This window comes from Chitinimonas prasina (assembly GCF_030160395.1).
Taxonomy (GTDB): Bacteria; Pseudomonadota; Gammaproteobacteria; order Burkholderiales; family Chitinimonadaceae; genus Chitinimonas; species Chitinimonas prasina.
In genome coordinates this window covers 57,202-111,768 of sequence record NZ_BSOG01000005.1, presented here as the reverse complement: position 1 = coordinate 111,768, position 54,567 = coordinate 57,202, and the positions used below count along the sequence as shown (strand labels likewise).

General features: G+C 61.7%; 61 protein-coding genes (2 of these 61 cut by a window edge). 37 read left to right on the top strand and 24 right to left on the bottom strand.

What is annotated here, in order from left to right; translation table 11 throughout:
* Positions 1-1,766, bottom strand: the 5' portion of a protein-coding gene (locus QQK16_RS17430) for a RelA/SpoT family protein (protein ID WP_284197758.1). 439 nt of this gene lie to the left of the window's left edge; only the first 1,766 of its 2,205 coding nucleotides appear in the window; its start codon is at positions 1,764-1,766; its stop codon lies beyond the left edge, outside the window.
* A 496-nt stretch (positions 1,767-2,262) separates the two neighbouring features.
* Here QQK16_RS17430 and QQK16_RS17425 point away from each other — a divergent pair, with 496 nt between their 5' ends.
* The 11 genes from QQK16_RS17425 (at position 2,263) to QQK16_RS17375 (ending at position 12,039) form a co-directional block, all read left to right on the top strand.
* On the top strand, positions 2,263-4,551 hold the full coding sequence (locus QQK16_RS17425; protein ID WP_284197757.1) for a catecholate siderophore receptor Fiu: 2,289 nt from the start codon (positions 2,263-2,265) through the stop codon (positions 4,549-4,551).
* Between the two features lie 136 nt (positions 4,552-4,687).
* Positions 4,688-5,368: a Fe2+-dependent dioxygenase gene (locus QQK16_RS17420; protein WP_284197756.1), complete on the top strand. Its 681-nt coding sequence runs from the start codon at positions 4,688-4,690 to the stop codon at positions 5,366-5,368.
* Positions 5,365-7,239 carry a diflavin oxidoreductase gene (locus QQK16_RS17415; protein ID WP_284197755.1) on the top strand — a complete coding sequence of 625 codons (1,875 nt, stop codon included), beginning with the start codon at positions 5,365-5,367 and terminating at the stop codon, positions 7,237-7,239. The genes QQK16_RS17420 and QQK16_RS17415 overlap by 4 nt, the downstream gene beginning before the upstream one ends.
* A 169-nt stretch (positions 7,240-7,408) precedes the next feature.
* Positions 7,409-7,744, top strand: a complete 336-nt coding sequence (locus QQK16_RS17410) for a hypothetical protein (protein WP_284197754.1) — start codon at positions 7,409-7,411, stop codon at positions 7,742-7,744.
* 105 nt (positions 7,745-7,849) lie between these two features.
* The gene (locus QQK16_RS17405; RefSeq protein WP_284197753.1) at positions 7,850-8,434 is read left to right on the top strand and encodes a hypothetical protein; all 585 of its coding nucleotides are present in this window, start codon (positions 7,850-7,852) and stop codon (positions 8,432-8,434) included.
* Between the two features lie 55 nt (positions 8,435-8,489).
* Positions 8,490-8,717, top strand: coding sequence for a hypothetical protein (locus QQK16_RS17400; RefSeq protein WP_284197752.1), 228 nt, complete (start codon positions 8,490-8,492; stop codon positions 8,715-8,717).
* An 82-nt stretch (positions 8,718-8,799) separates the two neighbouring features.
* Entirely contained in the window at positions 8,800-9,342 is a 543-nt protein-coding gene (locus QQK16_RS17395) for a hypothetical protein (RefSeq protein ID WP_284197751.1), read from the top strand.
* Positions 9,342-9,488: a hypothetical protein gene (locus QQK16_RS17390; RefSeq protein WP_284197750.1), complete on the top strand. Its 147-nt coding sequence runs from the start codon at positions 9,342-9,344 to the stop codon at positions 9,486-9,488. The genes QQK16_RS17395 and QQK16_RS17390 overlap by 1 nt, the downstream gene beginning before the upstream one ends.
* 103 nt (positions 9,489-9,591) lie before the next feature.
* Positions 9,592-10,071: a low molecular weight protein-tyrosine-phosphatase gene (locus QQK16_RS17385; RefSeq protein WP_284197749.1), complete on the top strand. Its 480-nt coding sequence runs from the start codon at positions 9,592-9,594 to the stop codon at positions 10,069-10,071.
* Positions 10,072-10,195: 124 nt separating this feature from the next.
* Positions 10,196-11,485, top strand: a complete 1,290-nt coding sequence (locus QQK16_RS17380; protein ID WP_284197748.1) for an NCS2 family permease — start codon at positions 10,196-10,198, stop codon at positions 11,483-11,485.
* 11 nt (positions 11,486-11,496) lie between these two features.
* Positions 11,497-12,039, top strand: a complete 543-nt coding sequence (locus QQK16_RS17375) for an adenine phosphoribosyltransferase (protein ID WP_284197747.1) — start codon at positions 11,497-11,499, stop codon at positions 12,037-12,039.
* A gap of 40 nt (positions 12,040-12,079) precedes the next feature.
* Here QQK16_RS17375 and QQK16_RS17370 read toward each other — a convergent pair whose 3' ends face one another.
* Positions 12,080-12,592, bottom strand: a complete 513-nt coding sequence (locus QQK16_RS17370; RefSeq protein WP_284197746.1) for an isochorismatase family protein — start codon at positions 12,590-12,592, stop codon at positions 12,080-12,082.
* Positions 12,593-12,864: 272 nt separating this feature from the next.
* Between QQK16_RS17370 and QQK16_RS17365 the strand changes: the two genes are divergently transcribed.
* On the top strand, positions 12,865-13,437 hold the full coding sequence (locus QQK16_RS17365) for a TetR/AcrR family transcriptional regulator (protein ID WP_284197745.1): 573 nt from the start codon (positions 12,865-12,867) through the stop codon (positions 13,435-13,437).
* Between the two features lie 36 nt (positions 13,438-13,473).
* Here the strand turns inward: QQK16_RS17365 and QQK16_RS17360 are convergent, their stop codons facing one another.
* The 7 genes from QQK16_RS17360 to QQK16_RS17330 all read right to left on the bottom strand — a co-directional run bounded on the left by QQK16_RS17360 (position 13,474) and on the right by QQK16_RS17330 (position 18,985).
* Positions 13,474-13,962, bottom strand: coding sequence for a type II secretion system protein GspG (locus tag QQK16_RS17360; protein ID WP_284197744.1), 489 nt, complete (start codon positions 13,960-13,962; stop codon positions 13,474-13,476).
* An 11-nt stretch (positions 13,963-13,973) separates the two neighbouring features.
* Positions 13,974-14,339, bottom strand: coding sequence for a hypothetical protein (locus QQK16_RS17355; RefSeq protein WP_284197743.1), 366 nt, complete (start codon positions 14,337-14,339; stop codon positions 13,974-13,976).
* 144 nt (positions 14,340-14,483) lie between these two features.
* Entirely contained in the window at positions 14,484-15,191 is a 708-nt protein-coding gene (locus tag QQK16_RS17350; RefSeq protein WP_284197742.1) for a hypothetical protein, read from the bottom strand.
* A gap of 189 nt (positions 15,192-15,380) precedes the next feature.
* The gene (locus QQK16_RS17345; protein WP_284197741.1) at positions 15,381-16,061 is read right to left on the bottom strand and encodes a helix-turn-helix transcriptional regulator; all 681 of its coding nucleotides are present in this window, start codon (positions 16,059-16,061) and stop codon (positions 15,381-15,383) included.
* A gap of 174 nt (positions 16,062-16,235) precedes the next feature.
* Positions 16,236-16,604, bottom strand: coding sequence for a VOC family protein (locus tag QQK16_RS17340; RefSeq protein ID WP_284197740.1), 369 nt, complete (start codon positions 16,602-16,604; stop codon positions 16,236-16,238).
* A 152-nt stretch (positions 16,605-16,756) separates the two neighbouring features.
* Complete coding sequence (locus QQK16_RS17335; RefSeq protein WP_284197739.1) at positions 16,757-17,893, bottom strand: PilT/PilU family type 4a pilus ATPase; 1,137 nt, start codon at positions 17,891-17,893, stop codon at positions 16,757-16,759.
* 51 nt (positions 17,894-17,944) lie between these two features.
* Entirely contained in the window at positions 17,945-18,985 is a 1,041-nt protein-coding gene (locus QQK16_RS17330) for a type IV pilus twitching motility protein PilT (protein WP_284197738.1), read from the bottom strand.
* A 65-nt stretch (positions 18,986-19,050) separates the two neighbouring features.
* On the opposite strand from QQK16_RS17330, the gene QQK16_RS17325 reads away from it, so the two are divergent.
* From QQK16_RS17325 to QQK16_RS17295, 7 genes are all read left to right on the top strand, one after another.
* Positions 19,051-19,761 carry a YggS family pyridoxal phosphate-dependent enzyme gene (locus tag QQK16_RS17325; protein WP_284197737.1) on the top strand — a complete coding sequence of 237 codons (711 nt, stop codon included), beginning with the start codon at positions 19,051-19,053 and terminating at the stop codon, positions 19,759-19,761.
* A gap of 1 nt (position 19,762) precedes the next feature.
* A complete protein-coding gene (locus QQK16_RS17320) occupies positions 19,763-20,335 on the top strand; it encodes a hypothetical protein (protein ID WP_284197736.1) in 573 nt (190 codons plus the stop codon).
* Complete coding sequence (gene proC, locus QQK16_RS17315) at positions 20,332-21,141, top strand: pyrroline-5-carboxylate reductase (protein ID WP_284197735.1); 810 nt, start codon at positions 20,332-20,334, stop codon at positions 21,139-21,141. The genes QQK16_RS17320 and proC overlap by 4 nt, the downstream gene beginning before the upstream one ends.
* Positions 21,141-21,698: an AAA family ATPase gene (locus QQK16_RS17310; RefSeq protein ID WP_284197734.1), complete on the top strand. Its 558-nt coding sequence runs from the start codon at positions 21,141-21,143 to the stop codon at positions 21,696-21,698. Before proC ends, QQK16_RS17310 begins: the two co-directional genes overlap by 1 nt.
* Before the next feature lie 3 nt (positions 21,699-21,701).
* Positions 21,702-22,289: a YggT family protein gene (locus QQK16_RS17305; RefSeq protein WP_284197733.1), complete on the top strand. Its 588-nt coding sequence runs from the start codon at positions 21,702-21,704 to the stop codon at positions 22,287-22,289.
* Positions 22,286-22,567 carry a DUF167 domain-containing protein gene (locus tag QQK16_RS17300; protein ID WP_284197732.1) on the top strand — a complete coding sequence of 94 codons (282 nt, stop codon included), beginning with the start codon at positions 22,286-22,288 and terminating at the stop codon, positions 22,565-22,567. The genes QQK16_RS17305 and QQK16_RS17300 overlap by 4 nt, the downstream gene beginning before the upstream one ends.
* 218 nt (positions 22,568-22,785) lie before the next feature.
* Positions 22,786-23,454 carry an OmpA family protein gene (locus QQK16_RS17295; RefSeq protein ID WP_284197731.1) on the top strand — a complete coding sequence of 223 codons (669 nt, stop codon included), beginning with the start codon at positions 22,786-22,788 and terminating at the stop codon, positions 23,452-23,454.
* 149 nt (positions 23,455-23,603) lie between these two features.
* On the opposite strand, the gene QQK16_RS17290 is transcribed toward QQK16_RS17295, so the two are convergent.
* Positions 23,604-25,406 (bottom strand): energy transducer TonB, encoded by a 1,803-nt coding sequence (locus QQK16_RS17290; protein ID WP_284197730.1) that lies wholly within the window; start codon positions 25,404-25,406, stop codon positions 23,604-23,606.
* Between the two features lie 223 nt (positions 25,407-25,629).
* On the opposite strand from QQK16_RS17290, the gene QQK16_RS17285 reads away from it, so the two are divergent.
* From QQK16_RS17285 to QQK16_RS17255, 7 genes are all read left to right on the top strand, one after another.
* A complete protein-coding gene (locus QQK16_RS17285) occupies positions 25,630-26,697 on the top strand; it encodes an RNA methyltransferase (RefSeq protein ID WP_284197729.1) in 1,068 nt (355 codons plus the stop codon).
* Positions 26,694-27,176 carry an RDD family protein gene (locus QQK16_RS17280; protein WP_284197728.1) on the top strand — a complete coding sequence of 161 codons (483 nt, stop codon included), beginning with the start codon at positions 26,694-26,696 and terminating at the stop codon, positions 27,174-27,176. The genes QQK16_RS17285 and QQK16_RS17280 overlap by 4 nt, the downstream gene beginning before the upstream one ends.
* Before the next feature lie 224 nt (positions 27,177-27,400).
* On the top strand, positions 27,401-28,048 hold the full coding sequence (locus QQK16_RS17275; RefSeq protein WP_284197727.1) for a thermostable hemolysin: 648 nt from the start codon (positions 27,401-27,403) through the stop codon (positions 28,046-28,048).
* Positions 28,033-29,460 (top strand): AMP-binding protein, encoded by a 1,428-nt coding sequence (locus QQK16_RS17270; protein WP_284197726.1) that lies wholly within the window; start codon positions 28,033-28,035, stop codon positions 29,458-29,460. Before QQK16_RS17275 ends, QQK16_RS17270 begins: the two co-directional genes overlap by 16 nt.
* A complete protein-coding gene (locus QQK16_RS17265; protein ID WP_284197725.1) occupies positions 29,457-30,146 on the top strand; it encodes a TenA family transcriptional regulator in 690 nt (229 codons plus the stop codon). Before QQK16_RS17270 ends, QQK16_RS17265 begins: the two co-directional genes overlap by 4 nt.
* On the top strand, positions 30,143-30,925 hold the full coding sequence (locus QQK16_RS17260) for an SDR family oxidoreductase (protein ID WP_284197724.1): 783 nt from the start codon (positions 30,143-30,145) through the stop codon (positions 30,923-30,925). Before QQK16_RS17265 ends, QQK16_RS17260 begins: the two co-directional genes overlap by 4 nt.
* The gene (locus QQK16_RS17255; protein ID WP_284197723.1) at positions 30,922-31,530 is read left to right on the top strand and encodes a tetratricopeptide repeat protein; all 609 of its coding nucleotides are present in this window, start codon (positions 30,922-30,924) and stop codon (positions 31,528-31,530) included. Before QQK16_RS17260 ends, QQK16_RS17255 begins: the two co-directional genes overlap by 4 nt.
* Positions 31,531-31,638: 108 nt before the next feature.
* Here the strand turns inward: QQK16_RS17255 and QQK16_RS17250 are convergent, their stop codons facing one another.
* From QQK16_RS17250 to QQK16_RS17235, 4 genes are all read right to left on the bottom strand, one after another.
* The gene (locus tag QQK16_RS17250) at positions 31,639-32,127 is read right to left on the bottom strand and encodes a GNAT family N-acetyltransferase (protein ID WP_284197722.1); all 489 of its coding nucleotides are present in this window, start codon (positions 32,125-32,127) and stop codon (positions 31,639-31,641) included.
* Between the two features lie 61 nt (positions 32,128-32,188).
* Positions 32,189-32,926, bottom strand: a complete 738-nt coding sequence (locus QQK16_RS17245) for a DUF6585 family protein (protein ID WP_284197721.1) — start codon at positions 32,924-32,926, stop codon at positions 32,189-32,191.
* 302 nt (positions 32,927-33,228) lie between these two features.
* A complete protein-coding gene (locus QQK16_RS17240) occupies positions 33,229-33,882 on the bottom strand; it encodes an SOS response-associated peptidase (RefSeq protein WP_284197720.1) in 654 nt (217 codons plus the stop codon).
* Between the two features lie 12 nt (positions 33,883-33,894).
* Positions 33,895-34,254 carry an HU family DNA-binding protein gene (locus tag QQK16_RS17235; protein WP_284197916.1) on the bottom strand — a complete coding sequence of 120 codons (360 nt, stop codon included), beginning with the start codon at positions 34,252-34,254 and terminating at the stop codon, positions 33,895-33,897.
* 317 nt (positions 34,255-34,571) lie between these two features.
* On the opposite strand from QQK16_RS17235, the gene QQK16_RS17230 reads away from it, so the two are divergent.
* From QQK16_RS17230 to QQK16_RS17210, 5 genes are all read left to right on the top strand, one after another.
* Positions 34,572-34,751 (top strand): hypothetical protein, encoded by a 180-nt coding sequence (locus QQK16_RS17230; RefSeq protein ID WP_284197719.1) that lies wholly within the window; start codon positions 34,572-34,574, stop codon positions 34,749-34,751.
* A 215-nt stretch (positions 34,752-34,966) separates the two neighbouring features.
* Positions 34,967-36,175, top strand: coding sequence for a Yip1 family protein (locus QQK16_RS17225; RefSeq protein ID WP_284197718.1), 1,209 nt, complete (start codon positions 34,967-34,969; stop codon positions 36,173-36,175).
* Positions 36,176-36,359: 184 nt separating this feature from the next.
* Complete coding sequence (locus QQK16_RS17220) at positions 36,360-37,508, top strand: hypothetical protein (RefSeq protein WP_284197717.1); 1,149 nt, start codon at positions 36,360-36,362, stop codon at positions 37,506-37,508.
* Between the two features lie 19 nt (positions 37,509-37,527).
* Complete coding sequence (locus QQK16_RS17215) at positions 37,528-38,253, top strand: 3'-5' exonuclease (protein ID WP_284197716.1); 726 nt, start codon at positions 37,528-37,530, stop codon at positions 38,251-38,253.
* 55 nt (positions 38,254-38,308) lie between these two features.
* Positions 38,309-38,530 carry a hypothetical protein gene (locus QQK16_RS17210; RefSeq protein WP_284197715.1) on the top strand — a complete coding sequence of 74 codons (222 nt, stop codon included), beginning with the start codon at positions 38,309-38,311 and terminating at the stop codon, positions 38,528-38,530.
* A gap of 13 nt (positions 38,531-38,543) precedes the next feature.
* On the opposite strand, the gene QQK16_RS17205 is transcribed toward QQK16_RS17210, so the two are convergent.
* Positions 38,544-39,413: a ParA family protein gene (locus QQK16_RS17205; RefSeq protein ID WP_284197714.1), complete on the bottom strand. Its 870-nt coding sequence runs from the start codon at positions 39,411-39,413 to the stop codon at positions 38,544-38,546.
* A gap of 289 nt (positions 39,414-39,702) precedes the next feature.
* Here QQK16_RS17205 and QQK16_RS17200 point away from each other — a divergent pair, with 289 nt between their 5' ends.
* From QQK16_RS17200 to QQK16_RS17190, 3 genes are read left to right on the top strand one after another with little or no spacing between them, the layout of a single operon-like run.
* Positions 39,703-41,703, top strand: a complete 2,001-nt coding sequence (locus QQK16_RS17200; protein WP_284197713.1) for a DUF1800 domain-containing protein — start codon at positions 39,703-39,705, stop codon at positions 41,701-41,703.
* A gap of 1 nt (position 41,704) precedes the next feature.
* Positions 41,705-43,066, top strand: a complete 1,362-nt coding sequence (locus QQK16_RS17195) for a DUF1501 domain-containing protein (RefSeq protein ID WP_284197712.1) — start codon at positions 41,705-41,707, stop codon at positions 43,064-43,066.
* Positions 43,067-43,077: 11 nt separating this feature from the next.
* Positions 43,078-43,608, top strand: a complete 531-nt coding sequence (locus QQK16_RS17190) for a c-type cytochrome (protein WP_284197711.1) — start codon at positions 43,078-43,080, stop codon at positions 43,606-43,608.
* 88 nt (positions 43,609-43,696) lie between these two features.
* Here the strand turns inward: QQK16_RS17190 and aspS are convergent, their stop codons facing one another.
* Positions 43,697-45,457 (bottom strand): aspartate--tRNA ligase, encoded by a 1,761-nt coding sequence (gene aspS, locus QQK16_RS17185; RefSeq protein ID WP_284197710.1) that lies wholly within the window; start codon positions 45,455-45,457, stop codon positions 43,697-43,699.
* Positions 45,458-45,688: 231 nt separating this feature from the next.
* Between aspS and QQK16_RS17180 the strand changes: the two genes are divergently transcribed.
* Positions 45,689-46,201 carry a hypothetical protein gene (locus QQK16_RS17180; protein ID WP_284197709.1) on the top strand — a complete coding sequence of 171 codons (513 nt, stop codon included), beginning with the start codon at positions 45,689-45,691 and terminating at the stop codon, positions 46,199-46,201.
* Here the strand turns inward: QQK16_RS17180 and QQK16_RS17175 are convergent.
* The 8 genes from QQK16_RS17175 to QQK16_RS17140 form a co-directional block, all read right to left on the bottom strand.
* Positions 46,174-46,719: a protein-tyrosine phosphatase family protein gene (locus QQK16_RS17175; protein WP_284197708.1), complete on the bottom strand. Its 546-nt coding sequence runs from the start codon at positions 46,717-46,719 to the stop codon at positions 46,174-46,176. The two genes, QQK16_RS17180 and QQK16_RS17175, sit on opposite strands and share 28 nt — an antisense overlap.
* Entirely contained in the window at positions 46,716-47,261 is a 546-nt protein-coding gene (locus QQK16_RS17170) for an RNA 2'-phosphotransferase (protein WP_284197707.1), read from the bottom strand. Before QQK16_RS17170 ends, QQK16_RS17175 begins: the two co-directional genes overlap by 4 nt.
* A gap of 67 nt (positions 47,262-47,328) precedes the next feature.
* Positions 47,329-48,366, bottom strand: a complete 1,038-nt coding sequence (locus tag QQK16_RS17165; protein ID WP_284197706.1) for a bifunctional nicotinamide-nucleotide adenylyltransferase/Nudix hydroxylase — start codon at positions 48,364-48,366, stop codon at positions 47,329-47,331.
* An 8-nt stretch (positions 48,367-48,374) separates the two neighbouring features.
* Positions 48,375-48,887 (bottom strand): O-acetyl-ADP-ribose deacetylase, encoded by a 513-nt coding sequence (locus QQK16_RS17160; protein ID WP_284197705.1) that lies wholly within the window; start codon positions 48,885-48,887, stop codon positions 48,375-48,377.
* A 21-nt stretch (positions 48,888-48,908) separates the two neighbouring features.
* Complete coding sequence (locus QQK16_RS17155) at positions 48,909-50,591, bottom strand: NAD+ synthase (RefSeq protein ID WP_284197704.1); 1,683 nt, start codon at positions 50,589-50,591, stop codon at positions 48,909-48,911.
* A gap of 4 nt (positions 50,592-50,595) precedes the next feature.
* Positions 50,596-51,801 (bottom strand): nicotinate phosphoribosyltransferase, encoded by a 1,206-nt coding sequence (pncB, locus tag QQK16_RS17150; protein WP_284197915.1) that lies wholly within the window; start codon positions 51,799-51,801, stop codon positions 50,596-50,598.
* A 59-nt stretch (positions 51,802-51,860) separates the two neighbouring features.
* Positions 51,861-52,454, bottom strand: coding sequence for a 2OG-Fe(II) oxygenase (locus QQK16_RS17145; protein ID WP_284197703.1), 594 nt, complete (start codon positions 52,452-52,454; stop codon positions 51,861-51,863).
* A 51-nt stretch (positions 52,455-52,505) separates the two neighbouring features.
* Positions 52,506-53,675, bottom strand: coding sequence for a hypothetical protein (locus QQK16_RS17140; protein ID WP_284197702.1), 1,170 nt, complete (start codon positions 53,673-53,675; stop codon positions 52,506-52,508).
* A 205-nt stretch (positions 53,676-53,880) separates the two neighbouring features.
* Here QQK16_RS17140 and QQK16_RS17135 point away from each other — a divergent pair, with 205 nt between their 5' ends.
* Positions 53,881-54,540, top strand: coding sequence for an NUDIX hydrolase (locus tag QQK16_RS17135; protein WP_284197701.1), 660 nt, complete (start codon positions 53,881-53,883; stop codon positions 54,538-54,540).
* A 9-nt stretch (positions 54,541-54,549) separates the two neighbouring features.
* Positions 54,550-54,567, top strand: partial view of an ADP-ribosylglycohydrolase family protein gene (locus tag QQK16_RS17130; RefSeq protein WP_284197700.1) — the 5' portion only. Its footprint extends 939 nt past the window's final position; the window shows 18 of its 957 coding nt (coding positions 1-18); it begins with the start codon at positions 54,550-54,552; its stop codon lies off the right edge, out of view.

Sequence of the window (54,567 nt, the reverse complement as noted above, 5' to 3'; positions counted from 1 at the left end):
ATCAATATGCCTTCGCCATGGGTGTCGGCGCGGGCCCGCTTGATGATGTCGCCGGCCTCTACCGGTACCTCCACCGGGGCGGGCGCCAGGGCAATGGCCAGATCCCGCGAGGTGACTTCGTTCTGGCCGACCGCAGCAAGTAGTTCGTTCAGCTGTTTGTAGCCCAGCTTGTCGGCCAGTTCTTCCAGGTTGGGGTGGCTGCCGGCGCGGGTCAACTCCCGTTCCAGTATGCCGCGCCCGGTTTCTATGGCGATATCGAGGTTCTGCTGGCGCAACCAGTGCCGTACCTTGGTGATGGCGCGGTGGCTCTTGAGATAGCCCTGGTGCAGCCAGTCTATGCTGGGGCCGCCTTCCTTGGCTGCCAGTATCTCCACGCGCTGGCCCGTCTGCAGTGGGGTGTCCAGCGGCACGATATGGCCATCCACCTTGGCGCCCCGGCAGCGGTGGCCCAGGTCGGTATGCAGATGGTAGGCAAAATCCACCGGGGTGCTGCCCCGTGGCATGGCAATCACCCGGCCTGCCGGGGTGAGCGCGTAGACCGAGTCATCGAACTGCTCTGCCTGGAAGGCTTCGGCCACGGTGCTCTGCTGGCTCATGTCGTCGCGCCAGTCGAGCAGTTGCCTCAGCCAGGCGATCTTTTCTTCGTAACGGGCGTCGCCCGAGCCGCCTTCCTTGTAGCGCCAGTGGGCCGCGACGCCATACTCTGCATGCTCGTGCATGTCGAAGGTACGTATCTGTACCTCCAGCGCCTTGTCCTGCGGCCCCACCACCACCGTATGCAGGCTGCGGTAGAAATTGCCCTTGGGGTGGCTGATATAGTCGTCGAACTCGCCGGGTATGGGCTGCCAGATATGGTGCACCACGCCCAGGGCGCTATAACAGTCCGAAATATCGTTGACCAGCACGCGTATGGCGCGGATGTCGTACATCTCGCTGAAATCCAGCCGCTTCTGCTTCATCTTCTTGTAGATGCTGAAGATATGCTTGGGGCGGCCCATCAGGTCGGCCTTGATACCCTGCTTCAGCAGCTCCTCGCGCAGGCTGGCGATGGATTCGGCGATAAAGGTCTCGCGGTCTACCCGTTTTTCGTCCAGCAGGCTGGCGATCCGCTTGTAGACCGTAGGCTCCAGAAAGCGGAAGCCCAGGTCTTCCAGTTCCCATTTGATCTGCCACACGCCGAGCCGGTTGGCCAGCGGCGCGAAAATGTCCAGGGTCTCGCGGGCGATGGGTACCCGTACGCTTTCGTCACACTTGGCCAGGTAGTGCATGGTCTGGGTACGCCAGGCCAGCTTGACCAGCACGACGCGTATGTCTTCCACCATCGCCAGCAGCATTTTGCGCACAGTTTCTATCTGCTGCTGGGCATCGTCCTTGCGGCCTGCTTCAACCCGGCTCAGGGCGGCCATTTTGCGGACCTTGCTGATACCGTCCACCAACTTGGCCACGGTGGGACTGAAGCGCGCTTCTATTTGCTCCTGCGCGTCGGGCAGGTGATCGGGCGCGCAGAACAGCAGGGTGGCAATGACCGTGTCGGCCGAGAGCCGCAGGTCGGCCACGATACTGGCGGCGGCGACCGCGTGGGGAAATACGGGCGCATTGATGGGGGCGTAATACTGGCCAGCATAAAGCGCTTGCGCCCATTCCATGGCGATGCCGATCTGCTGCAGTTCGTCGGCGGCAAAGCGGTCGCCCAGGCGCGCCAGCCAGCCTTGTGGGTCGGCGGCATCGGCAACAGAGACAGCGAGGGGGCGGGTGGGAGCAACCATGGGCAGGATTATGCCATGCGTTCTGGCCTTGCCCGCCCTTTGGCGGGCGCACCTTGCATGGTTGATAGCCATTACAAATGGCTATTTGATAAATGTAAATCGTTCTTAACAATATTTGCAAATGAGAATGGTTATCGGTAATATGCGGCGCATCTGGTGCTGCGGGTCTCGGCGGTTGCGATCGGGAAGCGAGTTGTTGGGGCTGCACATCAGACTAGGCTGCTGCACACATCAAGTGTTGTGCCGCGGCTGGGGAGCCTTGCGGCTCTCGTGTCACCACCCAGTACGGATTAACCGGCGCCCGGGAAGGCGCCGGATTTTTTTGCCTGCCGGGGGTTTATGGATTTCGGGTAGCGCGCTTGCTGAGTGCGCTGGCTACGGCACCGGATTGCCGGCCAGCAAGCACCAGGCAGCGGCGTGTTGTCCTGCCAAGGTCGGCAGTCCGGCTTTGGTCCGGGTTTTCAGATTCAGACCATACAAAGAGGGAGTAGTACCGATGGCTTACATCATCAGCAAGAAGCATGGCGATACCACGCTACTCAAGACCACAGCGCTGGCATCTGCCCTGATGCTGGCTGTGCCGGCTATGGCAGCCGAAGTGGCAGCAGACAAGAAGAGCGACGCCACTTTGCCGACTGTGAATGTGAAAGCCAGCGCCACTACGGATGCGCCCGCTTACAAGGCCGACAAGGCCAGCTCGCCCAAGCTGACCCAGCCGCTGCTGGATACACCCCAGACCATTACCGTGATCAAGAAGGAACTGCTGCTGGAGCAAGCCGCGACGACGCTGTCCGAAGCCCTGCGCAACACCCCCGGTATCACCCTGCTGCTGGGCGAGAACGGCAATACCGCCACCGGCGATTCCATCTTCATGCGCGGCTTTGATACCCAGGGCAGCATCTTTGTCGATAACATCCGCGACCTTGGCACCATCAGCCGCGATACCTTCAATACCGACCAGGTCGAGATTGCCAAGGGTCCAGCCGGTGCCGACAACGGACGTGGCGCCGCCTCGGGCTACGTCAACATGGGCACCAAGCTGCCCACTCTGGATAGCGCCACCTCCGGCACTGTGGGTCTGGGTAGCGGCAGCTACAAGCGCGCCACACTGGACATGAACCGCAAGCTGGACATCGAGGGTGCTGCCTTCCGCCTGAACCTGATGCTGCAGGACAGCGGCGTGACCGGCCGCGACCAGGTGGAGAACAATAGCTGGGGCGTGGCGCCTTCGCTGGCATTTGGCCTGAATACCCCCACCCGCGCCTACTTCTACCTGCTGCATGTAGACCAGGAAAACCGCCCTGATGGCGCGGTGCCAACCATAGGCCTGAAGGGTTACTACAACGCCGCCCTGGTGGGCAAGCCGCAGGCCAAGGTGGACAGCGAGAACTTCTACGGCGCCCTGAGCGACAAGGACGATGTGGTGGCCGATATGTTCACCGCCCGTTTCGAGCATGATTTCGCCCCTGGCGTCACCCTGCGCAATACCTCGCGCTACGGTAAGTCCAGCCAGGACTATGTGCTGACTGGCGTGAGCACCTTGGCTGAGGCCAATGTGGCCGATGCCAATCCCGCCAACTGGACGGTAGGCCGTAGCCGCCAGGGCAAGGATCAGGAAAACGTCATCCTGACCAACCAGACCAACCTGACCGCCGAACTGGCCACCGGTGCCGTGAAGCACAGCATCAGCGCCGGTGCCGAGGTGATCTACGAATCGCAGCGTAACAATACCCAGGGCGCAGTTGCTGGACAGACCACCGATGCTGCCAATCTGTACAAGCCCAACCCGAATGCACGCTTTGCCGCCATGGCGCCGACGGGTGCCCGCACCAAGGGCGAGACCACCACGGCTGCGCTGTATGCCTTCGACACCATCAAGCTTTCCGACGCCTTCCAGATCAATGGCGGCGTGCGCGTAGAGCATTACAAGACCGAGACCAACAGCATCAGCCTGTCGACGGCAACCAGCCACCCGACCTTGCCGGTAGGTACACTGGTGCCTGCCTCGGTCAGTGGTTCGGACAATCTGGTGAGCTGGAAGGTAGGCGCATTGTACAAGCCGGCCGAGAAGGGCAGCGTCTACTTCTCCTACGCTACTTCGCAACTGCCACCTGGTAGCGCCAACTTCTCGTTGGTAACCACCAATGGCGCCAACAACCCCAATGCCGATCCGCAGAAGGGTAGCAACATCGAGTTGGGCACCAAGTGGGACGTGCTGGGCGACAAGCTGGCGCTGACCGCCGCGATCTACCGCAGCGAGAACGACAACGAGTTTGTGACACACACCGATGGCAGCACCCTGCCTGTGGGCAAGCGCCGGGTGCAGGGCGTGGAACTGGGTGCTGCAGGCATCCTGACCCAGAACTGGCAGATCAGCGCCGGCCTGGCTTTTATGGACCCCAAGATCACTCGTGGCAACCGTTCGGGTAACAACCTGACCGATGGTGGCGTGATCCAGTGGTCGCCCAAGCTGACCTTCACTAGTTGGACCACCTATAGGCTGCCTTTCGGCCTGACCATCGGTGGTGGCGCACGCTATATGGATTCGGTGGCACGTTCGAGCAGCACCACCATCAATACGGCCACCAACCCGCTGGTGCAGGTGCCGGATTACTGGGTGTTTGACGCCATGGCAGTGTACGACGTCAGCAAGAACATGAATCTGCAACTGAACGTGTACAACCTGGCCGACAAGGAATATGTGTCCACGGTGAACAACAGCGGTGCCCGCTATCGCCCTGGCACACCGCGCTCGGCTCGCCTGACCGCCAACTTCCTGTTCTGATCGCAGGATAGCAAGCGTACTGGCAGCCCCTCCCGCAAGGGAGGGGCTGTTCTACTTCACGCACTACCGGTTGAGCCATGCCATGCACTGACATGACCCAACCCGTTTCAGGCGATCTTGTTGAGGAGCCACCGCCATGATGCTGCATATCCCCGAAGTGCTGAGCCGCGAACAGGTGGCCGAATTCCGCCGCTTGCTGGATGAGGCGGATTGGGCAGATGGCCGTGCTACCGTGGGTGAGCAGGGCGCCCAGGTAAAGCGCAACCGGCAACTGCCCGTTGATGGCCCGTTGGCAAAGCAATTGGGCGAAGCGGTGCTGCGTGCACTGTATGCCCACCCCCTGTTCGTCTCGGCGGCCTTGCCCTTGCGCACGGTTCCGCCCCTGTTCAACTGCTACGAAGGCGGCGAGCACTATGGCCTGCATGTGGATGGCGCCATCCGGGGGGTACATGGCAGCCATCTCAGCCTGCGTACCGATCTGTCTTCCACCTTGTTCCTGTGCGATCCTGACGAGTACGAAGGTGGCGAGCTGGTGGTGGTGGACACCTATGGCAGCCATGAGGTCAAGCTGCCGGCAGGCGACCTGATTCTTTATCCCTCCACCAGCCTGCACAAGGTAGAGCCGGTGACGCGTGGTGCCCGGATCTGCTCGTTCTTCTGGACGCAGAGCATGGTGCGCGACGATGCCCGCCGCAGCATGCTGTTTGATCTGGACCAGACCCTGCAGCGTTTGCGCAGCCGTGTGGGTGACAACGAAGAAACCCTGGCGCTGACAGGCCATTATCACAACCTGCTGCGCATGTGGGCCGAGCTGTGAAAGCTGGCGTCGCGGCATTACGGCGGGGCGGGGCAGATATCGCGAAGTTGCAGGCGGGATTGCGCCATTGCCTGGCAACTTTGGCGGCAGCGGTCCTGCTGCTGGCCTTGCTCAGCAGCGCGGCCCGCTGGTGGCAGCCGTGCCTGCAGCGTTTGCTGGATCCGGCAGCGACCCAGGTTGATGCAGCAGGGCAGCCCTTGAGTGCGGTGCAACTGCGCGCCCACGCCCACGAGGCGTTTGGGCCGGGCCAGGTCGTGGCGGTGCAGCCACCCAGTACGGCTGGCCATGCTGCCGTGGCGGTGCTGGTTGGTGAGTTAGGGCCGGAACTGCGTTATCTCAACCCCTACAACGGCAAAGCATTGCCACGGCCGCGTGGCCGGCACGCGTTTGCCGCACTGGTGCGTCAGCATCAGGCATGGGGCGGTTATGGGGGGAGCCTGCTGGCTGCGGTACTGGCCGCGCTGTCCTGCTATGCCTTGCAGCGTGCGCCGCGCCGCGATGTGACCACCAGCCAGGCCGTGCTGGTTGCACACGCCAGCCAGACCGGCCACGCCGAGGAGCTGGCCGAAAAAACCGCTGCGGCGCTGCAGGCTGCAGGCTTGCATGTGGTCATCAAACCGCTAGGAACGCTGACTGTGGCCGATCTGGCGGACTACCAGCGCGCCCTGCTGGTGGTCAGCACCTTTGGCGAGGGCGAGGCACCCGATAGTGCCCAGGACTTTTCCCGTCAATTGGGCCGCAGCGCCAAACTGGCTGGCCTTCATTATGGCCTGCTGGCTCTGGGAGATAGCCACTACCCGCACTTCTGCGGCTTTGGCCGCCAGCTGGATGCTTGGCTGGCGGGGCAGGGGGCGACGACCTTGTTTGAGCACATCGAAGTAGACCAGGGCGACCCATCGGCAGTCGCTGCCTGGCAAACCCGGCTGACCGAGCTGACTGGCCAGATGGCGCCAGCATGGCAAGGCCCACGTTTCGACGAATGGCGGCTGGTGGACCGCAGGCGCCTCAATCCAGGCAGCCTGGGCGCAGGCGCTTTTCATATTGCGCTGGCGCCGCCGGCTGATGAATTCCCGGTCTGGCAATCGGGCGATATCGTGGAGATACTGCCACAGCATCCGCCAGCCAGGGTGCAGGCATGGCTGGCCCAGCAAGGCTGGGATGGCGAACAGGCAGTGGCCTACCAAGATAGCACCTGCAGCCTGCAAACCGCCTTGGCCAACAGCGTATGGCCCGAGGCCCCGGCGGCGGATATTCCCTCCTTGCTGGCACAGCTCAAGCCCCTGCGGCCGCGTGAATACTCCATCGCGTCGGTGCCGGACGATGGCCGGCTGGAACTGCTGGTGCGGCAGATCAAGCTGGGAGACGAGCTGAGCCTGGGCTCTGGTTGGCTGACCGAGCATGCCCCGCTGGAGGGGACGGTGCGGCTGCATATACGCAGCAATCCAGGCTTTCATCTGCCTGCCCAGCCCGTACCCATGATACTCATAGGCAACGGCACTGGCCTTGCCAGCCTGCGGGCGCACCTCAAGGCGGCCCCGGGTGGCGGGCACTGGCTGATCTTTGGCGAACGGCAGGCCGCACACGATTACTTCTACCGCGACGAACTGGCTGCCTGGCAGTCAGACGGTACACTGGCCCGGTTGGATACCGCCTTCTCGCGCGACCAGGCGGCACGCATTTATGTGCAAGACCTGCTGCGCGAGGCGGGCGATGAGGTGATCGCCTGGGTGGAGCGCGGTGCAGCCCTCTATATCTGCGGCAGCGCAGCCGGCATGGCACCCACGGTGCATGCGGTACTCACCGAGCTGCTGGGCGAGGCGGCGCTGGCATCGTTGGCGCAGGCTGGCCGATACCGGCGCGATGTGTACTGAGTGACATTGCCAGCAGGCGCAGCCAGCCGGAACCTGCAGCGCCTGCTGGTGCAGTCTGCGCCGACGGTTGGCGCCAGCTCAGTCCGTCAGCAACAAGCAATGACTTGAGTGTATGGCAGGCTGTTGGCGATACTAGACTGGATAGCTTTTAACGCCCGGGAGCACCCGTATGTCGATACGCAAATCAATACTGCTGCTGGGCCTTGTGGCCCTGCTGGCCGCCTGCGGCGAGCCCGTTCCGGCGGCCAAGGCCGCTTATGTGGGAGAGTGGCAGGCCGCCAATATGTACCTGTCCATCAGCCAGGATGGCAGTGTGGCCTATAAGCGGGTGGATGGCAGTACTTCGAAATCCATCAATGGTCCGCTCCAGGGCTTCCAGGGCGATAACTTCGAGGTGGGCATCGGGCCTATGTCGGCCACTTTTGTCGTGTCCGTCCCACCGCGTGAGGTGGAAGGCAGGTGGCAGATGACGGTAGATGGGGTGGTGCTGACGCGGCAGGAGTAAAGGCGCGGGGGTGTTTCCTTTGGTTTGTGGTGGGCGGGTGCTATGCCTAATTGGCTGGGTGCTGGCGGGTTCCAGCCCCACTCATAACGACAAGGAGGAAGCCCCATGTTCCAGAAAGCCATCATTGCCTGCCTGGGCGTATCCCTGGCCGGCTGCGCGTCCACCGCCGTCTACCCGTGGAACGGTGGCGAGACCACTGCGGACTCGCCCTGTGTGGGCGAGAACTGCACCGCTGTGGAGGCGCGCAAGGCCAATGTTGCGGCCAACAAGTTCTGCCGCGAAGTGGCCAATTTCTACGAGAAAACCGGCAATGAGACAGGCTATGCCAGCATCGCCATAGGTTGGGTGGGTGCCATCGCCGGTGCGGTGATTGCCCCTTCGGTCAGCAAATACAAGGACAGTTGGTCCGGCCTTTCCGGCGCGGCCAATACCCTGCGCTCAGACATTAACTCGGCCTTCTCCGCCGCCGTGCAGGTACGCCGGCAGGCACAGGTCGCCAAGGTGGCCAACGCGGCTTCGGCGACCTATCTTGCGATGTCTGCGCAGGAGGGAACAAGCAACAATATGCGCGTCGAGTTTTCCATCGACATGGTCAGACAATGTGCGCTGGCTGGTCTGACTGCGGATAGCGAGAGCTTGGCGGCATTGATGGGTGGCGGGGGTAAGCCGGTGGAGGCGGAGCCGAAGTGATGGTGAACGGTTTTGGTGGGGCTGAGTTTAATTTTGGTAGCGGATGTGTTCAAACATGGAAACTGTCGGATTCAATGGGGTGCCATTGTCAGATGCTCTTCGAGATAAGCTTGAACATATGCTTGGTCGCAGCATCTCCGGTGCTGAGCAAGGAGGAGTGTCAGACTATGCTGCCTTTTCTGGTGTTGAGTTGAGTGAGCTACGATCGCTTGCAGAAAAATGGGGGGGCTATTGCCGTGCATTGCATATGTCAGGTTTCGCCTTGCAGGACAAGCTCGCTTGAGAGAAGCGGTTTCATTTGCTGAATCACTTCTCAATCGTGAATGCTCACCCGAGTTTGGGAGGGGATAGAGAGGGGGAGGCAGTTGTTCAATCATGTGATGGTCATTGGTGGGACGGGCATGCTGGCAGAGGCGACCGCCTATCTGTGCTTGCACGCCAGCGCGGTGACTTCGTTTTCCCGTGCACCCGCGACGTTGCATGGACAAAGCGACCGTCTCATCCCCATACGGGCCGATTACTCATGTGTCTACGAGTTCAATCGTACGGTATCTGAGGTGATTGATCAGTACGGTCCGCCAAGCCTGGTGTTGGCTTGGTTTCACGACGATGAGCCGGCTTTACGGTTTGCAAAGCAGCTTGCAACCTTGGATTCGCCGTTTGCCTTCTTCCATGTGTTGGGGAGTGCCAGCGCCAATCCAGGAATGAGCATAGAGGAGCAGCGGCGGCCGTTTGAGGGCTTGGCGGGTATTACCTACCACCAGGTGGTGCTTGGCTTTCAATATCAGGATGCGAAGTCGCGGTGGCTAACCCATCGTGAAATTGCGACGGGCGTGATTGAAGCCATCCAGGTGCGACAGCCTCTTCGGATCGTAGGTCATGTAACCCCATGGGCAGATCGGCCTTGATGAGCGCCAGACAGCTTACCCAGGACTGGCTTGGTACCCTGGTCGATGGCGTGGGCCACCATGCCGTGTTTGCTGCTCAGAGCGGGTTCTGCCTTCCACCGTCTGGCCCGGAGACTACTTACCGTGCCTGGGGGCATTGCTACTGATGTATTCCCTTATCCTGGCGGGTGATGCAAGTCATTGATCCCCCTAGGCTGTGGTGTTACATTGCGCCCCCAAATATGCGCCCCCAATTGGTCTGCCAAGTCGATGAATGAACAAGCGATTTCATCCGTGCTCATGGTCTGCATGGGCAATATCTGCCGTTCGCCCACGGCCGAAGGCGTTTTCCGTAGCCGCAGCGAGGCGGCCGGTCTCGGCTTGTTGATCGATTCGGCCGGCACCCATGCCTACCATGTGGGTGAGCAACCGGACCGCCGCTCCCAGCAACATGCCTTGCGGCGTGGTTATGACCTGTCCGGCCAGCGTGCGCGGCAGGTAGTGGCGGCAGACTTCGAGCGCTTCGATCTGGTGCTGGCCATGGATGGCGACAATCTGGCCAACCTGCACGCCCTTTGCCCTGCGCCATTGCGGCATAAGGTCCAGTTGTTCCTGTCGTATGGCACGCTGGATCGCGATGGCGAAGTGCCTGATCCCTACTATGGTGGTGATGCAGGTTTCGAGCGGGTGCTGGACCTGATAGAGGATGCCAGCGAGGGCTTGATTGCGGTGATAGCGCGGAAGCACTAGCGAATACCTATGCCGGAACGGAGGGTTGGAAGCCGTGCGGCATGATGCAGATTGATGGTGAGCCTGCCTGGCTGGCGGGGCGCCTGGTTTTACTCCAACTCCCATACTTCCCCAGGGGATTTCAATGCTCGAAACGCTGTTCAAGCTGCGTGAGCACGGCACCAACGTGAAAACCGAGGTTATTGCCGGCTTTACCACTTTCCTGACGATGGCTTACATCATCTTCGTCAACCCGGCCATCCTGTCCGAGACCGGCATGGATTTCAAGGCCGTGTTCGTGGCCACCTGTATTGCGGCGGCGCTGGGGTCGGCCGTGATGGGTCTGGTCGCCAACTACCCGATTGCCCTGGCGCCGGGCATGGGCCTGAATGCCTATTTCACCTTCAGCGTGGTGAAGGGCATGGGGGTCAGCTGGCAGGTGGCGCTGGGGGCGGTGTTCCTGTCTGGCGTCATCTTCATGTTCGTCAGCCTGTTCAAGGTCCGCGAGGCCATCGTCAACGCCATACCGCATTCGCTCAAGCTCTCCATCTCGGCCGGGGTGGGTTTGTTCCTGGCCATTATTGCGCTGAAGAATGCCGGCATCGTGGTGGGACATCCGGCCACGCTGGTCACCCTGGGCAATATGCATGATCCCAAGGCCTTGCTGGCCATACTGGGCTTTTTGCTGATACTGGCGCTGGAGTACCGCAAGGTCACCGGTGGGGTGATCATCGGCATCATGGTGGTGACGCTGTTGGCCATAGGCCTGGGTTACCAGCAGTTCGACGGCGTGTTCTCGGCACCGCCCAGCATTGCCCCCACCTTTATGCAGATGGACCTGGAAGGCGCCTTGACGGCTGGCTTGCTGGGCGTGGTGTTTGTGTTTTTCTTTGTCGACCTGTTTGATACCACCGGCACCCTGGTGGGGGTGTCGCACCGGGCTGGCCTGCTCGATAGCCAGGGCAAGCTGCCCCGCCTGAAACGGGCGCTGATGGCCGACTCCACGGCCATTGTCGCGGGCGCTGCCCTGGGTACTTCCAGTTGTACCGCCTATATCGAATCGGCTGCCGGTACCGCCGTGGGTGGCCGTACCGGTCTGACCGCCGTGGTGGTGGCGCTGCTGTTCCTGGCGGCGCTGTTCCTCTCGCCGCTGGCAAGCGTGGTGCCGGCCTATGCGACCGCGCCGGCCCTGTGCTATGTGGCGGTGTTGATGGCCCGTGGTCTGGCCGAAATCAACTGGGACGATCTGACCGAGTGCGCGCCAGCAGTGATTACGGCGTTGGCCATGCCCTTTACTTTTTCTATTGCCGACGGCATCGCCTTTGGCTTTATCAGCTACACCGGCCTCAAGCTGTTGTCCGGCCGGGTACGTGATCTGTCGCCGGCCGTGGTGATCATTGCCATCCTGTGGGTGGTGAAGTTCGCCCTGTTCTGATTGGAGTTTTCATGTTGATCGACCCTAGCTATATCCGTGACCGTATCCGCACTGTGCCGGATTGGCCCCAGGCAGGTGTGCAGTTCCGCGATATCACACCCTTGCTGCAAGACCCCAAGACTTTCCGTGTCCTGGTGGATTGCTTTGTGCATCGCTATATGGACCACGATATCGACGTGGTGGCCGGTGTGGACGCCCGCGGCTTTATCCTGGGGGCGGTGATTGCCTATGAGTTGAACCGGGGCTTTGTGCCGGTGCGCAAGAAAGGCAAGTTGCCCTTCACCACGGTGGCCGAGGAATATGAGCTGGAGTACGGCTCTGCCACGGTAGAGCTGCATTCCGATGCGATCACACCGGGCCAGCGCGTGCTGCTGATCGACGATCTGGTCGCCACCGGCGGCACCATGATTGCTGCAGCGCGTTTGATACGCCGCCTGGGCGGCGAGGTAATAGAGGCGGCCGCGATCGTCGATCTGCCCGAGCTGGGCGGCTCGCGCCTGGTGCAGGAGCAAGGCATACCGTTGTTCACGGTATGTGATTTTGCCGGGCATTGACCCGCTAGGGGGCCACCATTGCCATCGTTGCGATGGTGGCTTACCAGCCTACGGCCTGTGCCAGGACGGGTTCGTCGCGAACGATATCGATGATCTCTTCGCTGGGCAGCACCTCCAGCACACGTCCAGGGATGACCAGTTCAGCCAAGAGCTGATTGTGATGCTCGGCAATGGCCTGGGCCGACAGGCTACCGCGCGGGTAAGCCTGGTGGGCATCGCTGGCCACAATCACATCAAAACCCCGATATAGCGCACTGCGCACGCTGGCATCAATGGCGCTGTCGCTGCCGCTGCCACAGATCACCAGGCAACTGATACCTGCATCCTGCAGATGGCGCTGCAGCCCACTGCCAGAGAACGCATCGGTACCGCAACGGTACAGGGTGCCTCCCACCGGGCTGAGTGGGGCCAACTGGTCTACGGCCATACTTTCCACCTGGTAAACCCGCTCGCCGGTTTGGCGAAACGCCCTTTCCAGCTGCTGTATGCGGCCCAGTACCGGCTGGCTGATTGCGGCGTGCTGTCCATCGACTACCAAGAGTGCCCAAGTCATTTTCCTGCTCCTTTTCCTGGCGGGTGAGCATGCCTCAGCAGGGGGGCAAGCGGCTCGCCTTGATAACGAGTTGGCTCGCATGCCTGTTGAGGATGAACCGTTTGGTACGATTTGATACTGATTAGTATTGTTGTGAGACTAATCAGTCCATAATGGACTGTCAAGTTACAAATTTGCCGGTATGCAGATAGAATGAGGTGTAGCCATGCCCGGTCGGGCTGGTCATGGGAACAAGGGCGGGCGTGATGGAAGCGGTGAGCTTTAAACAGAAAATGCAACTGGCCCGCGAGGACGTAATACTCGAGGCCGTCAATCATTTGCTGGCCAGCAAGGGCTTCGAGCTGATGACGGTGGACGAAGTGGCTGCCGAGGCGGGTATTGCCAAGGCTAGCCTGTATCGTCACTTTGCCTCCAAGGAGGAGCTGGCTGCGGCGGCCATGGTGCGCATGCTGGATCAGGCGCTGGCGCTGGCCGACAGCCTGCCGGAGCAGGCTGGGCCTTTGGAGAAATTGCAGGCGCTGGCCCGTTGGGCCATGCAGACACAGCTGGCCGGGCAGATGCCGGCCTTGCCTCATGCCAATTCGGCTCTGGTGGGGGCGTTGTCGCGTCACCAAGTCTATCTGGAGCGGGTTTTTCAGCTCAGCGATCGCATGGGCGAGTGGATAGTGCAGGCGCAGGAGCAAGGCTTGCTGGCGGCCGATCTGCCGCCGCAATTGATACTCTACAACCTGTTTGCCCGCGCCTGCGATCCGGTGCTGCACTTCCTCAAGGTATCGGGGGCGCACAGCGACGACGAGATCATCGCCTTGCTGCTACGCACCACCTTTACCGGCCTAGCGCGTTAGCGCTCTCCGATTCAGGCTGCGTTAGCGCCCACCGATTCAAGCTGCGCTACCGTCCAGCGTCAGGGATCCCAGCAGGGACAGACAATCGTCCTGGTCTACCTGGCGAATCACCCTATTGATGTCGGTATGCAGGTAGAAATCGGTACAGCTGCCGGTACCGCCCTTGCTGGCGTCGGCACCCAGGGTATAGAGCTTGAAATGGCCGCTGGGCTGGGGCTCGTAGACATAGTTTCGTCCCCAGGGGTCGATGGGCAGCCTGTTCTGGAACTGCGCGTTCAATTCGGCCAGCTGTACCGGCAGCCGGCCCTGCTGCTGGCGGAACTGCAGCACGGCATCAGACAGTACTTCCAGCTCGGTACGGGCTCGATACAGGCTGCTGTAGGCAGCAGCCTTTTGCTCGCTCAGGGCAAAGAACAGGAACAAGCCGGCGTAGGCGAGCAGCCAGCAGGCCAGCAGGCCGCACAGCCAGCGTAGCAGCTTGCCCAGGGGCAGCGGGTCGCCCCACAGGAAGTAACTTGCGCCCATCTTTCCCACCTCTATAAGTAACCAGCTTCTTGGTAGCGTGTGTAGCCACGGCCTACCAGACCTGCCAATTCCTCAAGCAAGTTTGATTCCAGCTGCTTGAAATTAAAGCAGGATTTGCCTTGCATGCGTTTGCGCAAGTCGGCGGATAGCGTGTCGAGCAGCTCAGGGAATACATAGACCGGCATCAGGTAGAAAGACACATAAGTGCGCTTGACCTGGGTCGCGGCGAAGAACAAGGGCTCACCATTGGGCCGGGTATGGCGGGTATCCAGGTAGTAGTGCCCCTCGTCGTCGTGTCTCACCAGCAACCGATCCGCATAAGGCGCCAAGAGCCCGCGCAGGGCAGTGTAGACAGTAGGGAAGTCGGCTGCGGCCATGGCTGGGGCGCCTGATCTGGATTAATGCCGACAGCATACGCCTGATTGGCGATGATCTGGTATGGCGTGATTAGGCTAGCCGCTGAGCGGTGCTGGCGCGTGGTCTGAATGGGCGCCATACGCCTCTGAAGTATGAGGTGACCTTCATTGACTGCCCTTGCACAGCTTCAGATTGGTACGGGTGGCACGCATGATGGGTAGGTAGCTCTCGGCGTCGGTGGGCGGGTAGTCCTCGCGCAGTTCGGCGTCGGTCTTGGCGGCGTCGTCGGCCAGTGCTTGCAGGGTCTCGCGGCAGGCGAGCAGGTTTCTGGACTTGTATTGGGCCAGTGCCAGATCGTTACGTATCCAGCCTTCTTCCAGCCAGTTCAGGGTCTTGTTGCAGTTGTTGAGCAGTGGCGAGAGATGGGCCTCGGCATCGGCGTAGGCCTTCTTGTCGTAAGCCTGCTTGAATGCCTTGCGCGCCTTGCGCACACCCGCCAGCGTGCAGCCGGGCGCTGGCATGATATAGAGCCCCTCGAAACTGGCGCGCATGCCGCAATAGTAGCGGCAGTAGCCTTCGCTGCGATCAGCGACTTCCAGGTCGTCGCCCTTGGGCTTGAAACCGACCACGCAGGCCTTGCCTTCCTCTTCCGCCTCCAGTGTCGCGCGGCCATTGATGATTTCGCCCTCCAGGTTGCAGCTATGGGCATTGGCACCGATGGCGTCCAGCACAAAGGTCAGCTGCTTGTTCTTGCCTGGCTTGATCTTGAGCGTGCCCCAGCCACCTTCGGTGAGGTATTCACCGGGCTGTATGGTGGGGCTTGCAACCGTGGGCAAGGCGACAAGCAAGAGAATGGTAAGGATGAGACGCATGGCAGGCTCCTGGGCTGCAACCATTATTGGCGGTGCCAGCGGTGAAGCCAAGTGCGGGAGTCGACAGCGCAGTCGCCAGATGCATTGTGGCTTGAGCCCGCCAAGCACCACAAAGCAGTGAACAGCCCTCTGGAGCGGGCTTGTCGCGTTCGATCGCTTGTCGATCAATGGCGGCAACAGGTCTGCGACTCAGTCCAGTGCATCGGCAGGTGCGCCCGCAGCCTTCATCCAGGCTCTGAGGCTACGCTCCGGGGTAGAGACAAAGCGCTGTTCCAGCACCTTGAACGAGAGGATGCGTTCCAGCCTGAAATGCCGATGATCCTGGCGGAGCTCGCACCAGGCGGCCAGGGTCCAGTGCTTGCCCCAGAAAAACAGCGCCAGGGGCAAGACCTTGCGGGATTCTATCGGCCCGTCGGGCTTGCGATATTGCAGCTCGACTTCGAGCTGATTGTCGATGGCGTTGCGCAAAGGGCCGAAGGCGGCATCATGGTTGTTGTAACAGGGCGCATACATGGCAGCCGTCGGGCGTCGCAGGTCGCTGGGCAGGGCGCTGTTGATCTTTGCCAGTGCCGTCTGGGCGGCACGGGCCAGTTGCGGGTCGCTCCAGGCGCCGGCCATCTCGGCGCCCAGGCGCAAGGCGGTCAGCTCCTCCCGGTCAAACATCAGCGGTGGCAGGTCGAGCTTGTGCCGCAGGGTGTATCCCACCCCGGCTTCGCCCTCTATGGGCACGCCGCTGAGCATCAGATCGCGGATATCGCGGTAGACGGTGCGCTCGGAGATTTCCAGTTGCTCGGCCAGCCAGCGTGCCGTGGTCAATCTGCGGCCTCGGAGCAACTGCACGATCTGGAACAGGCGGTCGGCACGGCGCATGGTTTTCCTCCAGGGCGGCCTGGTATCTGGATGGTTGGGGCGGTCTGCCCAGGCTCTTTGTCTCGTATAGCGCAAGGCCAGGGTAGTGTCCATCCCTGCTGGTGGCGATGGCCGGCCTCTCTTGGGTTCGCTGCCTTGCCTTGGCAAGGCAGCGAACATTCCTTGAGTAGGCGCTTACTGCATGGGCATGTGCAGGCCTACCGTATTCCCTTCGCTATCGCGGATGACAGCGATATGGCCGATGTCCTCATGCAGAAAAGTCTTGGGCTTGAGTACTGCGCCGCCCGCAGTCGGCACCCTGGCGAGCACGGCATCCAGCTCGCTGGTGCCCAGATAGGCAATGGTGCCTTGGGCATTGGGCTGCAGATGGGCCGCTTTGACCAGGGCGCCGCCTACACCGGTTTCGCTATGGGGGAAGACCGCCATCTCAATGTCGTCGAAGCAGGTATCGGGGGTGAAGCTCAGGCCCAGCACGCTCTGATAGAAGCCGATGGCGCGTTGGAGGTCGTTGGCGGGAATCTCAAACCAGTTCAGTGCATTCATGTTGGGTCTCCTCAGTAAATACGGGCGGGTGCCCGATTGAGACCAGTGTGCAGGGGGGCTACTGACAGCGTACTGTCAGTAGCCTGGCAGGGGCCGGGAATGGACAACGGCCGCACAGGGCGGCCGTTGTAGGTAGGGCGTGGGCTGCGCGATCAAACGATGTCGAGGTGGTCCAGGCCCGCCAGTGCATCGCGGTTCTTGGATTCCTTGGACTGCAGTTTGATACGCAGGCGCAGGTCGTTGACCGAGTCGGCGTTGCGCAGGGCGTCTTCGTAGCTGATCTTGCCGTCCTCGTACAGGTCGAACAGGGCCTGGTCAAAGGTCTGCATGCCCAGCTCGCGGCTCTTGGCCATGATTTCCTTGATCTCGTGCACATCGCCCTTGAAGATCAGGTCGGAGATCAGTGGCGAATTGAGCATGACTTCGACCGCCGCTGCACGGCCCTTGCCCACGCGCAGCGGTATCAGCCGTTGCGAGATAAAGGCTTTGAGGTTGAGGCTCAAGTCCATCAGCAACTGGGCTCGACGCTCTTCCGGGAAGAAGTTGATGATACGGTCCAGCGCCTGGTTGGCCGAGTTGGCGTGCAGGGTGGCCATGCACAGGTGACCGGTTTCGGCGAAGGCCACGGCATAGTCCATGGTTTCGCGGTCGCGGATTTCACCAATCAGGATGACATCGGGCGCCTGCCGCAGGGTGTTCTTCAGGGCGTTCTGCCAGTTGTCGGTATCGACGCCGATCTCACGCTGGGTCACGATGCAGTTGCGATGTTCGTGCACATATTCCACCGGGTCTTCGATGGTGATGATGTGGCCGTAGCTGTTCTCGTTGCGGAAGCCGATCATGGCGGCCAGCGAGGTGGACTTACCCGAACCGGTACCACCCACGAAGATCACCAAACCGCGCTTGGCCAGCGCCACGTCCTTGAGCACGGGCGGCAAGCCCAGCTCGTCAAACTTGGGAATCTCGGTAGTAATGGTCCGCAGCACCAGGCCGATGCGGCCCTGTTGCTGGAAGGCGTTGCAGCGGAAGCGGCCTATGCCGCCGGGGCTGATGGCAAAGTTACATTCCTTGGTGGCTTCGAACTCTTCGGCCTGCCTGTCGTTCATCACAGCGCGGCACAACTCCTTGGTGTGCTGGCTGGTGAGCGCCTGGCTGGAGACCGGCGTGAGCTTGCCGTCTATCTTCATTGCCGGGGGGAAATCGGCGGTGATGAACAAGTCCGATGCATTTTTCTGCCGCATCAATCGCAGCAGATCATGCATGAACTTGGTGGCTTGTTCCTTTTCCATGTCTTGCTCCAGGGTGGCGGCAGGCAGCAAGGCCCCCGCCACTGACCATATTTATTTGAAGTTGTCGGGGTTCATGGCTTTGCCACGCGCCTCGGCATTGGTAATCAAATTACGCCTTACCAATTCGGTCAGGCATTGATCCAGCGTCTGCATGCCGTGCTGCTGGCCGGTCTGGATGGTGGAGTACATCTGCGCGATCTTGTTCTCGCGTATCAGGTTACGGATCGCGGGTATGCCTATCATGATCTCGTGCGCAGCAACCCGGCCGTTGCCATCCTTGGTCTTGAGCAGGGTTTGTGAAATCACCGCACGCAAGGATTCTGACAGCATGGAACGGACCATTTCCTTTTCGGCTGCTGGGAACACATCGACGATACGGTCGATGGTCTTGGCGGCGGAGGAGGTGTGCAGGGTACCGAATACCAAGTGACCGGTTTCGGCGGCGGAGAGGGCCAGCCGGATGGTCTCGAGGTCACGCATTTCACCCACCAGGATGACGTCCGGGTCTTCCCGCAGTGCGGCGCGCAGCGAGTTGGCGAAACTCATGGTGTGCGGGCCGATTTCACGCTGGTTGATCAGGCACTTCTTGGACTCATGCACGAATTCGATCGGGTCTTCCACCGTCAGGATATGACCGTACTCGTTTTCGTTGATGTAGTTGATCATGGCGGCCAGGGTGGTGGACTTGCCCGAACCGGTTGGCCCGGTGACCAGCACGATGCCGCGAGGTGTTTCGGCGATTTCCTTGAATACCTTGGGGGCGTTCAGGTCTTCCAGCGACAGTACCTTGGACGGAATGGTACGGAACACGGCGCCGGCGCCGCGGTTCTGCACGAAGGCGTTGACACGGAAGCGGGCAAGGCCGGGAATCTCGAAGGAGAAGTCGCACTCCAGCGTTTCTTCGTAGGTCTTGCGTTGGCCGTCGTTCATGATGTCGTACACCATGTCATGGACGTCCTTGTGTTCCATGGGCGGCAGGTTGATGCGGCGCACATCGCCATGAACGCGAATACAAGGCGGCAGGCCTGCCGACAGGTGCAAGTCCGATGCCTTGTTCTTGACCGAGAAGGCCAGGAGTTCAGAGATTTCCATTTATAATTCCTCGTTCAAAGCCGCAAAGCGATTGGGTTTGCGACATTATTCCGAAAGCATTATGGATGGCTGACCTAGATAAATCCAGACAGGCCGTGCTGGCGCGCATTGCTGTGGCCCTTTCTGCCGCGGGGCGGCAGCCCGATGCCTGCCAGTTGCTGGCGGTCAGCAAGACCTTTCCGGCAGATGCCGTGCGGCAATGCTATGCCACCGGCCAGTGTGCCTTTGGCGAGAATTATGTGCAGGAACTGCAGGAGAAGGTGGTCGCATTGGCCGACCTGACCGATATCGAGTGGCATTTCATTGGCCCCTTGCAGAGCAATAAAAGCCGAACCGTGGCTGAGCTGGCGCATTGGGTGCATGGCATAGACAGGCTCAAGATCGCCGAACGCCTGTCGGCCCAGCGACCGGCGCACCTGCCCTTGCTCAATGTCTGTGTGCAGGTGAATGTCTCTGGTGAGGCCAGCAAATCGGGCTGCACCCCGGCTGAGGCGGTGGCCCTGGCGCAGGCGGTAGCGGGCCTGCCCGGGCTGCGCCTGCGTGGCCTGATGTGCCTGCCCGAACCGGGAGCCGTGGATCTGGCGGCACAGTTTGCATTGCTGCGCAGCTTGTCTGACACACTGCGGAGCACAGGGCTGGCGCTGGATACCTTGTCCATGGGCATGTCTGCCGACCTGGAAACCGCCATAGCCCAGGGGTCGACCCTGGTCCGGGTGGGGACTGCCTTGTTTGGCGCCCGCCATACCGTGGCCGCACCGGCCCCCGTGAAGGAATAACGTGACTGCAACCACTACTCCCCAGGTCAGCTTGGCCGATCTCTCACGCTGGCTCAGGGTGGACGAGGGCGATACCCGCGATCGCCTGGAGTTGGCGTCGGCCTGGCAACGGCTGCCAGAAGGCTCCACCGACAGGATGGTGGTCAAGGCCGGGGGGGGCATGGCCGCGCTGATCATCGGCCTGCTGTTGGTGCAGGCTGCCTTGACGGACTCCGGCATCGTGCTGGGCATTGCCTTGGTGGGCCTGGCGCTGGCGGGCTGGATGGCCTGGGTTTTGCGTGCCTTGTTCTGGCGCACGGTGGTGGAGGTGGATGCCGAGCGCGTGCTGCTGGCCTACCGTGGCTGGGGCACGCCCAAGCAGGCCAGCCTGCTGCTGGACCAGATCAGCGAGCTGCTCTACCGCATGGATGAAGGCCGACTAGTTGCGTTGACCCTGGTGCACCAGGGTGGACAACTGGCCGTACCATTCAGTGGCCAGCGCGAGCTGGACCGGCTGTATTGCAATCTGCTCAAGCATCTGCTGCAGAAACGCCAGCCGGGTATTAGCTTTGGCATGGGGAGTGACAAACAATGAAAATAGCCTTTATCGGTGGCGGCAATATGGCCACGGCCATGATAGGTGGCCTGGTGCAGCAAGGGTTTTCTGCCCAGGCGGTCTATGTGGTGGAGCCTGCCGCCGACAAGCGGGCGCAGTTGCAAGCCGAGTTTGGCGTACAGACGGTAGCGCTGGAAGATGCCCTGCCCGAGACTGACGTGGTGGTGCTGGCGGTCAAGCCGCAGCAGCTTGCCGATGTGGCACGTGCCCGGGCCGCTGAACTGGCAGGCCGGCTGGTGATCAGCATCGCCGCTGGCATACGCATGGCTGATCTGGATCGCTGGCTGGGCGGCGCTGCGCGGCTGGTGAGGGTGATGCCCAATACGCCTGCGCTGGTGCGCGCCGGTATCAGCGGTGCCTGGCTGGGGCCCAAGGCAAGCGAAGCCGACAAGGCTGCAGCTGACCGCATTCTGCAGAGCACCGGCCAGGTGGTCTGGGTGGCCGAAGAAGACCAGATTGATGCCGTAACGGCAATCTCCGGGTCAGGCCCGGCCTATGTGTTCTATTTCATGGAATCGCTGACCCAGGCCGGCGAGCAACTGGGCTTGGATGCCGCTACTGCCAGGCAACTGGCGTATGCGACATTTGATGGTGCCATCAAGCTGGCACTGGGCAGCACGGACGACGCGGCCACGCTGCGCGAGAAGGTGACATCCAAGGGCGGGACCACGGCCGCAGCGCTGAATCGCATGGCCGAACTGGGCGTGCAGGCAGCGATAAAGGCGGGGGCCGCGGCGGCCCAGGCCAGGGCGGTGGAGTTGGCGGACGAACTGGGCCAAAACTGATGCGGCTGGTGTTCCTGTATGGTCCACCGGCATCGGGCAAGCTGACGGTGGCGACAGAGCTATGCCGACTTACCGGCTACAAGCTGCTGCACAACCACCTGAGCGCTGATCTGGCGCGTGCGCTGTTCGAGTTCATGTCGCCTGCCTATCTGGACTACAACGGTCAGATACGGCTCGATGCCTTGCGCACGGCGGCGGCAGCAGGCATTGCCGGGGTGGTCATGACCTTCGTCTACGATCATGGCGCCGACGAGGATTTCATTGCTCGCTTGATCGCCCAGGTGGAGGACAGCGGCGGCAAGGTGGATCTGGTAAAACTCGATTGCCCCGACGCCGAGCTGCTGCACAGGGTGGCAGCGCCGGAACGTAGCAGGTTCCATAAACTGACGTCTGCCGCCACACTGGCGGATTGCCTGGTGCATCGGCGCTGGCGTGAACCCTTGCCACATAGGCACAGTCTGATGCTGGATACCCAGCAACTGACCGTGGCTGAAAGTGCCTTGACCATCATTCACCAGCTTGGGCTGGTGCAAACAAGCAGCCAAGCTGCGGAATAGACCATGTTGAACGACGCTCTGAGCTTCCTCATACGCAATATCGCCAGCTTTTTCATACTGAATCTGCTGCTGCGTTTCTATCTACAGGTAGCACGGGCACCGTTTGGTCATCCGCTGGCACAGTTCACGGTCAAGCTAACCAATTTCATGGTGCTGCCGGCGCGCCGGCTCTTGCCCAGCGTGGGCGGGTACGATACGGCCAGCATGCTGCTGGCCGGCGTCGGGGCCTTGTTGATGCACCTGCTGTTGCTGGCATTGTCGCCGTATCCGTTCAGCCTGTTCTCGCCTGCCGTGGGCTTGGGCCTGGTCATGCTGGCCATGCTGGAGCTGATACGGCTGACCCTGTACCTGGTTTTCGGTGCAGTGCTGGTACAGGCCATCCTGAGCTGGGTTAGCCCGTACAACCCCCTGGCACCGGTACTGGAGGCGGTCACCCGGCCCCTGCTCAACCCCATACGCCGGCTGATACCCACGGTGGGCGGCATAGACCTGAGCCCGCTGGTGCTGCTGCTCTTGCTGCAGATGATCTTTATCTTTGCGGTGACACCGGTAGAGCAAAGGCTATGGCAGTTCATGCTGACCGGGCAATGAGCTGGTTGCGCCAGGACGGTAGCGACTGGGTGTTGTCGCTATACCTGCAGCCGGGCGCCAGGAAGACCGAGGTGGCTGGCTTGCATGATGGCGCGCTCAAGCTACGGTTGAACGCACCACCGGTAGAGGGCAAGGCCAACAAGGCGCTGATCGCCTGGCTGGCCGATTGGTTTGGAGTGCCCAAGCAGGGCGTGGTGCTGGAAAGCGGCGAGCTTTCGCGACACAAGCGCGTGCGGGTGGTTGGTACCGGCCGTGATCCTGCGGGCTTGCTGCCCTAGGCTCTTGGCACACCTCTGCCGCCATTGCGGGTAGAGCTGAAAACCCGCGCCAGCGCCTGCGCTGCCTCGTAACGTTCGTCACCGCACAGATTCGGTCCAATATCGGGTGGATGATAAGGCGTTGACTGAGCGCAGGTATTTCGTCGCCTTGCTTGCCGCCCTTGGTGCATATCCCTATCAGGCGCACATTCTTTCAAGCCATGGGCTGGGGGAAGATCATGAGGCGCGTGCGTACTATCCATATTGATATGGCGATGGCGGGCTTGTTGGTTCAAGGCGTCTGGGCTGCAGAGCTGGAACCGCTGACCACGGGCTACCGGGTTGATCAGCGCGGTGTTGTGGTTCGCAGTGGTTTTGGCTTGTGCTGGCATAGCGGCACCGGGCCGAGTCCGGCGCGTGTGGAGTGCGGGGCGTCTGTTGTGGCCGCGCCTGCGGTCAGCCCGCCTCCTGTAATGGCGCCAGTGGCTGCAATTGTGCCGATTCCACCGCCCAGCATACTGGCCGCCAAGGTAACGCTGGACGCCGACGCGCTGTTCGATTTTGACAAGTCAGACCTGCGCCCCGCAGGTATGGCCGCACTGGACGGATTCCTGGCGGAGCTCAAAGACATACGGCCGGAGATCATCATGACGGTGGGGCATACCGACCGTATCGGCTCGGATGACTACAACCAGCGGCTGTCGGAGCGGCGCGTGGCGGCAGTGAAGGAGTATCTGGTTAGCAAGGGGATAGGGCAGTACCGCATCAATACGGAAGGCAAGGGCGAATCTGAGCCTGCGACAGTACCTGGCAGCTGCGAAGGTATGACGCGGTCTGACATGATCAGCTGCTTGCAGCCGGATCGTCGCGTCCATATCGAGGTCATCGGTACGCGGCTTGCCATGTGAGGTGCGCCCAGAAGCCGTACTTTCGGTGCAGTACGGCTTCGTTTGCGAAAGATTTCTCCTGGCACTGCTGATATATGCCGCGCCCGGTTTGTCGCGCAGGCGCTTATTTGCTTGGTGGCGCTTGGAAACCGGGGCTGCTGGACGTTCCCTTAATTGAGCAAGCCTGCGGTGCCAGCACCAAAGTCCCAATTTCGGCCTATTTCTATCCGATCGTAGCGCTCCTGCATGCCAGCAGGGAATGGCGCGAATGGCAGGCTCATCTGCACGATACGCCGGGCGGCGTCATCCAGCTTGCTGTCGCCGCTGCTGTGCCTGACCAGGATATCGGCCAGGCTGCCGTCACTGTTGACGATGATGGTGAGTTGCACTGGCCGATAGAAACGGTCGGCTGACAGCCTGGGCGCATTGAGAGCGCCTATGCGGTTCAGCTTGATATTCAGGCTCTCGGCGTAGAAGCGTAGTTCCGGCTCAGCCGCCGCTGCCGCTTGCGAGTAGTTGGCGATGCGGCCACGCCCGGAGGACGGTGGTTTCTCGGCGCGCAGATTACCCTGGCGTGCCTGCTGCAGGGCGCGTTCGGTCAGCGATAGACCAACCGGCGGTTCGATGGGCAGGGTAATGCCCAGGCCAGACGGGGTGCCGCTGCCATCGCCGCCTTTGTCGGCCTGCCGGCCAGTACCGGTGCCGGTGCCATTCCCTGTCGGACTACGGGTGGCAGCGCTGGCCTGTCGGCGTGCCTGCTCGGCGGCTGCTTCGGCTTGCCGCTGTGCCGCTGCTGCCTGGGTTGCCCTGGCGGCTTCTTCCTGCCTGCGCTGCGCCGCTGCCGCTTCTGCCCGCCGTTGCTCGGCGGCCGCCTGCTGTTCGGCCAGTTGCCGCTGCTGCTCTGCTCTGGCCAGGGCTTCGGCCTTCTGCCGCGCCAAGGCCTCTGCTTTCTGTTGTTCTGCCGCCGCTTGCAGTGCCTGCCTGGTCTGTTCGGCCTTGGCTGCCTCTTCTGCCTGCTTGCGGGCGAGCTGCTCCGCCGCAAGCCGGATCTGTGCCTGGCGGGCCTGCTCTTCAGCGCGCAGCTTCTCGGCCGCCGCCTGCTGTGCCTGTCTGGCCTGGGCCGCCGCTTCTGCCTGCTGCTGTGCGGCAGCTTCGGCCAGCTGCCTGGCTTGGGCATCGGCCTTTTGTCGCTCGGCAGCCTGCTGTTCGGCGATTTTGCGTGCCTGCTCAGCCTTGGTTTGTTCTTCCGCACGCTTCGCGGCGGCCTCGGCGGCTAGGCGGGTTTGCTCGGCCTGCTTGGCGGCCTCTGCTGCTGCGGCCTCTGCTGTCTGCCGTGCGATTTCTGCCTGTGCCAGGGCTGCTGCGTCGGTACTGGTCGTGGGGGCTGGCTCTGGGGGCGTGTCGGTAACCGGCGTGTTGTTCATCAGCTCCGGCGCGCCCAGTTCAGGTTGTGGCGCAGCGGGCGTTAGTTCGTCTTCCGGGACCATGATGGTGGACTTGCCTGGGGCAGCCTCGGCCAGGGTATCGGGCACGGCCTCCGGCGTTTCGGCACCGGCGGCGGTGCGCCAGCTACCCTGGTCGGCTGTCATCACGGGTTTGCGCACCCGGTTGCTGCCGGCCTTGCGCTCTACGGTGGCGTCAGATGGGGTTTTGTCGGGCCGAGTGGCCTCATCGGGTGCGCGCAGTACGGTGATATTGAAACTAGCCGCTGCGTTCAGCTCCTCGGGTGCCTCTGCCGCAATACCGGTGCTGGCCGCGGCCGTTGGAGGCAGCGGAATGGACAGGGGTTCTGGTGCAAGGACAGAGTCATCGAGCGTGACGCTCAGCGGCTCCGGCGGGAGCGGGCCGGGCTGGCTGTTCTCGCCTGGCAGGCCAAAGCGCAGGGCCAGTATCAGGCAGTGCACCAGCACGCTCGCCAGCACGGCCCAATCTATTGGTTCTATGAATTTGCGGCGGTGAGGGGTGTCTGCCATGGGTGGTTTCTGGAAAGGCGATAGCAGGCCGGCGGCAACCACGGTGACTCAGCTGCAGATCCTGGGCTCAACCTCAACTATGCGATGCCACGGCGCTGCCGTCCATCGCTGTGGCGATACTGTCGCCTTCGCACCGCTACGGACTGGGCGCAGGCCGGTATGGCCTTGCCGCATGGCGGCCGGTTCAGCCAAGGTGTACGGCCGGTGGTAGGATGCGCACCCCATGCGTATTCAAGACTTCCACCAATCGCTTGCCGATCTTGGCGCCAAGCCCTGCCATATAGGCCGGATAAGCCGCGCCTGGCTGGCCGGCAAACCCCTGGATACCGGTACCAAGTACCGCAAGACCGAGGACTACCTGCCATTGGCGGTACGCGAAGGCTTGCCGGCACTGGCCGAGCAGATAGAAGGGCTGGTCAGCCTGACCTCCGAGCATCCGGCGGCCGATGGCTCGGCACGCTTGCTGGTGGCCCTGGCCGACGGCCAGATGGTAGAAAGCGTGCTGCTGCCCCGTGATGGACTGTGCGTTTCAACCCAGGTTGGCTGTGCCGTTGGCTGCGTGTTCTGCATGACCGGCAAAAGCGGCTTGCTGCGCCAGGTCGGCAGTGCCGAGATCGTGGCTCAGGTAGCGCTGGCGCGCCGCTTCCGCCCGGTCAAGAAGGTGGTTTTCATGGGCATGGGCGAGCCCGCCCATAACCTCGACAATGTGCTCGAGGCCATAGATCTGCTGGGGCTGGAGGGTAATATCGGCCACAAGAACCTGGTGTTCTCGACAGTGGGCGATATGCGGGTGTTCGAGCGGCTGCCGCAGCAGCGGGTCAAGCCTGCTTTGGCGCTGTCACTGCATACCAGCCGCGCCGATCTGCGCCAGCAACTGCTGCCCCGTGCACCCCGGATAGATCCTGAGGAACTGATGGAGCTGGGCGAGGCTTATGCGCGCCGTGTGGGCTACCCCATCCAGTACCAATGGACGCTGCTGAAAGGCATCAACGACAGCCAGGAAGAAATGGACGCCATCCTGCGCCTGTTCAAGGGCAAGTTCGCAGTGCTTAACCTGATCCCCTACAACAGCCTGGAGGGCGATGCCTTCCAGCGGCCGGACGCTGCGCATATCCAGTACATGACCCGCTATCTGCATGACCGTGGCGTGCTGACCAAGGTGCGTAATTCGGCAGGCCAGGATATCGACGGTGGTTGCGGCCAGTTGCGCGCCCGTGCAACACAACAGGTGGATACCAGCCGCTTGCGGCGTGCGGTAGGCCGCGTCCCCGCCAACAAGGTAACAACATGAGCAATCCCTATCAGCCTTCCAGCGTGATTCCCGAGCCAGTTGAAACCGGACTGGAGTACGTGGGCTTTGGGGCCCGCCTGCTGGCCTCGGTGATCGATACCCTGCTGACCATGTGCGTCACCGTGCCCATCATGCTGCTGTATATGGGCGATGCCTATTGGGATGACCAGCGCTACTTCAATGGCGGCGTGGGCTTTCTGGTCGAGTGGCTGTTGCCCGCTGTGGCGGTGATCGCCTTCTGGCTGGCGCGGCAAGCAACGCCGGGCAAGATGGTGATAGGCGCCAAAGTGGTGGATGCCACCACTGGTTTGCCACTGAAGCCTGGACAGGCCATCCTGCGCTACCTGGGCTATTACGTTTCCACCATCCCCCTGTTCCTGGGGCTGATCTGGGTGGCGTTCGACGCCCGCAAGCAAGGCTGGCATGACAAGATCGCCAACACGGTGGTGATACGCGGCAAGTGGCCGGCGAAGCCTTAGCATCGGCTGCGCACCGCCGATGGGGCGATAGCGCCTTGGCCACCGTCACCGACCAGCGCAGTATCAGCCGGAGGCTGGCTTAGCGCTGCCCAACCCTTGCCGCAACCGTACGGTCGGTTGCGCGTGCCTAGGCAGGACCGCTACGCTGGGTTTTGTTGGCGGCGCTTAAGTTAGTGTTAAGTTTTGCCCGGCAGCATGTCACTCATCCTAACGGAGAGAGTGTGATGCAGCCCTTGAAGAAACTTGCCTACTCCAGCCAGAGAACGCTTGCCTGCGGTCTTGAGACGGCTGATGCAGAAGACATCCTGCCCTTTGTCTATGCCCGTTTCCGCGCGGTGCACGATGCGCGGGTCATACGACTGCTACCCAATCAGTTCACCTTGCGCGATGCCGAAGGCCGGTTGCTGGCGGTGGCTGGCTTTCAAACCGCCCATGGCAATGCCCTGTTTCTCGAGCATTACCTGGATGAACCGGTACACAAAGCCGTGGCCAGGCAGTTGCAACGGCCTGTATCGCGTGCCGACATCGTCGAACTGGGCAATCTTGCAGCGGTCGGTGGCCATACCCCTACCTTGATACTGGCGATGATGCGCTACCTGGCGGCCAGCTCCAGCCGCTATGTGGTGTTTACGCTGACGGCACAGGTGCGCGCCACCTTCCGCCGCATGGGTCTGCCCTTAATAGCGTTGACCGAGGCCAGCCCGGACAGGGTGCCCCAGCCAGAGACCTGGGGCGCGTATTACGACAAGCAGCCCCTGGTGATGGTGGGGGATATCGCCGCTGGATTAGCCGCGCTGGATGCCAACCCGGCACTGGCACAGGCATTGGCAGCCCAACCTGCGCTGGAGGGGCTGCCATGCAACTTGTCCTGAACGCCCTGGCGCAGCATGCCCGCTTGCAGCCGGACGCCACGGCCCTGCTGACCCCGGCGGCGCACATCAGCTACGCGGAGCTTGAACACAGGGTGAGCCGCTTGGCTAACCATCTGCAAGCGGAGGCTATGCCGGGGCCGGTGGCGTGGCTGGCTGACAACGATGCGGACTGGGTGGTGCTGGACCTCGCTTTGGCCAGGGCCAATATTGCCGGCGTGCCCCTGCCGCCTTTCTTTAGCGAAGCCCAGCGCCAGCATGTGCTGGCTGATAGTGGTGCTGCCTGCCTGGTCACCCCGGCTGCGGGCGGCATGTCGTTGCCGGGCACAGGGCTGAGCCTGCAACGCCTGCCTGCCAACACCCGGGCCGCGGCCTTACCCAGCGGTACGGTCAAGCTCACTTACACCTCGGGTACGACGGGGGCGCCCAAGGGCGTCTGCCTGTCAGGTGCGCAGTTGGACGCGACGGTGAGCGCCCTGGATGAGGTTATCGGGCCGCTGGCCGTGACCCAGCACCTGTGCGTGATGCCCCTGGCGGTACTACTGGAGAATCTGGCCGGACTGTACCTGCCCTTGATGCGGGGTGTGCCTGTGGAGTTGGTGCCGCTGGCCGACCTTGGCATGGCGGCTTTTCCGCCTGATGTGCCGCGCTTTATCGCCGCCTTGCAGGCATCACAGGCGGATAGCGTCATCCTCTTGCCTAGTACGCTGCAATGGCTGGTGGCGGCGACCCAGGCCGGGCAGTTGTCCAAACCTTGGCGGTTTCTGGCCGTCGGCGGCGGCCGTAGCGGCAGTCGCACCCTGGCGCAGGCCGCAGCACTGGCACTGCCGGTGTTCGAGGGTTATGGCCTGTCAGAGGCTGGCTCTGTGGTGGCACTCAACCGGCCGGGTGCCCATAGACCTGGGACGGTAGGCCGGCCATTGCCCCATGTAGTGGTGCAGCTCGCTGCGGATGGCGAAGTACTGGTGGGTGGTAACACCATGCTGGGCTACCTGGGCCAGGGCCCCGCACCAGCACTCATTGCCACAGGCGACCTGGGTGAAATCGATGCCGATGGCTTTTTAACCCTGCTGGGTCGCAAGAAAAATACCATCGTGACCGGCATGGGCCGCAATGTCTCACCGGAGTGGCTAGAGGCCGAGTTCGGTGCCGTGCCTGGCATACGGCAGGCCCTGGTCTATGGCGACGAGGCACAGGGGCTGCACGGGATGTTCTACAGCACCGAGCCCATGGCTGCCAACCAGGCGCTGGCGCAATGCAATGCGCAGTTGCCCAGCTATGCCCGGCTCGATGGCTGGACGCTACTGACTACCCCCTTGAGCCCTGCGCAGGGCGAGATCACCCCCAATGGACGGCTTTGCCGTGCCCGTATTCTGGCCAATCGGCTGCCTGCCTTGTATGGAGAGACACCATGACATTCTTTCAACGACTGCAATCTGAAACCACGGCTGAGCGCAGCTATCTGCTGGCTGCGCCGGCCATTCTGGACTGCCAGCGGGCGGTAGTCCCGCGCGAGCGCTATGTTGCCTTCCTGACCGAGGCCTATCACCACGTCAAGCATACCGTGCCCTTGCTGATGGCCGTGGGCAGCCGTTTGCGTGCCGATCAGCGCTGGCTGTTCGATGCCGTGGTGGAATACATCGATGAGGAGCAGGGCCACGATGAATGGATATTGAGCGATATCGCCGCCTGTGGCGCCGACGCCGATGCGGTCAGGCATGGGTCGCCGCACCGCAGCACCGAGCTGATGGTGAGCTACGCCTGGGATAGTGTCTGCCGCCTTAATCCGGTCAGCTTCTTCGGCATGGTCTATGTGCTTGAGGGCACCAGCGTGAACCTGGCCACGCCCATGGCGGGCATCATCCAGCAAACCCTGGGATTACCACCCCAGGCCATGACTTACCTGACCTCACATGGCGCGCTGGACCAATCGCATATCGGTTTCTTCGAGAAACTCATGCTGCAGCTGGAAGCGCCGGCAGATCAGGCCGCCGTGCTGCATATGGCGCGGCGCATGTTTGTGCTGTATGGCGATGTGTTCCGTGCGCTGACCGAACAGCAGACCACACAGGTGCAGCCATCAGCCGGAGTACTGGCATGAAGATCGCCGTGGTGACGGGGGCCAGCGGCGGTATCGGCGCCGCGATTGCCACCGCGCTGGTTGAGGCGGGCTGGGTGGTGTGGCTGGTGGCCAGGGATGCAGCAAGGCTGGAGGCGCTGGCACGCAAGCTGGGGCCCCATGCCCGCAGCTTGCCGCTGGACCTGACCGATGCAGACAGCCCCGCCTTGCTGGCCGACGCCCTGCGCGCCCAGCCCTTGCCCTTGGGGCTGCTGGTGAACGCGGCGGGCGCACAGCACTTCGGCTTGTTCGCAGAGCAACCGCCGGCGCAGCTGGACGCCATGCTGGCGCTAAATCTGGCTGCGCCCATGAAGCTGATCCAAGCCTTGTGGGCTGGTTTTTGCCCCGATGCCATGGTGGTGAATGTGGGCTCGGTATTCGGCAGCATCGGGTTTCCCGGCTATGCCGGCTACTGCGCCAGCAAGGGGGGCCTGCGGGTGTTTACCGAGGCGCTGGCGCGCGAAAGCGGTGGCACCGGCCCCCGGTTTGTGCACTTGGCGCCACGGGCCGTGAACACCCCTCTCAATAGCCCCAGGGTGCAGGCACTCAATGCCGCCCTGCATACCCAGGTGGATGAACCAGAGGTCGTCGCGGCGGCGCTGATTGCGCTATTGCGGCGCAAGCGGGTGCGCGAGGCTGTCATCGGCTGGCCAGAGAAGTTGTTCTTCCGCCTCAATCAGTTGCTGCCCGGCGCGGTCGACAGCGCCATTGCCAAGCAACTACCGCTAATTCGCAAGTTTGCCCAAGGAGATTTTTCATGAAGACGCTGTTTGTCGTGTTTGCCAGCATGCTGCTGTCTGCCTACACCTATGCTACCGATCTCGCCACGCTGCAGACCCGCTGGGCAGAAGCGCAGTACAGCCTGAGTGGCGAGGCGCAGGAGCAGGCTTTTGCCAGGCTGGTGCAAGAGACCGAGACCGTGGGTACTCAGGATCTCCCCATGCTGACCTGGAAAGGCATCATCAACTCCAGCTATGCAGGGGCCAAGGGGGGATTGGGGGCATTGAAGTATGCCAAGGAGGCCAAGGCGGCATTCGAAGCCGTGATTGCCCGTGACCCTGCCACGCTCAATGGCTCGGCACTGACCTCGCTGGGTGTGCTGTACTACAAGGTGCCCGGCTGGCCCATCGCCTTCGGCGATGACCAGAAAGCGCTGGCGCTGCTGAAGCGCGGCCTGGCTGCCAACCCTGACGGGATAGACAGCAATTACTTCTACGCAGAGTACCTGCTGGAGCAGGGAGACAAAGCGGGTGCCAGGCAATATCTGACCAAGGCACGCATGGCTGCACCCCGGCCAGGCCGCGAAAGTGCCGACCGTGGCCGGCAGGGAGAGATCGCCAGTTTGCTGAGCAAGCTGGATGGCTAGCAAGACCCGGTGCCGGCCTGGCTAGCGCCATGCTTGTCAGCATGGGCTGCCAGGCCGCATGCTGTATTGGGCAGGTATGCGCCTAGGCGCCGATACACCGGCGTCCAGTCAGGAGCCTTCGGCACGCGTGGCCGACAACTGCAGCGCCATGATGTGTTCGTCGCCGTCTTTCTCGCCGGTATCGCAAAAGCCGGCCTTGGCATAGAAGGGCTGAGGGTTGCCTGGGCTGGCGGCGTAATAGAGCGTGACGCGGATATCGCCGTGGGTGGTGCTCAGTTCATCCAGCCAGATTGCGACGGCGCGCTGCCCATATCCCTGGCGCTGATGCTGGCTACCCAGCATAAAGCGCAGCAGGTGGAATGCCGCCGCTGCCGGGTCGCACCAATAGGCCATGAAGCCCACCGGGCTCTCGTCGGCATAGATCACCCTCAGCTGTACCTTGTCCGGCTCCAGGTAGGCCTTGGCGATGGTGTTTTCATTGCTGGCGACAAAGGTGGTTTGCTCGGGCTTGACCTTGAGCGCCAGCACCGTGTCGAAGTTGGCGTGGGTCAACGGGCGCAGTGATACCTGCGTGGTAGTCATGGATTCGTTCGGCATGGTGCTTGATTCTGTTGCCCAAAAGGGGCAGGCCACGATGGGCTGTGGCCTGCTGTGTTGGCTATGCCAAGGCGGCAAGCAGGGTAAAGGCATTGGGTATCTTGTGCACCGGCAAGCGTACGGCGCTGAGGAGCTTGCCTTTCTGCTTGATCAGCAGCTTGCCGCCTGCAATCGTGATTTTCTCTATCTGATCGCGGGGTAAGGACAGGTTTTTATACACCAGGGTGTCACGCTGCAGGGTGAGGGGGCCGAAGTGCACCGCCCGGCCTTCACTCAGGTGTTTCAGCGCCGTCGGGGTAATGGTGTTGCGCTCAAAGGCAACCAGACGTTGGTGCAGCTCAATGATGCCGCGGACATTGCTGTTGAGTTTGAGCTGGCCCTGGTTCTGGCCATCACTCAGATGAATGTTGATATGCATCGAATCGGCATTGACCCTATCCTGCGGCGCGATTTCCAGCAGGCGATGGAGTGCGACGGTGCTGTCGTGGCCCGTCATATGGATTAACTGGTGGCGTATCTTGGTGTGCTCGTCGAGCTTGATGGATTTTTCGCCCAGCAAGGAGGAAACGCTGATGCGATCGCCATGGTAGGTGACGCGCTTGCTGTGATGAAACACCCAGATGAATGCCAGCAAGGCCAGGCTAAGACTGCCTACTGTGATACTTATGCCCTTTTCTGACCAGGGGTGGCCAAGATTGAGACTGGCATAGAGGTCGCCGAAGCAGAGCATGAAGATGGTGCCTAGCACCAGGGTGGCCATGGCGCGGGCCATATAGGTCATGGAATAGGTAGTTTGCATGAGATGGGAACAAGGATGGGAGTGGATATGGACGTCTGTGTTTGCCGCCGGCCCGGCTCGGGCTGGCTGACGGGGACGTTAATCGCTTGTGGGGCCAGTGCACAACGGTTGTGTACGTAGAGAGCGGTTGGCTTGCCATGGTGCGGGCTTCAGTTGCAGCCGAGCACGGCTCAATTGCCCTGCCACTGCGGGCGCAAGCCACCTTGATGGGCTGCTTCAGCCAGCAGCGCCAGCCGTGACGGCTTGTGTACTCCAGGCAACAGCGCCCAGCGCTTGCGTGCCAGGCATGCAAGCAAGGAGGGCTAGAACAGGCTGAGGGTTTGTGGTTGCAGCGGTGCTGCCTCGGCCTCAAAGCCGGCTAAGGGCATCAGGCTGAGGAAACTGCGGGCGGTTTCGCTGTCGGCTTGCAGCCAGGTGTCGTATTGCGCGGGGGGAATGACCACCAGGGCGCGTTTTTCGTCGTTGGGGCGATGGAACTGGCCCATCAAAGGATGGCCGTCAGCATTGATGGTGAGTAGCGAAAACGAGAGCAGATCCTGGCCATCGCGGCGCCATCTATCCCAGATGCCGGCCACGGCAAAGCTGTTGCCATCGCGGTGCTGCAGGCGCCAGCGCTGTGCCCGGCCGCTGTGGTAGCCCGGCTCATAGAAGCATTGCATGGGCACCAGGCAGAATTGGCGCTTGTGCCAGGCGTGCCGGAAGCTAGGCTTCTCGCCCACGGTTTCGGTTCTGGCGTTATAGGTATGGCGACCGATGTGACGGTCGCTGGCCCACGCAGGTATCAATCCAAAGCTGGCAGCCAGGCATTCACGCAAGCGCGCGCTGGCCTGGCTGAGCCGGATGATGGGTGCAGCATAGCTGGGGTAGACCTCTTCCACCCAGTCCTCGTCGGGCGGGATTACCTCGAACTCGTCGGTAAGCCGCTTGGGCGCTACAGGGCGGAAGTTGGTACACACGCTAACCGGCTATTACTTCTTCTTGGCGGGCTTCTTGGTGGCCTGGGCGGCAACAGCAGCCTTGAAGGTGGCACCAGGGGTGAACTTGGGCACAACGGTGGCGGCGATCTTCAGCTTCTCGCCAGTACGTGGGTTCTTGCCTTCGCGTGCAGCACGGGGCAGGGATTTGAAGGTACCGAAGCCCACCAGCGTCACGGTGTCGCCTTCGGCGACCGCTTGGCTAACGGCTTCAATGAACGCATCCAGGCTGTTACCGGCGGCTGCCTTGCTCAGGTTGGCCTTGTCTGCGATGACATCAATCAGTGCTTGCTTGTTCATGCTTATGCCTCTGTCTGCTGTGGGTAAATGCCGGCCGTGCCTGCCACGGCCCAGGGACAGTCTAGTGGAAGATTTGCGTTTGTGCCTATCACTTCATGCGTAAAAGCGCATCAGTGCTGGCTTGCAGCGCTTTCGACACACCTGGGGCCGGTTTGGGCAATATTTGTGGCAGGCATTTGCGAATGTCATAGACCTTGGCACAATGCTAGTCAAATTGAAATCCAGCCCATCCTGCTGCCGGCATCAGCTGCAGCAGGCACGGCCTGGATTCCCTGTTCCTGAGGAGGAACCGTAGCAATGAACGACCCTTTGCAACAGCAGGCAAGGACGCCTGCTGGCAGTGTGCGCCAAGCCATGCACCGATTGCGCCCTTGCACCCGACGCTGAAGCGGCAGGAGGAGGCCCCCGCGCAAGTTGCGGCCGTGCCGACTGTGTCGCCGCCCCCTGCCTGGCGTAGCTGGCGCATGCTGGTCGAGATGAGCATGGCCGGGATAGCGGGCTTTCTGGGCGGTCTGGTGCTGTTTGGTGCGGTGCTGCGCGCAAGTGCGTAGCGCCTGATGGACTCAAGCCACGGCGTGGTGGTGACGGATAGCACAGAGAGAACCCTGGCGCGGGATGCCGGATTAGCACGAGCCTGTACGCTACCCAGATTGACGCCACACACTTTGCCGGCGTTGCGGTCTCGGCAATATTGCAGTTTGTATCCTGCGGGCAGATGGGCTAACACTCACGAGTTCGCTTAACTTTCATTCCATAGGAATCGCTGATGAACCTGGTTCAACGTGTACAGGGCATATTGCTCAAACCCAAGGAGACTTGGCCGGTCATCGATGCCGAGTCGACCACCGTCGCGTCCATCTACAAGGAATACCTGCTGATCCTGGCCGCCATACCGGTGATTGCCAGCTTTATCGGTATGTCCTTGATCGGGGTAGGGGGCTTTGGCATCAGCATACGCACGCCCATCGTGGCTGGCCTGGTGCAGGCAGTGCTGACCTACGGCCTGTCTCTGCTGATGGTGTTTGTGTTGAGCTTGATAGTCGATGCACTGGCACCGAGCTTTGGTGGTACCAAGAACCCGCTCAATGCCTTCAAGGTGGTGGCCTTCAGCATGACGGCCAGCTATGTGGTCGGCATCCTCAGCATTGTTCCCATGCTGGGCATGCTGGGTATCCTGGGAGCCCTCTACGGTTTCTATCTGCTCTATCTGGGCCTGCCGGTACTGATGAAGTGCTCGGAAGACAAGGCCATAGGTTACACCGCCGTGGTGGCCGTCATCGGCTTTGTGGCCTCCATCATCATTGGCGTGATCGCGGGCGCAGTGACTGCGCCCTTCATGCTGATGGGCGCGGCCAGTTCCATCTCGGTGGATTCGCCTGACGGCAAGGTGGCCATCGATACCTCCAAGCTGGAAGCCATGGCCAAGAAGATGGAAGAAGCCGGCAAGAAGCTGGAAGAGGCGCAGGCTTCGGGTGATACGGCTGCGGCCGGTGCCGCATTGGGCGCCATGGTCAGTGGTGGCGGCACGCCTATTGCCAGCCAGGAACTGAAGGCCTTCCTGCCGGAGAATATCGCGGGCCTTAAGCGCAACTCGTTGGAAGCAGAGAGCAATTCGGCCATGGGCTTTTCGGTATCGACCGCCAAGGCGGCCTACGGTGACGATACCCGTAGCCTGCGTCTGTCGATTACCGACCTGGGTGGTGCTGGCGGCCTGATGAGCCTGGCAGCCTGGGCCAATGTCACGTCCGACAAGGAAACCGATACCGCCATCGAGAAGATCTACAAGGATGGTAAGCGCACCCTGCGTGAGGATTACCAGAAGGATGGTAGCCGTGGGCAATTCAGCGTGGTGCTGGCCAATGGCGTGATGCTGGAGGCCGAAGGCAACCAGGTGGATATCGCCTTGCTCAAGCAGGCGATAGTCAGTGTGAACCCTGACAAGATCGAGGCGCTGCAGCGCCCTGCCAAGCAGTAAGCAGGCAGCATCTACCCAAGCCAGTTGCGGCTAGCCCCGTAACTGGCTTTTTGTTTGTTGGCGGTTCCGGCTTATGCTGGGCAGCAAATTGCGGATGTCACTGATCCGCGCTGTATCAATCTACGTCTGCAGCAACTTGATTTTCGTGGAAATCGGTTTGCTGGACGCGCCTGAAGGGATGCACATGCGCCGTCTTGCTCTTATCCTGCTGGGATCGCTCTGCTCGGCTACTGTGGCCGCCGCCAATTTTGACTTTCAGTTCGTTGACGCGGAGAACACCTTCGCCCAGCGTGGCTGGATGGACAGCAGTTCCTTGTTCCAACGTAATTTCCGGGCCGCTGGCGTCTTGCTGGGTGCGGCTATTGCATCGGATCGGACCATTACCGTGGAGGTGCGGGCGGACGCTAATACGGCGCGCTTCGGCGGAGGGCTGAACTTTGGCCTGGACCGTGGTCTGCAACAGGGTCTGCATGTGCTGGAGCCTGGCGCGTTGACTCGCGTGCTGGGGGGCGTGCGCACCAATACGCCAGACATTGTTGTCACCGTCAATGCGGCATTCTCGGAGCAGTGGTACTGGCCGGATACCCAGCCTGAGACGCGCGGCGGCGTGGTGCCGCAGGGCAAGACGGATCTGATCTCCATCGTCATGCATGAACTGGTGCATGGTCTCGGCATGGCGGCACGACGCAGCTTCGATACAGCGACGCTGGGGCAGTTTTACGACAATGTACGTATCCCCTATGACTTGCTGACCCGTTTTGCCGGCAACGGGCAGCCCTCGGAGAATGGCGTCTACAACCAATTGGAGTTCTTTGGCCCTGAAACCGTGATGACCAATGGTGGACCGCTGAAGCTGACCTACGTGTCGCCAGGTAGCCGGGAGTTCAGTCAGAACTTTTCGCATATCGGCGATTGCAGCGATGCCTTGCCATACCGGACTACCCTGATGAATGGCTGCAGCGTACCTGTTGATGGCAGCCGTCTGAAGCTGACGCCGTATGACCTGGGGCTGATTGCAGACATGGGCTATCCAGTGCGCTCGGTGTTCTTTGCCGATAGCGGCGTCCTGAGTACGGCGGTGAGGCTGGAAGGCGTGATGTATGGTGCGCGCCTGCAGCGGGTAGGTACGCAAGGCTACGAGTTCGACCTGGTCAACACCAGCCTGAGCAACCGCGCCGAGAGCGAGGCCAGCTTCGATAGTTCGAGCGGCACGCTGACCATGAACAACCTGACCATCAACGATAGCCCACAGCGCTATAACGTGGTGATGAAGCTGGTGCCGAATGTCTCCAACCTACGCTTCACCCTGCATAGCGCGACCTTGTTACCCTGATTTGTCCTTGAAACTGAATATGAGATCTCCCCGTACCCTGATCAAGACCCTGCGACGTTGGCTGGGCTTGCCGACACCGGCGACAACTTACACCACGGCTGCGCCGGCAGACGTGGCCAAGCCACCCAGGCACAAGCCGCAGGCACCCTTGCGCACCTATGACAAAGCCGCCATACAGGCCATGCCCGAATTTCCTGGCCTGCAGCGGGAGGCTATCGTGGTGGTGGAAGACGAGGCGAGCGCTGCGAGTGCTTGCGCTGTGTTGCAGGCTGCCGGTGTGGTGGGATTTGATACCGAGTCCAAGCCGACCTTCAACAAGGGCGAACAATCGCAAGGCCCGCACCTGATACAGATGTCCACGGCAGCGTGTGCGTATCTTTTCCCGGTGCGCAACAACCAGGTGCCGACTGCCCTGCGTGAGCTGCTGATGTCGCCCAAGGTCATCAAGGTGGGTTTTGATTTACGCTCCGACAAGGCCCAGATGGCGGCCAATCTCAAGCTACACTGCCAAGGGATAGATGATCTGGTGAGCGTGTTCCGCAAGCAGGGTTATCGCAATACCATCGGTGCGGTGCAGGCGGTGGCCATTCTGTTCGGCCAGCACTATCGCAAGTCCAAGAGTGCCAAGATGTCCAACTGGGCGGCGCCCCAACTGAACGACAGCCAGCAGCGCTACGCAGCTAACGATGCCTATGTGGCATTGCGGGTGTACCAGGCCTTGCGCGAGAAGGCACAGCGCCGCTAGGGTAGCGCTGCTGCGGGTTTTGGCATTAGGCTGTTCAATCTGCCAGGGGGCGACCATGCTCAAATTTGGATTCCGCATCAGAACCAAAACCGGGGCCGTGGTGGACAACCTGGTGATACAGGCCCTTGACCTGGCCCATGCCGAGGCCAAGCTGCTGCAGATGTATCACCACGCCACGGTGCTGGAGGCCAAGCCCCTGGATGACACGCCGCGCGGTGAAGGGGTGGATCTGGAAAGCGCCATCTCACTGATCATCGGGCGCGACGATACGCGCTAGCAGCTTGCTGCTCTCACGCCCCGGCTATCTTGATGGCTTTGGCCGGCTTGGTCAGCAGACGGCTCAACAGCGCCTGGGCCTGCGGGTCTTGCACCGCCAGGCTGGGTGTGGTCTGGGCTGGCAGAAAGCCCAGCAGCTGTAATTCCTCATACAGACCCTGATAATCCTGCGCACCCCGGCTATTCGGTGCATGGGCAAACACATCGCGGTTGGCATAGGGGCTTTCGGCCAGCGCCACATTCTCGTGTATGCGGGTGGTACATACCTCTGCGCCAAAGTGTTCCCGCATGGCACGGTCTATATCCCAGGACATGCGGCGGCGACCATCAAACCGGGTAATGACATAGCAGCGGGCAATCCGCTGCTTCAGGACGGGTGCCAAGGCATTAAGGGTCTTTTCTACCTGCATGGCGCTCTTCATGGCCAGGTAGTCGGCTGATACCGGAACCAGCACCCGGTCTGCCGCAAATATCGCCGATAGCGACAATACACCCAGCATGGGCGAGCAATCGATCACCACCGGCTGGCTGCCATGGAGCAGATGCTCGCGCTGCAGGCCTAGCCGCAAGCGGTTGAGGATGTTGGGGCCCTTGCCGAACTGGGTATCGACCTTGGCCAGCTCCAGGTGTGCGGCAATGATGCTGCCCCGGCCTGCGACGGCGAACTGCAGATCAGCCAACTGCCTGTGGTCTCGATAGAAGGCGTAGATGCTGCTAGAGGAATCAGTAGGCGTGATGCCAGAGAGTGCGGTCAGATGGCCTTGCGGGTCCAGGTCGATGGCCAAGGTGGTGTGGCCGGCACGCGCCAGGGCCGCTGCCAGGTTGAGGGCTGTGGTGGTCTTTGCCACACCACCTTTCTGATTGAAAACCGCAAGGCAAGCCATGGCGTTATCCCGTTTGACTAACTGGGCCTTTAGTTATCTGTATAAATCAAATACTTAGCAAGTTATTTTAATGCATCGCTATAAATGGTGCCCAAGAAGCGCCTGCCTGGCAGGTGACAGACGGTGGTCTGGATGCGACAGAATCATTTGTCATAAGTGCTGTTTAGAAGGCATTATCAACACATTGTCATAAACTTTTACCAATCTCCGCTGTCGCCATCGCCCCGCTTGGGCATAAATTGGCTGTGGTTTCGGATTGGACCTTGCGTAAGGCGCAGTGGAGGCAGCAATGAATACAGGATGGATACGATGCGGTGCGGCATTGATACTGTTGGGCACTTGCCATGCTGCGGGCAAGCTGGGCCAGTTTGAAGCCAAGGGTAGCTATACCGGCACGCCGGCCAACCTGACGCTATCGGCAACGGTAGAGCCGGCGCCGCAGGACAAAGGCGCTGCTGGGGGCATCTACGTCGCTGCCCTGGTGCAGAACGACTGGCTGGTACTGGGGCCTACCGGTTGGGTGCCCTCCACCATGGGCTTTCCTGCCTACCGCACTGGCCCGTTGGCGAACACCGCCGTCCCGGTACTGAGCAATCTGGATGTGGCCGCCATCGAGTGTGCCCAGGTGTTTGCCGGCTACGGCCGCACGTTGGACGCCATGGTAGGCGAGATGACCTACCGGTCCATCTACCAGGTTCCGGCACTATGGCCCCGTACCACTCCGCTGCCCTGCAGCAGCATGGCAGACGCCGATGCTGCGCGTTTTCTCAAGCAGGCTACGTTTGGCGCGACCGAGGCAGAAATCGCCAACGTCAAGCAGCTGGGCCTGGCGGCCTGGATCAATGCCCAGTTTGCACTGCCGGCAAGCCGCTATCCCAATCTGCCGGAAACCCCGTCCTCGCGCCCGGCGGAGTGCGACAACATCTGTGGCCGCGATAAATACAGCCTGTTCCCGCTGCAGACCACGTTCTACAAAAACGCCCTGACTGCGCCAGATCAACTGCGCCAGCGGGTAGCGTTTGCGCTGTCGCAGATCTTGGTGGTCTCGGGTAACGAGATCAACATGGCGTACAGCTATGCGCCCTATCAGAACATCCTGGTGGACAATGCCTTTGGCAACTTCCGGGACATTATGACCCAGGTGACGCTGAGCCCGGCCATGGGGCGTTACCTGGACATGGTCAACAACGGCAAACCATCGTCAGCATCGCAACAGGCCAATGAGAACTACGCCCGCGAACTGCTGCAGTTGTTCACCATCGGCCTGTACCAGCTGAATCAGGATGGTACAGTGGTGCGGGACGGCAACGGCCTGCCCGTCCCCAGTTACGACGAGGAGATGGTACGCAAGTTTGCCCTGATCCTGACTGGCTGGACCTACCCGGTAAAACCCGGCGCGGCGCCGGCCAAGTACAACCCCAGCTATTACCTGGGCCCCATGGTGGCCGTGGCCACCAATCACGAGAACAGCAGCAAGGCCCTGTTCAATGGCTATGTATTGCCGGCCGGGCAAACGCCGGAGAAAGACCTGGCCGATGCCTTGGACAATCTGTTCCAGCATCCCAATGTCGGTCCCTTTATCGGCAAGCAGCTGATACAGCACCTGGTGACCAGCAACCCCAGCCCGGCCTATGTCGCCCGTGTGTCTGATGCCTTCGCCAACAACGGCCAGGGGGTGCGCGGTGATCTTAAGGCCGTCGTGCGTGCCATCCTGCTGGACCCGGAAGCCCGTGGCGGCATGCGTAGCGAGGTCAACTACGGCCACCTGCGGGAGCCGGTACTGGTGGGTACCCAGCTGTTGCGGGCACTGGGCGGGCAGAGCGATGGTGTGTGGTTGATAGGCCAGAACCGCAGCCTGGAACAGAACGTATTCAACTCCCCCTCGGTATTCAACTACTACCCGGCCGATTATGCGCTGGTGGACGGGACCGAAGCTCCCCAGTTCGGCATCTACAACACCAACACCGCCATTGCCCGGGTAAACCACCTGTACAGCATGGTGGTCTCGGCCACCGCCACAGGCAATGTGATCACTCCCGGCAAGCCCGACACGACGGTGGTGGGCGCCACCGGCACTTCGTTCGACCTGAGCCCGCTGGTTGCGCTGGCGGGCGACCCCGCCAAGCTGGTGGACAGGCTTAATGTGCTGCTGTTGCACGGCACCATGCAACCCACCATGCGCGACCTGCTGGTCAAGCAGGTGACGGCTGCCGGCACCGACCCGCTGGTACGCACCCGCACGGCTATCTATCTGACGGCCGCCTCAACTGCTTTCCAAGTGGAGCGCTGACATGAATATGACCCGCCGTGACCTGATGCGCGCTGCCATGCTGGCGGCCTCGGCCAGTGGATTTGGCTGGATGAAGGCGCTGGCTGCTCCGGCCAGCGACTACAAGGCCCTGGTTTGCGTCTTTCTCAATGGTGGCAACGACGGTAACAACCTGATCGTCCCGCTAAATACCGATGAGTACACCGCCTATGCCACCGTGCGCGGCGGCCTGGCCTTGCCCAAAACCAGCGACACGCCGAATGCCGCGCTGCTGTCTATGGGTGCGCCCAAGTCCCAGCCTGGCCGCGAGTTTGGCCTGCACCCGGCGCTCTCGGCCTTGCTGCCGATGTGGCAGCAGGGCAAGCTGGCGGTGCAGTGCAATGTCGGCTCGCTGGTGGCGCCGCTGACCATGGCCGAATACAAGGCCAACCGCAATCGCCCCTACAGCCTGTTTTCCCATTCCGATCAACAGGCGCAGTGGCAGACCGCAGAATCTGAAGAAGTCGGACGTACCGGCTGGGGCGGCCGTCTGGCCGATGCCGCGCTGGGCCTGAATGGCGGGGTGACTATTCCTTCGCTGATATCGCTGTCGGGCTCCACACTGTTTGGCGTGGGCCGGCGGACTTCACCTCTGGTCTCGCCTGCCAGCGGGAACTTTGGCCTCAGCGGCACCGGCACATCGGCTTCGGCCAAGGCCCGTACCGAGGGGATTGCTGCGCTGCTGGGCATGGACCGCAACAATATCCTGGCCGCTGCCGCCAACAATGCCCTGGGGACGGCGCTCAATAGCGCTGCCATCATCAGTCCCATCATCAACAATGGCGCTGCTGGCGTGGCCACCCATTTCACTGGCCTCACCGGCAACTTCAATGCGCAGCTGCTGGCGGTGGCCAAGCTGATCGAGGCGAGGGCAGCCTTAGGGCTGTCACGGCAGATATTCTTTGTGCAATTGGGCGGCTTCGATACCCATAGCAACCAGATCAGTGCGCAGGAAGGCTTGTTTGCGCAGCTGGGCAACAGCCTGGCGGCCTTTTACAAGGCCATGGAAGGTTTGGGCCTGGCCAACCAGGTGACTGCCTTCACCAGCTCAGACTTCTCCCGCACGCTGCGACCCGCTTCCGGCGCAGGCAGCGATCACGCCTGGGGCAACCATCACATGGTGCTCGGTGGTGCGGTCAAGGGCGGCGACTTCTATGGTGCCTTCCCCACCCTGGCACTCAAGGGGCCGGATGATATCGATGGTGCCGGCCGCTGGCTGCCCACCACCTCGATAGACCAGTACGCTGCCACTTTTGCCAGATGGTTTGGTGTGGCCGATAGTGAGTTGACCACGGTATTGCCTTATCTGTCGCGCTTCAACCAAACCCATATGGGCTTTCTGTGAAAAAGCAGCGCATGACGACACCCCTGCTGCGTACGGCCTTGCTGGCCGGTGTGCTGGCCGGCCTTGCGCTGCCTGCCGGCGCAGGCAGCGTGGACAAAGGCCGCACGCTCTACCTGAACAACTGCCTGGTTTGCCACGGCATGCCACCCGATCAGTTGAGCAATCCCTCGGTATTGGCCGGCACCGACGCGCCGGCCAATATCCGCCATGCCATCAACAGCCAGGTGCAGATGCGCCATTTGGCAACGTTGACCGATACCGACCTGGCCAATATCGCCACCTTCCTGGGCAAGCCGTCGACCACCGATGCCGACCGCACCTTTGATTGGGGCGAAACGGCCTACCCGGAACTGCTGGCACCCGCCAAGGCCAAGTCAGCCGTGTATGACGGCTACTACTACCGCTATTACTCGACCACTAATGTCTACATCGGCATCAAGAATGGCCGACTGTATTTCCTGGATGGCAATGTCCCTGGCGAGCCGCTGGATCTGGCACCGGCGGACTACTATCTGGGCCAAGCCGAGGCGGCCGGTTTTTGAGCGGTAGCCTGCTGTAGCAGGCTACCGGGTAGAGCCAGTTCACGATCTTTTCGCCCCAGCGCTGGGGTGAAAAATCGTGAGTAGGCGCTTAGCCAGGGCGCAGGCCCAGCTCGCGCCACCGGGCCGCGGGTATGGCAGCCGGCGCATGCATCAGCAGGTCTTCGCCGTTGGCTGCCAGCGGGAAGGCCACGACTTCGCGCAGGGTGCTGCTCTGCGTCAGCAGCATCACCATACGGTCTATGCCTGGTGCGGCACCGCCGTGCGGCGGTACACCGTGGCGGAAGGCAGCCAGCATGCCGCCGAATTCCTGTTCTACTTGTGCAGGCTGATAGCCGGCCAAACTGAAGGCCTCGATCAGGGTCTCGGGCTCGTGGTTGCGGATGGCGCCTGAGCAGAGTTCTATGCCGTTGACCACGATATCGTATTGCTGGGCCGTGATGCTGAGCGGGTCTTGCCCGCGCAGGGCTGCCATGCCGCCATGGGGCATGGAGAAGGGGTTGTGGCAAAAGCCCACCTTGCCGTGTTCATCCAGCTCATACATGGGGAAGTCCACCACCCAGGCGAAGCGGTAGTCGTGCGGGTCTACAGGCAGTAGCGGCATCAAGGCCTGGCGCAGGGCGCGAACGGCCTGGGCGACGGCTGCCTCTTGGCCGATCAGCAGCCACAGCTGGGCGCCATCAGGCAGTGTGGCCGCGCCCGCCAGTTGCATGGGTGCGGTGGCGGGCAGTTGCTTCCATAGCCCGCCGCCCCAACCGTCCTCCTTGCGTACGCCATGTATCACCGTCACACCATCACAAGCGGCTTCGCTGGCGATGCGCTGGCCCCAGCCACGCGTCTGGCTGGCGCTTTCTGCGACGGAAAGGACGCGGGCTACACTGCCTGCCGGCAGTAGTTGTGGGGCGTGCTGCTGCAGCCAGTCCTCGGCGGCCTCGGCTGTCCATGGGTAGCGCAGGTCGGGCTTGTCGCAACCATAGCGGGCCATGGCCTCGCGGTAGGAGATGCGCGGCCAGGGGCCGGGAGTGATGCGGGCCGTTGCGTCGCCAGCCAGGAAGACCTGGGGCAGCACCCGCTCCATGACGCTGAAAACTTCTTCCTGGTGGGTCCAGGCCATTTCGAAGTCGAGCTGGTAGAACTCGCCTGGCGATCGGTCGGCGCGGGAGGCTTCATCGCGAAAGCAGGGCGCAACCTGGAAGTAGCGATCCACCCCGGCAGCCATCAGCAGCTGCTTGAACTGCTGAGGGGCCTGGGGCAGGGCGTAGAACTTGCCGGGGTGCACGCGCGACGGCACCAGGAAGTCGCGGGCGCCCTCGGGGCTGGATGCAGTGAGCAAGGGTGTCTGGATTTCCAGAAAGCCCTCGGCCTTCATGGCGCTGCGGCAGGCATCGATGACGGCAGTGCGTACCCGTAGGCGTTCCAGCATGTCGGGTCGGCGCAGGTCCAGGTAGCGGTAGCTGAGGCGCAGTCGCTCGTCGGCACGGGCGAAGTCGCTGAGCGGCGTGGGCAGCGGCGCGGCACGGCTGACAATATGGGCGCTTTGCAGGACGACCTCCACCTCGCCCGTAGGCAGGCTGTTGTTGCGGGTGGCGGGGCTGCGCGCGACCAGGGTGCCGACGAGGCAGAGCGTGCTCTCCATCGGCAGGTGCTCCAGTTCATCGAACTGCGGGTGCTGGGCATCGACCACCACCTGTACCCGGCCACTGCTGTCGCGCAGATCAAGGAACAGTACTCGGCCATGCGAGCGCTTGCCATTGAGAAAGCCGGCCAGCCGCACCTGTTGATCCAGGTTGGCAAGACGCAGGCTGCCGGCGGCGTGGCTACGATAGGGTGGGTAGGGGGTATGGCTTTGCATGGTATGGCTCCTGATGAAGGACGAAAAAAAGCGAGGGGGCCTTTCGGCCCCCTCGCTGGAATCTGGTGTCGGCTGTGTGTTAGCCGGGTCGGTACTTCGCTACACCAAACGCCATCGCGACAAGGGCCAGAGGACCGTTGTCGTTGCGATTATTATTGGCAGCAAGGAGGGCGAAGTGGGAGTACATGCTTTTTATCGTGGCCTAAACCGGCGTAGTGCGCAAGGGGGGAGATGAGGCTGATCAAATCCAGGGGCGGCAGGCTCTTACGCCGTAGCCTGACTGCCGGAGAGCGCCACTTGCTGGAAGGCGTATTTGGCCGTGCACTGGACTACGACAGGATACGCATCTGCTCGCTGGGGGCCATGCCGGGTGCCGCTGCGACCGTGCTAGGTTGCCATATCAGCTATGCACCCGCCTGGTACAGGCCGGATTTTGCCCTGGCGGATCTGGCCTTGCAGGCGCTCTTGGTACATGAGGCCACCCATGTGTGGCAGTACCAGCAGCGCAGGCAGACGGGCTATACCACGCCACTGAAGGCCGCCTGGGAGCATCTGCGGTACGGCCGGCAAGGGGTTTACGACTACAGGCTGGTGCCGGGCAAAGCCTTGTGCGACTACCGCTATGAGCAGCAAGGACGCTTGCTGCAGGATTACTACCTGCTGAAACAGGGGGCGACACCGGCTGCTGATGCGTTGTCCGACTACGAGGCGGTGATCTACCGATCCATCAGGCGGGAGGGCTGAGTTTCCCTGCAGTGCCACCTGGCCACCCAGTCCTGCTGTGCCGGTGTCTCGGGGGAATGCGGCAGCCGTGTGGATTTGGCCACCGTGAGCCAGTGCGCTTGCAGGGTCTGCAGGGCTGCGGCCGGGCTCATGCCTTGTTCTGTCAGGTAGCAGCCCACCACGGTGCCCGTACGGCCGACCCCACCCCAGCAATGCACATAGACCCGCCGGCCCTGCATCAGGGCGGCGGTGATGGCATCGAGTATGGCGCGCATCTGGCCGGCCGAGGCAGGAACCGACTTGTCGGCAATGGCAAAGCGTTGGTGGATGATATCGGCACCGGCGGGCAGCAAGGGCTGGTAGGGAGCCAGTTCGCCGTCTTCGGTCAGGTCGATGAAGTGATTGATGCCTGCCGCCAGGTAGGCGGCCAGCTTGGCTGTGGAGCTGCCGTCGTCTTTGTCCCTGGGGTACTCGCCAGCCAGCAAGCTGCCGGGCTGTACCCAATAGCTGTTGGCATTGGGGCGCGCCGGGGTGTTCATACGGCGAACTCGATGAAGGCAACAGGCACGTTGTGGGTCAGCCAGATGCCGTTGGCCGAGCAGTAGAAGGCATGGCCGGTGTTGTGCAAAGCCAGGGCCTTGATGCGCAATATGGTAGGTTTTCCGTGCCGTTCGCCGACATTGGTAGCGGTTTCCGGCTGGGTGGATAGATGTACATGCTGGCGGGAGCCAGGCTTGAGGCCGTCCTGGCGTATCTGCTCGACAAAGCGGGTGGCGGTGCCGTGGTACAGCACCTCGGGCGGCGTGACAGGCTGCAGCCCCAGGTCTATGTCGACCGAATGGCCCTGGTTGGCGCGTATCCGCCCTTGTGCCTCATCCAGGGTAAAGCGCTGCTTGTCGTTGCTGGTGACCACTTCGCGCAGCAGCGGGAGCTCCAGTTTCTTGCCATCTTGGGCGGCGCAGGCGATCAATTCGTCCAGATTGGCCCAGCCGTTCGCATCCAGCGTCAGGCCGATGGCATCGGGTTGGTGGCGGAGCACAAAGCTCAGGAATTTGCTGGTGTGTTTCAGATCGTTCTTCATGGTTTTATTGTTCTGTGTCGGGGGGTATCTCACTCAGGTTGGAGCGAGAGGCTGTTTGCGGGCATGCCTAGCCCGGTGACGGCCGGTTGGGTTCTATCAGTTTCAGGAAATGGTCGAGGATGATGAAATGGTCCTCGAACAGTTGGTCTTCCATGCTCGCCAGCTGGTCTATCGCCACCCAGCGGGCGGCCGAGGCATCGTCCGCCGCCTGCATGGCGGGTAGTTCGGTCTGGGGCAAGGCGTAGTAGTAGGCGTGGGTGAGGGTACGGCCGCGCAGGCTGCGCTCGGGGTGATCGAACAGCGCTTGGCCTTGCAGGCTGGCTTGCAGCTCGGCGTCGGCCAGCGTCAAGCCGGTTTCTTCGCGCAGTTCGCGCAGGGCAGCGCTACCTACCCGTTCGTGCTGATCCAGAAAGCCGCCGGGCAGCGCCCAGCTCCCTTTGCCGGGCTGGCCGCCACGCTGTATCAGCAGCACCTTGTTGTCGCAGCGCACCACGGTATCGACGGTGACAAACACAGGCGGAAACGGGGCCTTGGCCCAGGCTTGCTGGTAGTCCTGCAGGTAGCGGTACTCGGCCAGTAGGCCGGCAAAAGCCGGGCTGGCGGCAAAGGCCTGCAAGGCACGGCTGACCGCTTCCGGCAGCTGCGTGGCAATGGCCTGGGTATCACCGTCTGCCTCAAACCACTGGCGCCGCAGATCGGTGGCGTTGAGGCCAGCCACATTGTCGGTATGCACCAGTGGCCAGTCGGGGAAATCATGCAGGTAGCGCGAGCTATGATCCTTGACGTGGCCGAACAGCCCCAGCTTTTCACCAGGCCGTGTCACTGCCGCCACGCCCTGGCGCACGGCCTCGGCCCAGCGTGGGCTGTTGTAGTAGTCGCGCATGGGCACAAAGCGAACCCTGTCGGCATCGGCGCCCAGGCTGGCTCGTATCATGGCCTCGCGCTCGGCCACATTGAAGGGGTTGCGCACGCTGCGCGGCCGAAAGGCCGACCCCAACACCAGTATCAGCGAGGGCGCCAGCGCCAGGGCTTGCCGTATCAGGGCCAGATGGCTGTTGTGCAGGGGTTGGAAGCGGCCTATGTAGACCAGGGTGTCGAATGGCATGAGGTTACCTATTGCGCCGGTGCTAGCAGCGATTGATAGAGGGCGAGATCACTGGCTGAGTAGCAGCAGAAGGTGACCTGCAGTTCTTCTTTCAAGGCAGGGTGTGCCATCACCGTTCGGACGGCTATATCGGCCGCGAGCGCCGGGGGGTACCCATAGATACCGGTGCTGATACAGGGGAAGGCAATGCTGGTGCAGCCATGCCGGGTAGCCAAATCCAGCGACTTCCAATAGCAACTCGCCAGTAGTTCGGCTTCGCCATGCGCTCCTCCACGCCATACCGGCCCTACCGTGTGGATGATATGGCGTGCGGGCAACCGAAAACCCTCGGTGACCTTTGCATCGCCTGTCTTGCATCCGCCGAGCAAGCGGCAGGCATGTACCAACTCCGGCCCGGCAGCCCGGTGTATGGCGCCGTCTACGCCCCCGCCGCCCAGCAGCGACGAATTCGCGGCATTGACGATGGCATCCAAGGGTAGCTTGGTGATATCTGCGTGTATGGCGATGGGGTGGTGGCTCATGGATTTGCCAGCTTGAGATGGTCAATACTGCGCCGCAATAGGCATCTGCCGCCCATTGCCAAAGGCACGGTTGCGCACCCGGATGATGGGTGGAGCCTGGCGGCGCTTGAATTCGGATTTGGCGATCAGCCCCAGCACCCTGGCTATGGTGTCGCCACCGCCCAGAGCCTGCATGCCGGCCACAAAGTTGCGGGCGGAGGTGTATTCCTCAGGACGCAGGCGATGGCCTTCGATATGTAGCTTGAGGATCTCGTCCAGCACCGGGTAAGGGGGCAGCGAGTCGCTGTCCTTCTGGCCTTCGGACAACTCGGCAGAGGGCTCCTTGTCGATGATGGCCTGCGGGATCAATTCGCGGCCATGGCGGGTGTTGTAGTGGCGCGCCAGGGCGAATACCTCGGTCTTGTAGAGGTCGCCTATGATGTTGAGGCCGCCATTGGTATCGCCATACAGGGTGCAGTAGCCCACCGATATCTCGGACTTGTTGCCGGTGGTCAGCAGCAGGTGGCCGAAATGGTTGGAGTACTCCATCAGGATGGTGCCGCGTATGCGCGCTTGCAGGTTCTCAACTGTCAGGCGCGATGGGGCAGGGCCGAAGGCCGCCTCGAACTGGCCACGATAGCCGCCTACCAGCTCGGCTATCGGATGGGTGAGCAGCTTGACCCCCAGGTTCTGGCACAGCTGGGCCGAGTCGCTGACACTACCGCTGCTGGAATATTGCGAGGGCATGGTGATAGCGGTGACGTTGTCCGGCCCCAGGGCGTCGGCAGCCAGTGCCAGGGTGAGGGCGCTGTCTATGCCGCCGGAGCTGCCGATGACCACCTGCTTGAAACCTATCTTGCGGGCGTAGTCCTGCAGGCCCAGGACGATCTGCCGATAGTAGAACTCGCTGTCGGCCATGGCTGCGCTGACGGCTTGGTCCAGCATGCGGCCATCGTGGTGGAAGTCGCCATCAAATCCCAGGGTCTGCACGGCTTCTTCGAACAGCGGCAACTGGTGTACCACGCCATGGCGGGGGTGGACGGCAAATGAGCCGCCATCGAAAACAATCTGGTCGTTGCCACCCACCTGGTTGATGTAGACCAGGGGCAGCTTCCAGTGCTGTGCCACGCCGGCAAACAGGGCGTGCCGCTGCTCGGGCTTGCCCACATTGCTGGGGCTGGCATTGATGCTGACGATCAGGTCTACCCCGGTCTGCGCCAGGGTCTGCACCGGGTCGATGGCGTAGTCGGTGCCTTGCTGGTTCCAGGCATCCTCGCAGATGACAAAGCCCAGCCGCTGGCCTGCCACGGTGAGGATGGCGGCCCTGTTCGGGCCTGGCTCAAAATGCCGACGTTCGTCGAAGATATTGTAGGTAGGCAGCAGTTGCTTGTGATATTGCAGCACGATCTGGCCTTGTTGCAGTACCAGCAGGCTGTTGTGCAGCGGCTTGCCCACACCGGTGTTGGCGGTGGCGGCGCCAATGACCAGGGTAGCGCTGGTGTGGCGCGATTCGGCCAGCATGGCGTCCAGGGCCTGCTGTTGGCGGGCCAGGAAGTCCGGTTCTTCCACCATGTCCTGCGGGTAGTAGCCCGACAGGCATAGCTCGGAAAAAACGATCAGGTCAGCCCCCTGGGCCTGGGCAATGGCGGCGCGCATGCGGGCCAGGTTGCCGTCGAAGTCGCACAGCTTGTAATCGAGCTGGGCCATGGCGATCTGGATACGCATGGGTCTACTCCTTGGTGATCTGAAAGACATCGCGCAGATAGTTGAGGAAGTTCAGGTCCTCGCACATGCCCTTGCCTAGGCTGTCGCTGACCTTGGCGACGGGCTGGCCGTTGCATTGCACCAGCTTCATCACAATCTGCAGCGGTACCTGGCCACAGTCGTTGGATAGATCGGTACCTATGCCAAAGCCGGTGCGGGCGCGGTCGGCAAAGCGGCGGTACAGGGCGAAGGATTTCTCCAGGTTGAGCCCGTCGCTGAATACCAGCATCTTGCTGCTGGGGTCGATGCGCATTTCGCTGTAATGGGCCAAGGCTTTCTCACCCCACTCGAATGGGTCGCCCGAATCGTGGCGCAGGCCGTCGAACAGCTTGCAGAAATACAGGTCGAAATCGCGCAGGAAGGCATCCATGCCCACCACATCGGTCAGGGCGATGCCCAGGTCGCCACGGTATTCCCGCACCCAGTGTTCCAGCGCGTTCTTTTGGAAATCGCGCAGGCGCGAGCCAAAAGACTGGAAGGCCTGCAGGTACTCGTGCGCCATGGTGCCTATGGGGGTAAGACCGTAGCGCTTGGCCAGCAATACATTGCTGGTTCCGCGCATAAAGGGCTCACCTTCGCGGGCCAGGGTGGCGACCACCCGCTCATGCCACTCACGCGAGTAGCGGCGACGGGTGCCGAAATCGAAAAACACAAAGGGGGTGCGCCGTGCCGGTTCGCCGGCAAACGCGCGCAGCTGGGCCAGCTTGGCCGCCAGCCTTTGCTCGCCCTCGGCCCAGGCGGGCTCCCATGGGAACTGGCGGAAATACACTTCGTTGACGATAGCCAGGACGTAGATCTCATACAGCATGCAATGCAGCATGGGGCCTTTGACCCGTATGGCCAGCTCGTGCGGCTGTGCAGCCGGAACGCTGACCTCGATGAACCGGCGCTGCAGCTGAAACAGGCGCAGGAAATCGACAAAGTCCGACTTGATGAAGCGAAGGCCGGCCAGATACGCCAGCTCGTCTTCGCTGAAGCGCAGGCTGCACAGGTGGTCCAGCTGGGCGTTGACTTCGTCCAGCAGGCCCGCCAGCGGCAGGGTGGGCAGGTTGCGGCACTTGAAAGCGTACTCGGCCTGGGTCTCAGGCTGGTGATGCAGTATCTCCTGCATCATGGTGAACTTGTAGAGATCGGTATCCAGCAGACTCTGGATGACGGGCTCGGTTGGCATACGGGCCATGGTGGTGTCCTTGCGGGGTGGTTGGGATGTCCCGCTCGATAGTTATAGGGTCAAGCCTGCGACGGTGCCGTGTTACCAGCCTCTCCCAGTGCCCAGCCGTCGCGCAGGCGGTACATCACATCGGTGCGCAGGACATACTTGGTACCAGCGCTTGTTTCGTTGCCTTGATGCACTATGCGATGTGGAAAAACCAGTGCCATGCCTTGTTGGGGTGCAATGGTCAGCGCCTTGAATTCGGTGTTGCCACCGTCAAAGTCGTCGTTCAGGTAGATCATGAAGGTCAGCATGCTTTCCTCCTCTACATCGCGCCGGTAGCTACCATCCTTGTGCCATCTGAAATACTCCGACGGGCCATAGCGATAGAAACGCATGCGCTCATTAAAGCCCTGCAGTCGCCAACCCAGTATCTCGGCCGGTAGCGTGGTGCGGGCGCGCTCGAACAGATGGGCGGCCATGGCGGGGTCGTCGAAGATGACACGCTGGTTGTTGCGTATCTCTTTCATGAGGCGCGAGCCGGTATGAAGGCTGACCTCGGATTCCTCGTAACCCATGTGTTCGCCCATGGCGATGTAATGCGCGCATTCGCTGGGACTGAGATAGTTGGCGATGGTGAAGACGCCCTTACCGTAAGATGTGATAGTCATGGTCTGATATTCGTACCGGATTCAAGCGAGTAGGTGGGCGTGCTTGCGTATCTAGTTGAACTCGGCGATGACTTCGATGCTGCCGACGATGTTGTCGTTCAGTGCTTCCAGCTCTTCAGCAGGCACCCACCATTCGGTGTGGTGTGCCGCGCCGACGCATTGAACTGGATAGCGATCCATGAATGTCTTGCGCACGACGAATCGCGTGACATAGCCGCTGCCAGAAGCTTTGACGTTCCAGTCTGCTGCAATCTCGGATGCGTACTCCGCATTGGTAACGGGATAGAAGATGGGCTGCTCGGGTAAGCGGGCGGGCCAGCGCGTGTTGCCACTGGCACGCACCAGGGCAAGCTCTTGCGGGCCAGTGGGGCGATACAGCACGACGGTGGCGTCGGCGGATTCCAGCCCCATCTGGCTGGGTAGTCTGTCAACCGTCATGGTTCGCATGCCCATGGCGCTCATTTCCTCGACAAAGTGCCTACCCAAGGACTCAAACCCACTTACCGGGCTGGCACAGTCGGTCAGCAGCATCAGCTTGCCGATATGGCCGGGGCCTAGTTGCTCGGCCAGGTCGCGGACCGTGCTGGCGACGCAGTGCGAGAGTGCCTCGCCGGCGATCAGGATGGTGTCGGCCTGGCGTAGCCGGGCCAGCAGCGCCTGGTTGACCAGGGTGTCTGGGTCGGCGTCGTCGGGCACTTCGGCCTGGATGGCGGAGTAGTGCTCGGTGGTCGGGTTGATGCCCTTGGTCACGTAGTTCACGGTGCGCAGCTGCGTGCGTCCCCACTGCAACAGGGCCGCGAACAGGGTGGCTTCCACATTGTGGCCCCAGCTACCCAGCAGGCAATGCTCGGGCCAGATGATGAGCTGATAGCGGCCGCGTTCGGCCAATGTCTGGACATAGGCCAGGCTGCGTGCGGCCTGGCTGGCATCGCGTGCCTGCCAGCGGCCCTGGCGCACATCGTCGACACTGATGACGGTAAATGGAGCAGGCGATGCGCCCGCTGCATCCTGCCACCAGCCGGGGTGGGCGATATCCAGCGGGTTGTGGGTATCCAGGGTGACATGGATGGCATCGAGCTGCTGGCCGATGCGGGCGACCAGGCCGGCCAGCCTTTGCATGTCGGCCTGGGCGCCCGGCACCGGCAGGGCGGCGCCGGGGATATCGCAGAAGTCGTTCTGCGGATCAATGATCAGGAGTTGTGTCTTGCCCAGGGTATTCATGCTGCCATCCTTCGCTGTTGGCGGTTGGGTTGAGACTATTCTGGCAAACATATTCTCATATTGCAACTAACAAAATTACCAAGCAGCTTGGACATACAAAGATTTCTGCCTATGTGTCCTAAATAATGCAAATCATCAGCCGTGTTGGTGTCGGCTTGCACTCTGTTTTGTTAGTGGTAATATGAAAATAACAAACGAGGTGGCCATGGAGCAGAACATTATTGTCAGTGTGGATGTGGTGCTGTTCACGCTGAGCGAAGGACAACTCAAGATCGTATTGCTGCGGCGCGAGCGCGACCCCTATGCCGGGCAACTGGCCCTGCCTGGGGGGTATATCCATGCGGACAAGGATCGCGACAGCCTGGCATCGGCAGAGCGGGTGTTATTGAATAAGACGGGGCTGGTATCGCCCTATCTGGAGCAGTTGTATACCTTCAGCGGCGGGGTGCGCGATCCCCGAGGCTGGTCGTTGAGCGTGGCCTACTATGCATTGGTGCATGAGAGTCTGCTGGTGCCCGATGCTGAGCTGCGTTTCGAGCTATGGCCGGTGGCGGCGGTGCCGGACTTGCCTTTCGACCATAACCGTATAGTCGACCATGCGGCCAAGCGCTTGCGGGATAAGTCCACCTATACGTCCTTGCCCTGCCACCTGCTGCCCGAGCTGTTTACCCTGACTGAGCTGCAGCAGACCTATGAGCACATCCTGGGGGTGGCGCTGGACAAGAGCGTCTTCAGGCGCAAGCTGCCTGAGCTGGATTTTCTGGAGGCGGTGCCCGATGCCATCCGCCAGGGTAAGCACAGGCCGGCGCAGCTTTACCGGCTGCGACCCGACCGGCGGTTGACCATATTCGACAAGACGGTTTGAGGGCCTGTTATGAACAAGACTCCCCAA

What these genes read in the sequence shown, in the direction of transcription:
- QQK16_RS17425 (WP_284197757.1), top strand. Translation starts at nt 2,263, where the DNA reads ATGGCTTACATCATCAGCAAGAAGCATGGCGATACCACGCTACTCAAG.
- QQK16_RS17420 (WP_284197756.1), top strand. Translation starts at nt 4,688, where the DNA reads ATGATGCTGCATATCCCCGAAGTGCTGAGCCGCGAACAGGTGGCCGAA.
- QQK16_RS17410 (WP_284197754.1), top strand. Translation starts at nt 7,409, where the DNA reads ATGTCGATACGCAAATCAATACTGCTGCTGGGCCTTGTGGCCCTGCTG.
- QQK16_RS17405 (WP_284197753.1), top strand. Translation starts at nt 7,850, where the DNA reads ATGTTCCAGAAAGCCATCATTGCCTGCCTGGGCGTATCCCTGGCCGGC.
- QQK16_RS17400 (WP_284197752.1), top strand. Translation starts at nt 8,490, where the DNA reads ATGGAAACTGTCGGATTCAATGGGGTGCCATTGTCAGATGCTCTTCGA.
- QQK16_RS17390 (WP_284197750.1), top strand. Translation starts at nt 9,342, where the DNA reads ATGAGCGCCAGACAGCTTACCCAGGACTGGCTTGGTACCCTGGTCGAT.
- QQK16_RS17385 (WP_284197749.1), top strand. Translation starts at nt 9,592, where the DNA reads ATGAATGAACAAGCGATTTCATCCGTGCTCATGGTCTGCATGGGCAAT.
- QQK16_RS17380 (WP_284197748.1), top strand. Translation starts at nt 10,196, where the DNA reads ATGCTCGAAACGCTGTTCAAGCTGCGTGAGCACGGCACCAACGTGAAA.
- QQK16_RS17375 (WP_284197747.1), top strand. Translation starts at nt 11,497, where the DNA reads ATGTTGATCGACCCTAGCTATATCCGTGACCGTATCCGCACTGTGCCG.
- QQK16_RS17370 (WP_284197746.1), bottom strand. Translation starts at nt 12,592, where the DNA reads ATGACTTGGGCACTCTTGGTAGTCGATGGACAGCACGCCGCAATCAGC.
- QQK16_RS17365 (WP_284197745.1), top strand. Translation starts at nt 12,865, where the DNA reads ATGCAACTGGCCCGCGAGGACGTAATACTCGAGGCCGTCAATCATTTG.
- QQK16_RS17360 (WP_284197744.1), bottom strand. Translation starts at nt 13,962, where the DNA reads ATGGGCGCAAGTTACTTCCTGTGGGGCGACCCGCTGCCCCTGGGCAAG.
- QQK16_RS17355 (WP_284197743.1), bottom strand. Translation starts at nt 14,339, where the DNA reads ATGGCCGCAGCCGACTTCCCTACTGTCTACACTGCCCTGCGCGGGCTC.
- QQK16_RS17350 (WP_284197742.1), bottom strand. Translation starts at nt 15,191, where the DNA reads ATGCGTCTCATCCTTACCATTCTCTTGCTTGTCGCCTTGCCCACGGTT.
- QQK16_RS17345 (WP_284197741.1), bottom strand. Translation starts at nt 16,061, where the DNA reads ATGCGCCGTGCCGACCGCCTGTTCCAGATCGTGCAGTTGCTCCGAGGC.
- QQK16_RS17340 (WP_284197740.1), bottom strand. Translation starts at nt 16,604, where the DNA reads ATGAATGCACTGAACTGGTTTGAGATTCCCGCCAACGACCTCCAACGC.
- QQK16_RS17335 (WP_284197739.1), bottom strand. Translation starts at nt 17,893, where the DNA reads ATGGAAAAGGAACAAGCCACCAAGTTCATGCATGATCTGCTGCGATTG.
- QQK16_RS17330 (WP_284197738.1), bottom strand. Translation starts at nt 18,985, where the DNA reads ATGGAAATCTCTGAACTCCTGGCCTTCTCGGTCAAGAACAAGGCATCG.
- QQK16_RS17325 (WP_284197737.1), top strand. Translation starts at nt 19,051, where the DNA reads ATGGCTGACCTAGATAAATCCAGACAGGCCGTGCTGGCGCGCATTGCT.
- proC (WP_284197735.1), top strand. Translation starts at nt 20,332, where the DNA reads ATGAAAATAGCCTTTATCGGTGGCGGCAATATGGCCACGGCCATGATA.
- QQK16_RS17310 (WP_284197734.1), top strand. Translation starts at nt 21,141, where the DNA reads ATGCGGCTGGTGTTCCTGTATGGTCCACCGGCATCGGGCAAGCTGACG.
- QQK16_RS17305 (WP_284197733.1), top strand. Translation starts at nt 21,702, where the DNA reads ATGTTGAACGACGCTCTGAGCTTCCTCATACGCAATATCGCCAGCTTT.
- QQK16_RS17300 (WP_284197732.1), top strand. Translation starts at nt 22,286, where the DNA reads ATGAGCTGGTTGCGCCAGGACGGTAGCGACTGGGTGTTGTCGCTATAC.
- QQK16_RS17295 (WP_284197731.1), top strand. Translation starts at nt 22,786, where the DNA reads ATGAGGCGCGTGCGTACTATCCATATTGATATGGCGATGGCGGGCTTG.
- QQK16_RS17290 (WP_284197730.1), bottom strand. Translation starts at nt 25,406, where the DNA reads ATGGCAGACACCCCTCACCGCCGCAAATTCATAGAACCAATAGATTGG.
- QQK16_RS17285 (WP_284197729.1), top strand. Translation starts at nt 25,630, where the DNA reads ATGCGTATTCAAGACTTCCACCAATCGCTTGCCGATCTTGGCGCCAAG.
- QQK16_RS17280 (WP_284197728.1), top strand. Translation starts at nt 26,694, where the DNA reads ATGAGCAATCCCTATCAGCCTTCCAGCGTGATTCCCGAGCCAGTTGAA.
- QQK16_RS17275 (WP_284197727.1), top strand. Translation starts at nt 27,401, where the DNA reads ATGCAGCCCTTGAAGAAACTTGCCTACTCCAGCCAGAGAACGCTTGCC.
- QQK16_RS17270 (WP_284197726.1), top strand. Translation starts at nt 28,033, where the DNA reads ATGCAACTTGTCCTGAACGCCCTGGCGCAGCATGCCCGCTTGCAGCCG.
- QQK16_RS17265 (WP_284197725.1), top strand. Translation starts at nt 29,457, where the DNA reads ATGACATTCTTTCAACGACTGCAATCTGAAACCACGGCTGAGCGCAGC.
- QQK16_RS17260 (WP_284197724.1), top strand. Translation starts at nt 30,143, where the DNA reads ATGAAGATCGCCGTGGTGACGGGGGCCAGCGGCGGTATCGGCGCCGCG.
- QQK16_RS17255 (WP_284197723.1), top strand. Translation starts at nt 30,922, where the DNA reads ATGAAGACGCTGTTTGTCGTGTTTGCCAGCATGCTGCTGTCTGCCTAC.
- QQK16_RS17250 (WP_284197722.1), bottom strand. Translation starts at nt 32,127, where the DNA reads ATGCCGAACGAATCCATGACTACCACGCAGGTATCACTGCGCCCGTTG.
- QQK16_RS17245 (WP_284197721.1), bottom strand. Translation starts at nt 32,926, where the DNA reads ATGCAAACTACCTATTCCATGACCTATATGGCCCGCGCCATGGCCACC.
- QQK16_RS17225 (WP_284197718.1), top strand. Translation starts at nt 34,967, where the DNA reads ATGAACCTGGTTCAACGTGTACAGGGCATATTGCTCAAACCCAAGGAG.
- QQK16_RS17220 (WP_284197717.1), top strand. Translation starts at nt 36,360, where the DNA reads ATGCGCCGTCTTGCTCTTATCCTGCTGGGATCGCTCTGCTCGGCTACT.
- QQK16_RS17215 (WP_284197716.1), top strand. Translation starts at nt 37,528, where the DNA reads ATGAGATCTCCCCGTACCCTGATCAAGACCCTGCGACGTTGGCTGGGC.
- QQK16_RS17210 (WP_284197715.1), top strand. Translation starts at nt 38,309, where the DNA reads ATGCTCAAATTTGGATTCCGCATCAGAACCAAAACCGGGGCCGTGGTG.
- QQK16_RS17205 (WP_284197714.1), bottom strand. Translation starts at nt 39,413, where the DNA reads ATGGCTTGCCTTGCGGTTTTCAATCAGAAAGGTGGTGTGGCAAAGACC.
- QQK16_RS17200 (WP_284197713.1), top strand. Translation starts at nt 39,703, where the DNA reads ATGAATACAGGATGGATACGATGCGGTGCGGCATTGATACTGTTGGGC.
- QQK16_RS17195 (WP_284197712.1), top strand. Translation starts at nt 41,705, where the DNA reads ATGAATATGACCCGCCGTGACCTGATGCGCGCTGCCATGCTGGCGGCC.
- QQK16_RS17190 (WP_284197711.1), top strand. Translation starts at nt 43,078, where the DNA reads ATGACGACACCCCTGCTGCGTACGGCCTTGCTGGCCGGTGTGCTGGCC.
- aspS (WP_284197710.1), bottom strand. Translation starts at nt 45,457, where the DNA reads ATGCAAAGCCATACCCCCTACCCACCCTATCGTAGCCACGCCGCCGGC.
- QQK16_RS17180 (WP_284197709.1), top strand. Translation starts at nt 45,689, where the DNA reads ATGAGGCTGATCAAATCCAGGGGCGGCAGGCTCTTACGCCGTAGCCTG.
- QQK16_RS17175 (WP_284197708.1), bottom strand. Translation starts at nt 46,719, where the DNA reads ATGAACACCCCGGCGCGCCCCAATGCCAACAGCTATTGGGTACAGCCC.
- QQK16_RS17170 (WP_284197707.1), bottom strand. Translation starts at nt 47,261, where the DNA reads ATGAAGAACGATCTGAAACACACCAGCAAATTCCTGAGCTTTGTGCTC.
- QQK16_RS17165 (WP_284197706.1), bottom strand. Translation starts at nt 48,366, where the DNA reads ATGCCATTCGACACCCTGGTCTACATAGGCCGCTTCCAACCCCTGCAC.
- QQK16_RS17160 (WP_284197705.1), bottom strand. Translation starts at nt 48,887, where the DNA reads ATGAGCCACCACCCCATCGCCATACACGCAGATATCACCAAGCTACCC.
- QQK16_RS17155 (WP_284197704.1), bottom strand. Translation starts at nt 50,591, where the DNA reads ATGCGTATCCAGATCGCCATGGCCCAGCTCGATTACAAGCTGTGCGAC.
- pncB (WP_284197915.1), bottom strand. Translation starts at nt 51,801, where the DNA reads ATGCCAACCGAGCCCGTCATCCAGAGTCTGCTGGATACCGATCTCTAC.
- QQK16_RS17145 (WP_284197703.1), bottom strand. Translation starts at nt 52,454, where the DNA reads ATGACTATCACATCTTACGGTAAGGGCGTCTTCACCATCGCCAACTAT.
- QQK16_RS17140 (WP_284197702.1), bottom strand. Translation starts at nt 53,675, where the DNA reads ATGAATACCCTGGGCAAGACACAACTCCTGATCATTGATCCGCAGAAC.
- QQK16_RS17135 (WP_284197701.1), top strand. Translation starts at nt 53,881, where the DNA reads ATGGAGCAGAACATTATTGTCAGTGTGGATGTGGTGCTGTTCACGCTG.